This is a genomic window from Neochlamydia sp. S13, assembly GCF_000648235.2.
Taxonomy (GTDB): Bacteria; Chlamydiota; Chlamydiia; order Chlamydiales; family Parachlamydiaceae; genus Neochlamydia.
This window is the reverse complement of the sequence record NZ_AP017977.1, coordinates 1,845,490-1,903,160: the sequence shown is the minus strand read 5'-3', so window position 1 is coordinate 1,903,160 and position 57,671 is coordinate 1,845,490. Positions and strand designations below refer to the sequence as shown.

Annotated in this window: 47 protein-coding genes (2 of these 47 only partly in view); 19 read left to right on the top strand and 28 right to left on the bottom strand. The window is 38.5% G+C overall.

The features are described from left to right. A protein-coding gene (locus tag TY21_RS07410) for a protease-like activity factor CPAF (RefSeq protein WP_042238348.1) crosses the window boundary here: on the top strand, window positions 1-1,500 show its 3' portion. It extends 270 nt beyond the left edge of the window; the window shows 1,500 of its 1,770 coding nt (coding positions 271-1,770); the start codon falls outside the window, past its left edge; the stop codon is at window positions 1,498-1,500. An 85-nt stretch (window positions 1,501-1,585) separates the two neighbouring features. Here TY21_RS07410 and TY21_RS07405 read toward each other — a convergent pair whose 3' ends face one another. From TY21_RS07405 to TY21_RS07380, 6 genes are all read right to left on the bottom strand, one after another. Beyond that, window positions 1,586-2,275 (bottom strand): PTS sugar transporter subunit IIA, encoded by a 690-nt coding sequence (locus TY21_RS07405; protein ID WP_039383163.1) that lies wholly within the window; start codon window positions 2,273-2,275, stop codon window positions 1,586-1,588. Between the two features lie 14 nt (window positions 2,276-2,289). Further along, window positions 2,290-2,739, bottom strand: coding sequence for a PTS sugar transporter subunit IIA (locus TY21_RS07400; RefSeq protein ID WP_042238353.1), 450 nt, complete (start codon window positions 2,737-2,739; stop codon window positions 2,290-2,292). Between the two features lie 111 nt (window positions 2,740-2,850). After that, window positions 2,851-3,303: a dUTP diphosphatase gene (dut, locus tag TY21_RS07395; RefSeq protein WP_042238355.1), complete on the bottom strand. Its 453-nt coding sequence runs from the start codon at window positions 3,301-3,303 to the stop codon at window positions 2,851-2,853. Window positions 3,304-3,308: 5 nt separating this feature from the next. After that, the gene (gene accD, locus TY21_RS07390) at window positions 3,309-4,235 is read right to left on the bottom strand and encodes an acetyl-CoA carboxylase, carboxyltransferase subunit beta (RefSeq protein WP_042238358.1); all 927 of its coding nucleotides are present in this window, start codon (window positions 4,233-4,235) and stop codon (window positions 3,309-3,311) included. 159 nt (window positions 4,236-4,394) lie between these two features. Then, the gene (locus TY21_RS07385; protein ID WP_042238361.1) at window positions 4,395-5,030 is read right to left on the bottom strand and encodes a superoxide dismutase; all 636 of its coding nucleotides are present in this window, start codon (window positions 5,028-5,030) and stop codon (window positions 4,395-4,397) included. Window positions 5,031-5,223: 193 nt separating this feature from the next. Continuing rightward, window positions 5,224-6,612 (bottom strand): transposase, encoded by a 1,389-nt coding sequence (locus TY21_RS07380; protein ID WP_130589622.1) that lies wholly within the window; start codon window positions 6,610-6,612, stop codon window positions 5,224-5,226. A gap of 284 nt (window positions 6,613-6,896) precedes the next feature. On the opposite strand from TY21_RS07380, the gene TY21_RS07375 reads away from it, so the two are divergent. Further along, window positions 6,897-8,414: an IS66 family transposase gene (locus tag TY21_RS07375; RefSeq protein ID WP_158622996.1), complete on the top strand. Its 1,518-nt coding sequence runs from the start codon at window positions 6,897-6,899 to the stop codon at window positions 8,412-8,414. Window positions 8,415-8,624: 210 nt separating this feature from the next. Here the strand turns inward: TY21_RS07375 and TY21_RS07370 are convergent, their stop codons facing one another. From TY21_RS07370 to rnc, 8 genes are all read right to left on the bottom strand, one after another. Beyond that, a complete protein-coding gene (locus TY21_RS07370; RefSeq protein WP_130589621.1) occupies window positions 8,625-10,136 on the bottom strand; it encodes a leucine-rich repeat domain-containing protein in 1,512 nt (503 codons plus the stop codon). 536 nt (window positions 10,137-10,672) lie between these two features. Continuing rightward, window positions 10,673-11,530, bottom strand: coding sequence for a DUF1670 domain-containing protein (locus TY21_RS07365; RefSeq protein WP_130589620.1), 858 nt, complete (start codon window positions 11,528-11,530; stop codon window positions 10,673-10,675). Continuing rightward, entirely contained in the window at window positions 11,527-12,408 is an 882-nt protein-coding gene (locus tag TY21_RS07360; RefSeq protein ID WP_130589619.1) for a DUF1670 domain-containing protein, read from the bottom strand. Before TY21_RS07360 ends, TY21_RS07365 begins: the two co-directional genes overlap by 4 nt. A gap of 625 nt (window positions 12,409-13,033) precedes the next feature. After that, window positions 13,034-14,638, bottom strand: coding sequence for a leucine-rich repeat domain-containing protein (locus tag TY21_RS11340; protein ID WP_197725044.1), 1,605 nt, complete (start codon window positions 14,636-14,638; stop codon window positions 13,034-13,036). Window positions 14,639-14,874: 236 nt separating this feature from the next. Continuing rightward, window positions 14,875-16,245: a leucine-rich repeat domain-containing protein gene (locus tag TY21_RS11335; protein WP_052354474.1), complete on the bottom strand. Its 1,371-nt coding sequence runs from the start codon at window positions 16,243-16,245 to the stop codon at window positions 14,875-14,877. 253 nt (window positions 16,246-16,498) lie between these two features. Beyond that, window positions 16,499-17,812, bottom strand: coding sequence for a hydroxymethylbilane synthase (gene hemC, locus TY21_RS11055; RefSeq protein ID WP_158623045.1), 1,314 nt, complete (start codon window positions 17,810-17,812; stop codon window positions 16,499-16,501). Between the two features lie 70 nt (window positions 17,813-17,882). After that, window positions 17,883-19,259 carry a DNA repair protein RadA gene (gene radA, locus TY21_RS07340; protein WP_042240097.1) on the bottom strand — a complete coding sequence of 459 codons (1,377 nt, stop codon included), beginning with the start codon at window positions 19,257-19,259 and terminating at the stop codon, window positions 17,883-17,885. 7 nt (window positions 19,260-19,266) lie between these two features. After that, window positions 19,267-19,998, bottom strand: coding sequence for a ribonuclease III (rnc, locus tag TY21_RS07335; RefSeq protein ID WP_042240093.1), 732 nt, complete (start codon window positions 19,996-19,998; stop codon window positions 19,267-19,269). Window positions 19,999-20,166: 168 nt separating this feature from the next. On the opposite strand from rnc, the gene TY21_RS07330 reads away from it, so the two are divergent. The 5 genes from TY21_RS07330 to gcvH all read left to right on the top strand — a co-directional run bounded on the left by TY21_RS07330 (window position 20,167) and on the right by gcvH (window position 25,650). Next, the gene (locus TY21_RS07330; RefSeq protein WP_042240091.1) at window positions 20,167-20,865 is read left to right on the top strand and encodes a hypothetical protein; all 699 of its coding nucleotides are present in this window, start codon (window positions 20,167-20,169) and stop codon (window positions 20,863-20,865) included. 57 nt (window positions 20,866-20,922) lie between these two features. Then, the gene (locus tag TY21_RS07325) at window positions 20,923-21,636 is read left to right on the top strand and encodes a lipoate--protein ligase family protein (RefSeq protein WP_042240089.1); all 714 of its coding nucleotides are present in this window, start codon (window positions 20,923-20,925) and stop codon (window positions 21,634-21,636) included. A 358-nt stretch (window positions 21,637-21,994) separates the two neighbouring features. After that, complete coding sequence (locus TY21_RS07320) at window positions 21,995-24,388, top strand: hypothetical protein (protein ID WP_042240086.1); 2,394 nt, start codon at window positions 21,995-21,997, stop codon at window positions 24,386-24,388. A 117-nt stretch (window positions 24,389-24,505) separates the two neighbouring features. Beyond that, a complete protein-coding gene (locus tag TY21_RS07315; RefSeq protein ID WP_042240083.1) occupies window positions 24,506-25,135 on the top strand; it encodes a hypothetical protein in 630 nt (209 codons plus the stop codon). Between the two features lie 155 nt (window positions 25,136-25,290). Further along, on the top strand, window positions 25,291-25,650 hold the full coding sequence (gcvH, locus tag TY21_RS07310; protein ID WP_079979874.1) for a glycine cleavage system protein GcvH: 360 nt from the start codon (window positions 25,291-25,293) through the stop codon (window positions 25,648-25,650). A gap of 114 nt (window positions 25,651-25,764) precedes the next feature. Here the strand turns inward: gcvH and TY21_RS07305 are convergent, their stop codons facing one another. The 6 genes from TY21_RS07305 to TY21_RS07280 form a co-directional block, all read right to left on the bottom strand. Continuing rightward, a complete protein-coding gene (locus tag TY21_RS07305) occupies window positions 25,765-26,088 on the bottom strand; it encodes a hypothetical protein (RefSeq protein ID WP_042240077.1) in 324 nt (107 codons plus the stop codon). Window positions 26,089-26,156: 68 nt separating this feature from the next. After that, the gene (locus TY21_RS07300) at window positions 26,157-27,779 is read right to left on the bottom strand and encodes a hypothetical protein (protein WP_042240074.1); all 1,623 of its coding nucleotides are present in this window, start codon (window positions 27,777-27,779) and stop codon (window positions 26,157-26,159) included. Between the two features lie 934 nt (window positions 27,780-28,713). Continuing rightward, on the bottom strand, window positions 28,714-29,451 hold the full coding sequence (nqrE, locus tag TY21_RS07295) for an NADH:ubiquinone reductase (Na(+)-transporting) subunit E (protein WP_042240072.1): 738 nt from the start codon (window positions 29,449-29,451) through the stop codon (window positions 28,714-28,716). A gap of 6 nt (window positions 29,452-29,457) precedes the next feature. After that, complete coding sequence (gene nqrD / locus TY21_RS07290) at window positions 29,458-30,096, bottom strand: NADH:ubiquinone reductase (Na(+)-transporting) subunit D (protein WP_042240070.1); 639 nt, start codon at window positions 30,094-30,096, stop codon at window positions 29,458-29,460. A 138-nt stretch (window positions 30,097-30,234) separates the two neighbouring features. Next, the gene (nqrC, locus tag TY21_RS07285) at window positions 30,235-31,167 is read right to left on the bottom strand and encodes an NADH:ubiquinone reductase (Na(+)-transporting) subunit C (protein ID WP_042240065.1); all 933 of its coding nucleotides are present in this window, start codon (window positions 31,165-31,167) and stop codon (window positions 30,235-30,237) included. Next, a complete protein-coding gene (locus TY21_RS07280; protein WP_042240062.1) occupies window positions 31,148-32,683 on the bottom strand; it encodes a Na(+)-transporting NADH-quinone reductase subunit B in 1,536 nt (511 codons plus the stop codon). Before TY21_RS07280 ends, nqrC begins: the two co-directional genes overlap by 20 nt. Window positions 32,684-33,429: 746 nt before the next feature. On the opposite strand from TY21_RS07280, the gene TY21_RS07275 reads away from it, so the two are divergent. Together TY21_RS07275 and TY21_RS07270 are read left to right on the top strand one after the other, a co-directional pair. Further along, window positions 33,430-34,380, top strand: a complete 951-nt coding sequence (locus tag TY21_RS07275) for a hypothetical protein (RefSeq protein ID WP_042240060.1) — start codon at window positions 33,430-33,432, stop codon at window positions 34,378-34,380. Beyond that, window positions 34,380-35,099 carry a ComF family protein gene (locus TY21_RS07270; protein ID WP_042240057.1) on the top strand — a complete coding sequence of 240 codons (720 nt, stop codon included), beginning with the start codon at window positions 34,380-34,382 and terminating at the stop codon, window positions 35,097-35,099. The genes TY21_RS07275 and TY21_RS07270 overlap by 1 nt, the downstream gene beginning before the upstream one ends. 542 nt (window positions 35,100-35,641) lie before the next feature. Here the strand turns inward: TY21_RS07270 and TY21_RS07265 are convergent. From TY21_RS07265 to TY21_RS07250, 4 genes are all read right to left on the bottom strand, one after another. After that, a complete protein-coding gene (locus tag TY21_RS07265) occupies window positions 35,642-35,890 on the bottom strand; it encodes a hypothetical protein (RefSeq protein WP_042240054.1) in 249 nt (82 codons plus the stop codon). Window positions 35,891-35,990: 100 nt separating this feature from the next. Further along, window positions 35,991-36,389, bottom strand: coding sequence for a leucine-rich repeat domain-containing protein (locus TY21_RS11670; protein WP_079979872.1), 399 nt, complete (start codon window positions 36,387-36,389; stop codon window positions 35,991-35,993). Window positions 36,390-36,410: 21 nt separating this feature from the next. Next, window positions 36,411-37,298 carry a leucine-rich repeat domain-containing protein gene (locus TY21_RS07255; protein ID WP_052354472.1) on the bottom strand — a complete coding sequence of 296 codons (888 nt, stop codon included), beginning with the start codon at window positions 37,296-37,298 and terminating at the stop codon, window positions 36,411-36,413. 306 nt (window positions 37,299-37,604) lie between these two features. Then, a complete protein-coding gene (locus tag TY21_RS07250) occupies window positions 37,605-39,344 on the bottom strand; it encodes a leucine-rich repeat domain-containing protein (protein ID WP_052354470.1) in 1,740 nt (579 codons plus the stop codon). 258 nt (window positions 39,345-39,602) lie between these two features. On the opposite strand from TY21_RS07250, the gene TY21_RS11050 reads away from it, so the two are divergent. From TY21_RS11050 to TY21_RS07235, 4 genes are all read left to right on the top strand, one after another. Continuing rightward, window positions 39,603-39,746, top strand: a complete 144-nt coding sequence (locus TY21_RS11050; protein WP_158623044.1) for a hypothetical protein — start codon at window positions 39,603-39,605, stop codon at window positions 39,744-39,746. Between the two features lie 137 nt (window positions 39,747-39,883). After that, on the top strand, window positions 39,884-41,260 hold the full coding sequence (locus tag TY21_RS07245) for an IS1634 family transposase (protein WP_130589618.1): 1,377 nt from the start codon (window positions 39,884-39,886) through the stop codon (window positions 41,258-41,260). Window positions 41,261-41,390: 130 nt separating this feature from the next. After that, the gene (locus TY21_RS07240; protein ID WP_158623043.1) at window positions 41,391-43,025 is read left to right on the top strand and encodes an IS1634 family transposase; all 1,635 of its coding nucleotides are present in this window, start codon (window positions 41,391-41,393) and stop codon (window positions 43,023-43,025) included. Between the two features lie 73 nt (window positions 43,026-43,098). Beyond that, complete coding sequence (locus TY21_RS07235) at window positions 43,099-43,371, top strand: hypothetical protein (protein WP_052354654.1); 273 nt, start codon at window positions 43,099-43,101, stop codon at window positions 43,369-43,371. A 209-nt stretch (window positions 43,372-43,580) separates the two neighbouring features. On the opposite strand, the gene TY21_RS07230 is transcribed toward TY21_RS07235, so the two are convergent. Beyond that, window positions 43,581-44,789: a hypothetical protein gene (locus tag TY21_RS07230; protein ID WP_052354655.1), complete on the bottom strand. Its 1,209-nt coding sequence runs from the start codon at window positions 44,787-44,789 to the stop codon at window positions 43,581-43,583. 331 nt (window positions 44,790-45,120) lie between these two features. On the opposite strand from TY21_RS07230, the gene TY21_RS07225 reads away from it, so the two are divergent. Next, complete coding sequence (locus TY21_RS07225) at window positions 45,121-48,219, top strand: hypothetical protein (RefSeq protein ID WP_042243900.1); 3,099 nt, start codon at window positions 45,121-45,123, stop codon at window positions 48,217-48,219. Between the two features lie 645 nt (window positions 48,220-48,864). On the opposite strand, the gene dnaA is transcribed toward TY21_RS07225, so the two are convergent. Continuing rightward, entirely contained in the window at window positions 48,865-50,211 is a 1,347-nt protein-coding gene (gene dnaA, locus TY21_RS07220) for a chromosomal replication initiator protein DnaA (RefSeq protein ID WP_039383248.1), read from the bottom strand. A gap of 975 nt (window positions 50,212-51,186) precedes the next feature. Here dnaA and pseC point away from each other — a divergent pair. After that, a complete protein-coding gene (pseC, locus tag TY21_RS07215) occupies window positions 51,187-52,365 on the top strand; it encodes a UDP-4-amino-4,6-dideoxy-N-acetyl-beta-L-altrosamine transaminase (protein ID WP_042243902.1) in 1,179 nt (392 codons plus the stop codon). A 16-nt stretch (window positions 52,366-52,381) separates the two neighbouring features. Here the strand turns inward: pseC and TY21_RS07210 are convergent, their stop codons facing one another. Both TY21_RS07210 and TY21_RS07205 read right to left on the bottom strand, forming a co-directional pair. After that, complete coding sequence (locus TY21_RS07210) at window positions 52,382-52,777, bottom strand: tetratricopeptide repeat protein (RefSeq protein ID WP_042243904.1); 396 nt, start codon at window positions 52,775-52,777, stop codon at window positions 52,382-52,384. A 2-nt stretch (window positions 52,778-52,779) separates the two neighbouring features. After that, window positions 52,780-53,226, bottom strand: a complete 447-nt coding sequence (locus TY21_RS07205) for a DUF5399 domain-containing protein (protein ID WP_039383253.1) — start codon at window positions 53,224-53,226, stop codon at window positions 52,780-52,782. A 271-nt stretch (window positions 53,227-53,497) separates the two neighbouring features. Between TY21_RS07205 and rsmH the strand changes: the two genes are divergently transcribed. The 4 genes in view from rsmH to TY21_RS07185 are tightly spaced (at most 38 nt apart) and all read left to right on the top strand, a layout consistent with a single transcriptional unit that may run on beyond the window. Next, the gene (gene rsmH, locus TY21_RS07200; protein WP_042243906.1) at window positions 53,498-54,430 is read left to right on the top strand and encodes a 16S rRNA (cytosine(1402)-N(4))-methyltransferase RsmH; all 933 of its coding nucleotides are present in this window, start codon (window positions 53,498-53,500) and stop codon (window positions 54,428-54,430) included. Continuing rightward, window positions 54,427-54,777 carry a hypothetical protein gene (locus TY21_RS07195; RefSeq protein ID WP_042243908.1) on the top strand — a complete coding sequence of 117 codons (351 nt, stop codon included), beginning with the start codon at window positions 54,427-54,429 and terminating at the stop codon, window positions 54,775-54,777. Before rsmH ends, TY21_RS07195 begins: the two co-directional genes overlap by 4 nt. Next, a complete protein-coding gene (locus TY21_RS07190) occupies window positions 54,777-56,819 on the top strand; it encodes a penicillin-binding protein 2 (protein WP_042243909.1) in 2,043 nt (680 codons plus the stop codon). Before TY21_RS07195 ends, TY21_RS07190 begins: the two co-directional genes overlap by 1 nt. Window positions 56,820-56,857: 38 nt before the next feature. Beyond that, a protein-coding gene (locus TY21_RS07185; protein WP_042243911.1) for a UDP-N-acetylmuramoyl-L-alanyl-D-glutamate--2,6-diaminopimelate ligase crosses the window boundary here: on the top strand, window positions 56,858-57,671 show its 5' portion. The gene runs 686 nt beyond the window's last position; 814 of the gene's 1,500 nt are visible here — the first part of the coding sequence; the start codon lies at window positions 56,858-56,860; its stop codon lies beyond the right edge, outside the window.

Below are 57,671 nucleotides of genomic sequence, written 5' to 3'. Positions count from 1 at the left end.
TTTAATTCCATGCAAGATTACCATGTAAAAATAGACTTTTATGCGACAGAAATGTCCTTTTTGCCCTTCCGGCTAGAAGGAGTAGAGGGAAGATATTTTGTTGCTTGGTTACCAAAAAATTCTCAAAGTTATGCAAAAATAGATCCGAGCCTTGCGGACATGCTTGCGAATATGCAAATAGGTGACGAAGTATTAGCATTTGGAAATATGCCGATCGATGAATACCTTAAAAAATTTAGCTTGAAATCTTTTGGAAAAGCTTTAAACGCAACCGATCAGCGTTTGGCTGAGCAATATCTAACATTGCGCTTAGCCAGCATGGGCTATGAAGTGGAGCAGGGAGGCGTGCCTATTACTGTTAGGCATCATCGTTCGGGCCGAATAAATACTTATACACCTGAATGGCTATACGTGCCTGAACGCATTACAAATCATTTTCCTGCAGCTAACTTTTATTCTACAAGCTCTGGAGGGGTGCATGCTAGGAAAAAAGGTCTTGATCTCTTTGATAAAGAGAGGATCACTCCCTTACATAGGCAAATGGAAATAGCCAAAAAATCTATTAATAAATTTAGAAAAGAAAATTGGGGTTTGGAAGAAGATAATAACGAATGCGATTATATAGCACTGGGGCAATATCAAAGTTTCGTCCCAGAATTAGGGGAGGTGCTATGGAAAGCTACTTCTTTACATTACTATTCTTATATTTTTCAAACAGCTAGTAATAAAAAGATCGGCTACATACGTATCCCTATCTATACTGCTGACGAAAATGAATATAAGGGGTTAGAGACAATCATCCAGCACTTTCAAAACGAGACAGATGCATTGGTTATCGATCAACTTAACAATCCGGGAGGATCATCAGCTCACCTGCTCTTTTTACTCTCTCTGCTCAGTGAATATCCTCTTGATTTGCCTCTGGAACGGATTACAATCACTCAGCAAGATGTCGCTAAAGCGCTGATGATTGTAAACAATCCTCACCATATACTTAACGATTTAATCGAGAATGGTCCGAGCTTTTTAATTTCTCCTGAAAATACTGAGGGGGTTACCGCTTTTTTTCAGACCATTCTTGATGAATGGAATGCAGGACGAACCTTTACTCACCCTCTCCACTATTGTGGGATTACTTCTGTTCCACCTAATCCGCATACTCACTACAATAAGCCTATCCTAATTTTAGTGAATGCTTTAGATTTTTCATGCGCTGATCTTTTTCCAGCCATTTTACAAGATAACCAGCGTGCAAAGGTTTTTGGCTCGCCGACAGCAGGCGCCGGAGGATTTGTTTTAGAGCACGAATATCCTAACCTTTTTGGCATTGCTAGCTTTTCTTACACCGGATCTATAGTCTATCGTGCAGGCGATCGACCGATTGAAAATCTTGGCGTCACACCAGATTTTCCCTATGAAATTACCGTCGACGACCTTATGTATAACTATAAAGGTTATACAAAGGCTGTGTTGCAAGCCTTGGAAGATTTATCCAATTAAAAGCTAATCTTGTCGCAGCTTTAACAATAAGAGAAAAAAAACGAAAGGCTAGCGTCGCCTGTTGCAATCTTTTCTGCCACGCTTTTTATTTAATAGACGATTCAAAATTTTTAATGTAATTCAAAAATTCCTCTTTAGGAGGCTTGCTTTGCAAGAATTCTAATGTATTAGGGTGGTTAACTAAATGAGCAATTTTGGCAAGTAAGTGTAAGTGACGCTTATCATCACAGGCAAAAAGAAAGAAGAGAGTGTGAACGGGCTTGCCATCTAGGGCACCATAATCGATAGGATTTTTGGAATAGGCTACGACGACTACATCATAATGGGCGTTAAGAAGAAAATCACGAGTATGGGGGATGCCTATCCCATTATTTAAAGCTGTAGGCTGAAGCTTTTCACGATCTAAAAGAAGGTGAGAGATGCCTTCTGCGTCTAAATTCAAGCTTTTGGCCATTCTTTGCATTGTCTGGCGAATAACTTCTTCTTTAGTATCACCCATAATATCAATTAACACATCACCTTTATGTAAAGCGCGATAAAGGCTAAATTGCTTAATACCACCTTTGATAGGAGAAGGATCAGGAATAGCAGTAGGATGGTCAAAGGAAGCTTCAGGGATTTTTTGACTTAAAACCCAATCTTCAATTTCATTGCGGTTAAAGAGATGCTGCTGGTTAATCTGGTAAGAAGGTATTTTTCCTTCGGTTAACCAACGACGAATGGTTTTTTCAGAAACATTTAATAAATCGGCCACATCTTTGATTTTTAAGTCCACCCTCACCTCCGCATTTAAAATCCTTTAAACAAAGTCATAATAGCTTCTGCCGAATTCAATGTTAACATTTTTTTTCTTCTATTTTCATCTTTAACGGCAGTTGTTAATGCAGAAAGGATTTGAAGATACTCGGTTTGTTTGTCATCGGGGCCGCCAATCATTATAATGATGCGTACCGGACTGCCATCTAAAGAATTCCAATCCACTCCTTTTTGCAAAATGCCAATAGCAATAAAAAAGCTTTCATATCCTTTTAGCTTTGCATGGGGAATAGCAACTCCCATGCCAATGCCTGTGGAAACAACTTTTTCTCTTTCAAGGATAGCTTGGTAAAAAGCCTCTTTGTCATGTAAAAAATGATTTTGATGAAGATTTTCTACCATAGCATGGAGAGCTTCATCGCGATCTTCAGCTGACATAAAAAGAATATTTCGAGAGTCCAAATACTTTGAAATTTTGATCATTATTATTTACCCTAAAGGCGGTTATTGCATGAAAAGAGCTCTACATTTACGTAAGCATTTTTCTATATTCATAGCTTATACCTTTGATAGGTAAGAGCAGTTTAGCCCTAATTAATGGATTCCTGTATGGCCAAAGCCACCATCACCGCGAGCAGTGTCTGTAAGCTTTTCGGACAAAATAAAGTTTCCTACAGTTACAGGTGCCAGAACAAATTGGGCGATACGCATGCCAGGAGTCACTATAAAATCTTGCTTGCCATGATTAATAAGAATAATTCCTATTTCACCTCTGTAATCGGCATCAATTGTACCAGGAGTATTAAGAACAGTCACTTGATTTTTTAAAGCTAAGCCACTGCGAGGTCTTACTTGGATCTCATACCCTTGAGGAATAGCCATCCTGAGGCCAGTAGGAATTAAACAAGACTCTCCGGCAGCAAGAACCAGAGGTTCTTTGAGATAGGCTCTCACGTCGGCACCTGCAGCACCCGAAGAAGCATACTGAGGTAAACAACTAACGTCGGGGGATAAAACGAGAACTTCAACAGAAAGGGCAGGGTTCATAAAGATTACCTACGAGGTTTATCGGCTTTAGTAAGATTGTTTAAAGGAAGATAAGCAAGAAGAGGATGTTCATCTTTATGGTTATTTTCTTCGTTATTAGTAAGAAAGTAAAGAACTTCGGAAATTTTATGCTTTAATTCTTGTCGATTAACGATGCAATCGATCATCCCATGATGGAGAAGAAATTCCGACTTTTGAGCGCCCGGCGGCAGCTGCTGCCCAATAACCTGCTCAATTACTCGCGGACCGGCAAAGCAAATCAATGCGTTAGGTTCTGCCATAATAATATCCCCTAAAGAGGCAAAGGAAGCTGTTACTCCACCTGTAGTGGGATTCGTTAAAACAGAAATATAAGGGATTTTAGCTTCGTGAAGCTTGGCAAGCGCTGCCGATGTTTTAGCCATTTGCATGAGGGAGAGAATAGATTCTTGCATGCGAGCCCCGCCAGAAGTAGAGACAATAAGGAGAGGCATTCTGTTGGCTAATGCATATTCCATCAAGAGGGTCAGCTTTTCCCCTACTACCGACCCCATGGATCCTGCCATAAAGTTAAAATCTAATATCCCTAAAGCTACTGGGTTGCCATTGATTCTACACGTGCCTACTATAGCTGCTTCATTATGCCCTGATTTTTCTCGAGCACTTGCTAAACGCTTGGGATAAGTTTCTGTATCTACAAAATTTAGTGCATCTACTGGCTCTAAATCCTTATACATTTCTTGAAAAGAATTTTCGTCGCTAAGGTTTTTAATTCGCTCTTCGGTGGTTAGACGGTAATGGTATTCACATTTAGGACAGCAATTCATGTTTTGCTGCAACTCATTAGCGTGGATAAGCTCATGGCAATGTGTACATTTTAGCCATCCGCTATATCCATCTTTTTTGGTTGTTTGAATTTTTATTTTAGGTTTATTCCTTGAGAATAATCCCATTATTTAACTCTCTTAATAATGAAGTAGAAAAAGAAACTATAGAGGAAAAAGCTTTGCAATTCAATCTAAATCTTGCAAACAAGCAGTTTTTTGAGTGAAAATAGCGGAAGAAAAAGAAAGCCAGAAAGGGAAAACTTTCTTTCTGGCTTAAAATTCAAATTACGTTGTTTTAGTGGCACTGGCCAGTTTATAGCGCTCCTCGACATTTTTCCAATTAACAATCTCCCAAATATTTTTCACATATTCGGCTCTTACGTTTTTATACTGGAGATAATAGGCGTGTTCCCAGACGTCAATTCCGAGTAGAGGGATCAAACCTTTAGGAGATAAAGGATCCTGGTTTTCACACGTGGTAATTTGTAATCGATGGTGTTGCTTGCAATAGCCCAGCCATCCCCATCCCGAACCCTGAATTGCCACAGTGCGGGCGCTAAATTCTTCAATGAATTTTTCCCATGAATCAAAATCTTTTTTAATGGCATTTTGTAATTCACCATTTGGTACTGTGCCGCCGCCTTGGCTCTTAGGTGCTAGGTTTGTCCAAAAGATGCTATGGTTAATGTGTCCACCACCATTAAATTTAATAGCAGATTGCAGAGCAATTAAATCGGTAGGATCGTTAGATTTCTCGGCTTTTCCTTGGGCTTCTTCATACTGCTCAAGAGCCTTATTAAGATTATTGACATACGTTTGATGATGCTTAGTGTAATGTAAGTTCATGATTTCTGCACTAATGACGGGTTCTAAATCGCCAAAATCATAGGGTAGAGGGGGAAGTTGATATTTGAAGGCCATAAAAAAACTCCTTGAAGTTTGAAAAAAATGTGAATCTACATTTTGTCCTATGAAAGTAATTTTGACAAGGCTTAAGCAAAATTTTCTTTTTCACAAAAAAGGCTTATAGAATTAAGGATTTGAGAATATAAAAGTTGGGAGTAAAAGATAAGCGAATCTTTAACTCGATGATATACTTTTTTATTCTTGACAGTTAGGCAACTTTTCTTGATGACTCAAAGGTTACATTTTCTTGTACTGCATTTAAATGTTTACGAGAAGGCCTTAAAACAAAGATTTCATCTAGCGTCTTTTCGAAATCACGGAAGAGTTCTTTTGAATTTTCATGCTCAACAATTTCTCTTATGACTTGACACAAAGCATCCACTCTAGACTTTTCTACTAGACTCCCCAAGGTTGCTAAAGGGAGTTTGTTCTTGATGAGATTTGTTTGAGACAAATGAAAAAGAAAGCAGTGGTCAAACAGCAGGCTTAGAATCAAAGGTCGCTCTGATCCCTCAACGCCGCACTGTTTGGCCAAACTGCAAAACCCACAATGACTACTCCAATCTTCAATAAAAACCTCTACTAACCATCTTAAAGTATATCCTTGCATCACATCTTTCATATTCCATGAAAGATTTGCAGCCATAAGATAGCGATACTCATTTTCGCCCTCATATTTAAGGGCTATTACTAATCGTTTTTTGTGATGAGAAGGAACATATAATCTTGCTCCCCCGGCTTGCACTCCATTTTTTTTATCACCGCGAATGAAAATTTCCTGATTCCAGCCTTTGTAGGCTTCAAAGTACTCTTGGCATGAGAGAGACTTTTTACCTCGCATGACTTTTTGATTCTTTCTAAGTTGAGTAATGATTTGCACTCCAGGCCAAATACCTTCTACTCCATCTACAAACAAGCTGTTGCCGTAAAGAGCATCAGCCAGTACACAAGTGACCTTAAAAGCAGGAAATTCACAGGCAAAATTTTTAAGTAATTGTAAAGCTAGTGTATACTTTTTTGGATATTCTATTGACCTTTTAGGCTCTTTTGGACGGTCTTTTTTAGAGATTCCCAACTTTTTTAGCTTCCTCACTTCCTGTTGCCATCTTGTGAGTACAGGATCGGGAGAATAAAAGGCAAAGGAGACGGGAATGCAAAATTTTTTAGTCACTAGCTGAAGAAATACTATATTTTGACCACAAAAATAACCACTCGTTTTTTTATCACGGATTTTATGTAAATGATGCAACTTCTCAGCATTTTTTGATCGACTGTGATCTTTATCATCGATAACAAGGACCCCTTCTGTGATGCCATGTTTATGCAGTACCGCGCGAACACTACAAATTAGCAGACTATTCCAAGCAATCTTAGCACATCTAAACATGGCCGATAAAGCCATCTTTTTATAGCTTTTAAGCCCAGCCCTCTCAAATTTTGCCCAACAGATTGAATTAGTAACTAATATTCCCATCAAACAAAACGCTAGCCAACACCATTGAATTTTGGATAAATTATTATGAGGATTTTTTTGTTTGAGGGCAACTTCCAGTTGATTTAGATATTCTTTAATAAAGGGAAGCGGTTGAGAAAACATAGACAAAAAAATTATTTTTAATTAATTGATAAGGTATAACAATATTTCATTAAAAATTAGTCAACAAGAAAAAAGTATATCATCGAGTTTAAGTTTTCGCTTTTTCATTTTTGCATGGTTCATCTATGTATGTCCCTGGCTTTACCTTAGATAAAGGGTAACAGTTCAGATACCCCCCAACCAATGCCTGTTCACCTCAACGAAATGGCATCAATAAATATTGATTCCCTTTAGTATGAGAGATTTGCTATTCTATAGACATGAATGCAGATAACCCAAATTTTATGCCCTCTATTTCCGGTAAAGATTTTGATGCTCTTCCAGCTTTCATTCGCACTTATATTCGCTATCTTGAAAAGATCATCGAACAGCAGCAATCTCAGATCCAACAGCAACAGGCCCAGATTCAACAGCTGCAAGCTCATATCCAACAGCAGCAAGATCGTATTAGTAGCTTAGAGGATCAACTTACAAAGAACAGTTCTAATAGCAGCAAACCTCCTAGCAGTGATGGCTTGAAGCGGAAGCCAAAAAGCCAACGTCGCCCATCAGGCAAAAAACCAGGTGCTCAACAAGGACATGTTGGAAAAGGTCTTTTGCAGGTCGAAGAACCCGATTTCTTGGTGATTCATACACCCACAATGTGTCAAACATGCCAAACAACCCTTAGTGAAATCAAAGGTGCTTGTGTAGAAAGACGTCAGGTTTTTGAAATTCCTCCTTCTAAGTGTGAGGTGACAGAACATCGGGTGGAGGAGAAAAAATGCCCTTGCTGTGGAAAAAATAGTAAAGGAATATTTCCTGAAAACGTTAGAGGGCCTGTGCAATATGGCGAGAGAGTTCAAGCCCTGGCAGCTTACTTTGCCGATCAACATTTTATACCCGTGGACCGCGTCTGCGAAATTTTTGAGGATGTGTTTGATGTAACTCTTTCACCTGGCACTTGTGTAAATATCGACAAAAAACTCTTTGAGAAACTTGAAACCTTTGAAAATAGTCTGAAAACATACTTGCTAGCCACACGCGTTTTACACTTTGATGAGACAGGCATCCGCTGTGAAAAAAAACTATCGTGGGTGCATGTAGCCTCTTCACCAAGGGCTACTTTATACACCCTGCATGCTAAGCGCGGGCAACAAGCCATGGATGAGGCAAACATTTTACCTCAATTTAAAAGTATAGCCATTCATGACCATTGGTTTCCTTACTTTTCTTATGAACAAATGTTGCATGGATTGTGCAATGCGCATCATTTGAGAGAATTGACGTTTATGCATGAGGAAAAACAGGAAATGTGGGCAAAACAAATGAAAGAATTACTGCTTTTTGCCCAGCAAGAAGTAGAAAAACATGTAAATCAAGAAGCTCTACCTCCAAAGCTTTTACAAGACATTGAGCAGGCTTATAAACAGAAAATTGTTGATGGGCTTACCTATCATTCTAGCCTGCCTCCATTGCCAAAAGGTAAAAGAGGTAAGCAAAGGCAACGGGAAGGTAAAAACCTTCTGGACCGTCTAAAAGAAAAGCGAGAGTGCGTGTTGCGGTTCATGTACGATTTTGCCGTACCCTTTACCAATAACCAAGGCGAACAAGACATTCGTATGGTTAAGTTAAAGCAAAAGATATCGGGTTGTTTCCGTAAGCCTAAAGGAGGGCAGATTTTTTGCCGCATCCGCAGCTACATTTCTACGGCACGCAAACAAGGCTGGAATGTCTGGGATGCCTTGGCAGATGCCATCCGAGGCAGCCCTCGTCTATTAGCCATAGATCGACAGGCCAACTTGCAAGAAGCCATTACCTAACTTCTATTCCATTTAAACGTTCCTGAATAAAAAAAGGGGTATCTGAACTGTTACGATAAAGGGTAAGTTCATTAGCGTAAAGGTGGAGTTTTATTTCTCATGAGAAAATGAGAGAAATAATTTTTAAGTAAAAATTTGGAGGTATTTTATAATTTTCTTCGAAAATAAATGGATTAGGCTTTTTTAATCCACACTTACTTATCTATCCTTTTAAAGAGGAACTAAATAACACTGTCTATGTATGACGATCTCTTCGCTCTTAAGAAACTGAGGAATAGTAGTTAAACGGTTATTACTTAAGTTTAGCTGCTGGAGTTGAGAAAACTGTCTCATGGCCTCAGGAAGAGATGTTAGCTGGTTGTTATCTAAGTAAAGCAGTCTTAGTTGAGAGAGCTGTCCAATGGTTTCAGGAAGAGCTCTTAGTTTATTAGTGGATAAAAAAAGATATTGCAGCTGGCAAAGTTGCCCAATAGTTTCAGGGAGTGTACTTAATCTATTATTGGATAAAAAAAGCTCTTTCAATTGGGAAAGTTGCCCGATGGCTTCAGGCAGAGTGTTTAAATGGTTGTTGTATAAGTAGAGTCGTTGCAGCTGGGAGAGTTGCCCGATAGCAGAGGGAAGAGTAGTTAGCTGGTTATCGTGTAAGTAAAGTTGTTGCAGCTGAGAAAGATGTCCGATCTCGGCTGGTAAAGATATAAAGTTTGAAAAACTTAAATTCAGGTAATTAAGGCGGGCATAGTACTCTTTCATCCAAGGAATTAACAACTCTATTTTTCTCTTTAGAGGTAAAGCTTGAATAGGTGATTGGCTTAAGTACTCTGTTCCTCCTGGTAGATGATACCAGAGTAATAGGCGACTAATATTTAGTAGGTAAGAGGAGGAATTAGAAAAAGTCGACGCTTGGCTTTCTCCACTATCTTTTTCAAATTCTAAAGGAGAAAGAGAAGCGGCCAATGTAAAAAGCTTTTGAAAGATATAGAGCACTTTTTTTTCAGTAGAAAGATTGGAGTCAATTTTATAAATCTTATCTATAATATGAGTTTGTTCTATAAAAACTCCATTTCCATTAGGAAAATGAACTTGCAGAATAATGTTGTAAAGCGAAGCTGCGGAAATTGAGGATACGAATGGATGAGGGTAGTATCCAATCTCTTGTGAGGTATCAGATGACGAAGAAGTGAAAACAGAAGGTGGAGAAACCCTGCTAGGGGAAGTAGGGCTTTGATAATTCTGATGCTGCTTTTTGAAAACAAATTGCCTAACTTTTTTATTTTCATCTAATAAATTCTTTGTCCATTTATAATTTATTTTTTCTTCTTCTGTTAGCGGTTCGCCAAATTGGCTCATTAAGATTTTAAATTGATTTTCTAACAAGTTAGCCAGGGAAGGAATGCCTTTAATAGAAGGTTCATTTAAAAGATGGCCCAAAAGGGCAATATAGCGTTCTCTAAAAAATTCTGATAAAAAATCGTCTTCAGCAATTTTAGCTTGGAGTCTGATAGTAGGGTTGGGTGTATATCTCTCAATATGTTGGCTATCGAGAGGGCAAAGCTTATTGCGCGCTAAACAGGAGATGGCAGTATCTTCATTAAAGGTATGACCGCAAGGAAGCAAAGTCACTGCTCGCGTCATCAGCTTTCCTGAGACGGCGTCTTCTATATTTTCTGAGACAGCAAGCCGAAAATTTGGGTGAGTGTTAGAGGTAGAAAGGGAGGGCATCATATAACCTCCTAAAAGTGTTAAAGTAAGTTATTGCTTATAAGATTGCTTGCTTCTAATAATTAAGGATTTACCATAGATTTTTTGCAAAAATTTACTCCTTTTTCTTTTTTTGAGCAACTTTATTTTGAAAGCCTAAAAGGAGATTGAGACCTCAAAAACATGGATGGAATTAACACTACTACGTTTCACCTCCTATGTTGTGCCTGAGTTTTTGAATGTAATTCTTTAATAATTATCTACTTAGAAAACAACTGTCAAAGTCGCGATTATCATTTGCCCTTTTTGCCAAGCTATTCATGACTCATCTAAAAGGCTATTTTTTGATACCTCGTAAACCTAACGAAGTAGGATTAAAGGGGCAAAATTATATAGAAGACCTCTTTTGAAACTCATATCTTTAATTCCCAGTTATAGATCGTGGTAATTAAGTTGAAGCGGAGCACAAATTTTTTTAAGTCTATTTCTATAGAGATCGGCTATGATTTTAAATAAGGACACTTGTCATTAACTGGCATTTAACCTAATCTTTTTTCTGATTAATATTTTTTATCAACACCTTCATTTATTGTTATCTGGGTTCTTGTTTCAATTCCAATTTCACTTTTCAATAACGCGGCTATAACATAATTTTTCTCCTTATATTGTTCAATAATCTTTTCATATTCATTGACTAAGCGAGATGTCCTACCCACCGAAAAAGCTGCTTCTTCTGTAGACATACCTTTTTGTTTGCATAGCAATATTTGCTTGAAAGTGGATATATACCTTTGTATCGCCGGCAAAGAGTGTTTTGTTTCTCTGCTCACCTGCTGAACAGTTTTTTGCTCGATAAAGAGCTTTTCAATGATCATTGTTTTATGAGTTAAAGTAGGTCCTATATCATGGATAGATCCTCTTCTTGGAAGAACCTCACGGTTTTCTAATTCCCACTCCTTGATATATTTGCCTACGCTGTGGGGTGATATCTTCAACAAAATAGCTAATTCCGCATGGGTTAAGCAACCTTCTTGATCAAAAGCTTGCTTACACATCCGCGCCACAGCTTCTTTTTTTATAACCCTTAATTTTTTCCCCTTGGCTCTTTCTATAGCATCTTGCGAGCTTACCAGATCTAAAATTACCGTTGTTAAACGTGTATTTTGAATAGATTTTCCATAAGATGAAAATTCATTGCGGTGGACTGTCGGCCATGTAACTTGTCCCGGCTGCATATGAGAGGTCTGCGGATAAAATTGACGCACCATATCCGCTATTGATTTAACCAGTACTTGCCTTGTCCTTGTTTCTCCTAGCTGCGGGCACTCATGAGAAAAAAACGCTTCCAAAGCACCTTCAAAGCATTTAAATGCTTGAGGGCAAAATGTAGCATGGTTTGCATCGATGTTCTTCTTCATGGCAGCCTCCGTTCGTTCCTGATAGAGTCGTTCGACGACATCATTCTTTTTTTTTCATCTTGAGCGTGATAATATTGGGCACCAACTATATGAACTTCCTCCAATCTTTGTTTAAAAAAGGCTTTATCTTTAAACTCTTCATATAGCAGGGAAAAGGTTTTGGTAGCATAGATGGAAATTCCTACCGTTAAGGCTATTTCAAACTCATTGAAATGTTTGCTTTTAAGAAAGGCTACTCTTTTAAACTTCTGTAGATAGTTTTCCACAGCTTCTATGCTATGCTTAATATGTTGGGCAATAGCCACAGGCTCTTTGCCCTCTAGCCAAAGCCGTATGGCAATAGCTCTATGGCTGACACCAGGGCCTATATCTTTTTGTTGACCTCGGGTGGGTAATAAGATGCCTATTGTTCTAAGCTCTTTAATATCTCTTCGAATGGTTCTTATATCGCACATTAACAATTCTGCTAGGTCTTCTTGCGTTAAGTATCCTCCTTGCTCTTTAGCTTCTTCAGCTATACGCACAAGTCTTCTCCTTCTTAGCTCAACACTTCTATCTTTATTATTATCCTGGGAAAAATTTCCTTTGTCTCGTTGGTCAAACAGCGTCAAAACCACAGGTAACATCTTGCACTCTTTTAAAGATTTGCCAGCTCCTTCTTCAGCTGCTACACAATGATATTTAATTTGCCCTGGTTTTAAGTGGCTTTGGTTAAGTTCGGAAAAGTACACTTCCTCAATCAGACCCACTAAAATTTGAGCTTCCCAAGGACTAATTCCCGTTCCTTGAACAGCCAAATTTTTCATCTGCTGATGGATGTTTTTGATTTGAAGTCGTCTTTCTTGATCTTCTCTAGAATTTATAGTAACATTTTTCATGGCGTTCCTTTTATGGATGTTTTTGTTTTTTCTTTAATTAAACATTATAAAGGTGAACGCCAGTTTTTTTTATAGATTTTCTGTTTTAAAAAAAATTCTATAAAAAAGACAGATGACCTAATCGAAAATCGCTTAAGGAGGTTAATAGCATCTTTATTGACAACTCTTTCTCTTGATAAACTTTGGTTTATTTTTTTCTCTTTAGTTAAAGTACTCCTCTTTCATTTTTTATTGGGCATCTGGGTCGGGGCATGCGACTTTCTTAATCCTCGCTAACCTAAATCTCTTAACACATATGTTTGTGGATTGATTTTAACTTGCGATTCTTTGGGTAGCCTAAAATCATGCTTTTTGCCATTATAATAGGAGCTATAAATCCCTTTTTTACTTTTCTTATCGACGACAAGCTGAGTCTTTAAGGTGTGTTTCTTCTTTTTCCCTTAAGTCACTCACCTTATGCAGGCATAGAATTCATTTGTAAATTTTGCAGCTCTTAATAGGCCATCTGATTGGCTTTAAGGATTATTTTGTATTTTAAAGCAAAGTGATTGAGTGAGATTTTAATTTTAAGAAATTAATATTTTTTTTTGAGACATAAATAAGTTAAGTCTTTTTTTAAACAAGCTTAATAATTTATCTTTTTCAAGGTAAATTGCATTAATGGATTTCCGTGTATTAAAATCTCTGTGACTGTAAGAAGCTGAGGAATGGTAGTTAAACGGTTATTGATTAAGTTCAGTTTCTTGAGTTGAGAAAGCTGGGCAGTGGCTTCAGGAAGAGACGTTAGCTGGTTGTTATCTAAGTAAAGCTGTCTCAGTTGAGAGAGCTGCCCAATAGTTTCAGGAAGAGCGCTTAGTTGATTATTGGATAAAAAAAGATATTGCAGCTGGCAAAGTCGCCCAATGGTTTCTGGAAGCGCGCTTAGTCTATTATTGAATAGGAAAAGCTCTTTGAGCTGGGAAAGTTGTCCGATGCTTTCAGGAAGAGTGTTTAGATTGTTGGTGTATAAGTAGAGTCGTTGCAGCTGGGAAAGCTGCCCGATGGTTTCAGGAAGAGACGTTAGTTGGTTATTATGTAAGTAGAGTCGTTGTAGCTGGGAAAGTTGCCCGATGGACGCTGGAAGAGTAGTTAGTTGGTTATTATGTAAGTAAAGTCTTTGCAGCTGGGAAAATTGCCCGATCGCTGGCGGTAAAAATATAAGGTTTAAGTTGCTTAAAATCAGGTGATTAATGTGGGTGCAGTACTCTTTCATCCAAGGGATTAATAGCTCTGCTTTTCTCTTTAAAGGTAGGGTGTAGATATAGGGATTATTTAAGTACTCTGTTCCTCCCGGCAGATGGTGCCAGAGTAATAGGCAGCTAATATTTAGTAGGTAGGAGGAGTAATTAGAAAGGTTAGAAGCTTTGTTTTCTATGATATTTTCTTCACGGCCTAATGGAGAAAGAGAAGAGGCCAATGTAAAAAGCTTTTGAAAGATATAGAGTACTTTTTCTTCAGTAGAAAGATTGGAGTCAATTTTATAAATCTTATCTATAATACGAGTTTGTTCTATAGGTTCTCCATTTCCCTCTGGAAAATGAACTTGAAGGATCAAGTTGTAAAGCGAGGTGGCGGAAATTGGGGGCGGGGATACGAATCGATGGGAATAGCATCCAATTTCTTTTGAGACACCAGATGACGAAGAAGTGAAAACGGAAGGTGGAGAAACCATGCTAGGGGAAGGAGAGCTTTGGTAAGGCTGCTGCAGTCTTTGGAAGGCAAATAGTCTAACTTTTTTATTTTCATCTAATAAATTCTTTGTCCAATTATAGTTTATTTTTTCTTCATTTGTTAGCTGTTCGCCGAATTGGCTCATTAAGGCTTTAGCCTGATTTTCTAATAAGTTAGCCAGGGAAGGAATGCCTTTAATAGAAGGTTCATTTAAAAGATGGCCCAAAAGGGCAATATAGCGTTCTCTAAAAAATTCTGATAAAAAATCGTCTTCAGCAATTTTAGCTTGGAGTCTGATAGTAGGGTTGGGTGTATGTCTCACAATAAGTTGGCTATCGAGAGGGCAAAGCTTATTGCGCGCTAAACAGGAGATGACAGTATCTTCATTAAAGGTATGACCGCAAGGAAACAAAGTCACTGCTCGAGTCATCAGCTTTCCTGAGACGGCGTCTTCTATATTTTCTGAGACAGCAAGCCGAAAATTTGGGTGAGTGTTAGAGGTAGAAAGGGAGGGCATCATATAACCTCCTAAACGTGTTATAGTAGGTTATTACTTATAAGATTGCTTGCTTCTAATAATTAAGATTTACCGTAGGTTTTACAAAAATTTAATTCTTTTTCTTTTTTTGAGCAACTTTATTTTGAAAGCCTAAAAGAAGATTGAGACCTCAAAAACATGGATGGAATTAAAGGGGCAAAATTATATAAAAGATCTCTTTTGAAACTCATATCTTTAATTCCCAGTTATAAATCATGTCAAACTAAGTAAAGCTGTCTCAGTTGAGAGAGCTTCCCAATACTTTCAGGAAGAGCTCGTAGTTTATTATTGGATAAAAAAAGATATTGCAGCTGGGAGAGCTGCCCGATGCTTTCAGGAAGGGTAGTTAGTTGGTTATTATGTAAGCAAAGTCGTTGCAGCTGGGAAAGCTGCCCGATGGTTTCAGGAAGAGACGTTAGTTGGTTATTATGTAAGCAAAGCCGTTGCAGCTGGGAAAGCTGCCCGATAGCTGCTGGAAGAGTAGTTAGTTGGTTATTATATAAGTAAAGTCTTTGCAGCTGAGAAAGTTGTCCGATCGCGGGCGGTAAAAATATAAAGTTTAAATGACTTAAATTCAGGCGATTAAGTTGGACGCAGTACTCTTTCATCCAAGGAATTAATAGCTCTGCTTTTCTCTTTAAAGGTAGGGTGTAGATATAGGGATGACTTAAGTACTCTCTTCCTCCCGGTAGATGGTGCCAGAGTAATAGGCAGCTAATATTTAGTAGGTAGGAGGAGTAATTAGAAAGGTTAGAGGCTTTGTTTTCTATAATATTTTCTTCAAGGCTTAATGGAGAAAGAGAAGAGGCCAATGTAAAAAGCTTTTGAAAGATATAGAGCACTTTTTCTTCAGTAGAAAGATGGGAATCAATTTTATAAATCCTATCTATAATCCGAGTTTGTTTTATAAGCTCTCCATTTCCCTCAGGAAAATGAACTTGAAGGATCACGTTGTAAAGCAAGGCGGCGGAAGGGGGCGGGGGTAGGGGTACGAATCGATGTGAATAGCATCCAATTTCTTTTGGGACGCCAGATGGCGAAGAAGTGGAAAGAGGAGATAGAGAAACACCTACGGTGAGAGGAGCGCTTGGGTGAGTTTGCTGGAGCCGGTTGAAGACAAATTGTCTAATTTTCTTATTTTCATCTAATAAATCCCTTGTCCAACTATAGTTTATTTTTTCTTCTTCTGTTAGCGGTTCGCCAAATTGGCTCATTAAGATTTTAGATTGATTTTCTAACAAGTTAGCCAGGGAAGGAATTGCTTTAATAGAAGGTGCATTTAAAAGATGGCCCAAAAGGGCAATATAGCGTTCTCTAAAAAATTCTGATAAAAAATCGGCTTCAGCAATTTGAGCTTGGAGTCTGATAGTAGGGTTGGGTGTATGTCTCTCAATAAGTTGGCTATCAAGAGGGCAAAGCTTATTGCGCGCTAAACAAGAGATGACAGTCTCTTCATTAAAGGTATGACCGCAAGGAAACAAAGTAACTGCTCGAGTCATTAGCTTTCCTGAGACGGCGTCTTCTATATTTTCTGAGACAGCAAGCCGAAAATTTGGGTGAGTGTTAGAGGTAGAAATGGATGGTATCATATGACCCCCTAAAAGTGTTAAAGTAGATTATTGCTTTTAAGATTGCTTATTTCTAATGATTAAGGATTTACAGTAGCTTTTACAAAAATTTACTCCTTTTTATTTTTTTGAGCAATTTTATTTTGAAAGCCTAAAAGGAGATTGAAACCTCAAAAAAAAATGGAGGGAATTAAAAGTGCGCAATTATAGAGAGTAAGGGTGAAGTAGGAATCATAAATCTTAACTTGCTAATCTCTCTAGTCTTCTAAAAAAGTTAAGGAAAATTTAATCTTTGCATTAAATGAGACTGCGTGATAGGTCCAATCGCTTTAAGCCTTTTGCTCTTAGGAAGGCCGCCAAATTTTTCTATAAAAGCATTTATTGTAGAGGGGCTGGTGAAATGGATTTCATCGATAAGGGTTAAATCTAGGGGGCGCAAATTTTTATTAAGGAAAGTATCATAAAGAATGCATTCACGAAAACGCCATTTTTGCTGGATAAAAAAATCGGTGAGGACAGAGCGCGAAAGAGCAGAATGGGGCCAAAAAAAATAAGGATTGGCGAGGGGTAAACCTTGCAAAAGATCTATCATTCCTTCAGCCGTTTCTACAGAAGGAATTAAAGGAGAAAGGGTGGCATAGCTTGCAAAGGCTTTGGCTGTCTGAGAGCCTACGCAAATGACTTCTTTATTATGTAAATGATGGGTTGTATATTTATAGTGAGAAAAAATTTTAAAAAAAATATGCACTGCATTTTTGCTAGTAAAAATTAAGTGCGTATAAGATAAAAAATCTTGAAAGCCTTCTCGAATATCACTTTGATGGAAGGCACGGGGATGAATGCGAATAATAGGGTAATGAATAAAGTTAAGGCTTTTTTCTTGTTGGTCAGGAAGATCTATGCCCAGATAAAGGATTTGCGGTTTTGGCTTGCGGCTATCTAGACAGCTCATTAGTTCAAGTATCTCAGTATCATCTTCTCGGCAGATGAGAGCTAATTGGCCTTGATAAGGCACAGTTTCTCCTGGTAGCTTAATGCGATTTAGATGGGTAAGATTAAGACGAATTAAAGCTGCTTCAGCTACTACTACGCCATCAGCTTGTCCTTTTTCAAGCAACTCCAATCTTTCAGGGATAGTTCCTCTTAAATCACAAAAGGTTAGGTCTTTACGTAGTTCTTTTACCCTTTCTTCACGACGTAGAGAGGAGGTGGCAATACAGGCTCTTGGAGGAAGGTCCTCAATAGTTTGACCCGGCCTTAGCACTAATACATCTGCAGGGTCTACTCCATGGGTGATAGCTGAGATCACTAAGCCTGGAGGAAGGGGCTCGGGAAGATCTTTAGCTGAGTGTATAGCTAAACGACACTGCTGGCTTAAAAGGAGAAGGTCAACTTCCTTGGTAAAAAAATCTGTCTTACCTATGTGGCGCAGCGAAGTAATGCGATCTTTATCACCTGTGGTTTCAAGATAGGTGTTTTCAAATAGGATATGGGCATGATGGCGGCAAAGTTCTTGATAAACTTCTTTAACCTGAGCTTTAGATAAAGCAGAAGAACGCGCACCTACTTTAATTGACAAGCTTTGCATAATTTTTTCCCTTGAATCGCTGATCTCTATATAGGCAAATACTATCTATTAAAAATTTTAAGTGCACGGTTTATCTAATCAATTGTTGGACAGCTTCTTCTACAAACTCAACGCCTATAATGCCGATTTTTTGGGAAATTTCCGGGGGGATACCTTTAACATTTCTTTTAGGGATTAAGCAGTGTTGAAAGCCCATATGAATAGCCTCTTTAAGCCGGCTTTCTATGCGGGTCACACTCCGAATCTCTCCCCCCAAACCCACCTCACCTACTACGGTAGTTTCCGCATCAACTTGTAGATTACGCATTGAAGAGGCTACAGATAATAAGACACCTAGATCAATGCCTGGTTCTGTAATACGCATGCCCCCCGCAATCGAGACAAATACATCACACCTATGCAATTGGTAGCCCATACGCTTTTCTAAGACCGCTAATAACAAGGCTAGCCGATTCTGATCAATTCCTGTACAGCGGCGAGAAGGAGTACTAAAGAAAGTTTCGGTAACCAAAGCTTGGGTTTCTATTAAAATAGCGCGCGTTCCCTCTATAGTAGGAATAATCACAGAGCCAATCGCCTCTTTGCGACGTTCTTCTAAGAAAACTTGTGAGGGATTAGGCACCTCCACTAAGCCCGCCTGTTGCATTTGGAATACGGCAATTTCATCCGTGGGGCCAAAACGATTTTTCACCACTCGAATCATACGATAATTATTCTGTTTATCTCCTTCAAAATAAAGCACAGTGTCTACTAAGTGTTCTAAAACTCGAGGGCCCGCTATTTCGCCCGATTTAGTTACATGGCCAATTAGAAAAGTGGCAATCTGATGTCCTTTGGCGATATGCATAAACTCTGTAGTAGTTTCGCGTACTTGTGAAACTGATCCAGGCGCTGAAGAAATTTCCCCTTTATAGACAATCTGAATGGAATCAATAATTAAAATGTCGGGCTTTACCTGATCGATGTGAGCTTTAATAGCGGAAAAATTGGTTTCACTTAAAAGGAACAAGTTTTCGCTATCAATGCCTAAGCGTTGCGCACGCATGGAGGTTTGCTCGACAGATTCTTCTCCGCAAACATACAAAATAATGGAGCCTTGCATAGCTAGTGCCTGAGAGATCTGCAAAAGAAGAGTAGATTTTCCAATTCCAGGGTCGCCACCGACTAAAGAAAGAGAGCCAGGAACGAGTCCTCCACCAATTAAACGATCAAACTCATGCAGTAAGGTGCGGATCCGGGGCGTTCCTTTATGAGAAACTTCTTTTAAGCGCACGGGCTTACTAGTGCGTATAGGCTGTTGGGCTTCAAAGCGTGTTTTGGCGCCTACTACCTCTACTTCTTCATGCATAGAATTCCAAGAAGTACATTGAGGGCATTGGCCAGTCCACTTATATTGCTTGTGGCCACATTCAGAGCAATACCAGGCGCTTTTTTGTTTAGCAGCCATAAACTATTTAGGCCTCTTTAATTTTTTGATTAGCAATAACGCGATAGTGGGCGAGCGCATCTGCTGCTGCGGCTTGCTGAGCTTCTTTTTTAGAAGAGCCGTGTCCATATCCCTTAGCTTGATCATGAACCATCACACATATTTTAAAAATTTTACTATGATCAGGTCCTTCCTCACCTAAAACTTTATAAGTAGGTGTTTGTTGAAAGTTCTTTTGACAGTAATCTTGGAAAAGTGCTTTGAAGTTGCGCAAAGGCATTTTTAATATAGCTTCGATTTCTGCAGAAAAATTTTTAAATAAAAAGTGCTTGGCAACTTCTAAGCCTCCATCTAAGTAAATGGCTCCAATGATCGCTTCAAATAAGTCTGCTAGAATAGATTCACGTCCTCGCCCATCATTCATTCTCTCACCTTTTCCTAGAAGTAAATATTGGCCTAAACCATATTTTTGCACATAATTAAAACAGGAGCTAGCTTCTACTAAACGGGAGCGAAGAACAGAGAGCTCACCTTCCGAAGTGGAGGGCAGGTAGCGATAAAGATAGTCTGCAATGAGCATGCCTAGAACCGAATCTCCTAAAAATTCTAAGCGTTCATTGTGCTTCCCCACTTCTTTGTTTTCGTTGATGTAAGATCTATGCACAAAAGCTAAAGCTAATAAAGCTCGGTCTTTAAAGGTATAACCAATCTTATGTTCTATCTCGGTAGCACGTTTCATGAGTTCATCGTATGCGTTCATGGGTTAAATTTTACTCCACTTTTTATTTTTGAGGTAGCTTTTAATAAAACTTTAATTTTTGCTACAAGCGGTTATGGAAAAAAAGTATATTTCTCAAGATAATTAACTGTTTTTTATGTTATTCTTTTTTCTAGACTTTGCAAACATTTAACCCAAATTTTAAACATAATGAAACTAGCCACTGATAAATCTCACCGAGATTATTTCTACAAACATGGGACCATTGAGTTTGATGGCCTTTTTTCCTTAGAGCAAATTCAACAGCTTAATACAGCAATTGATGGCCTCCTTTCTTTAACTTTTAAAAACATTGCTCCGCAATCGCAAAATACTGAAAATGTATTCCTTTGCGGACGCGATCTCTATCGAAAAGATGAGCGAATCAAGAAACAGGTGTTAAATCGACGCTTAGCAGAAATTGCTCAGGAATTGATGGAAGCACGAGGGCTACGTATAGGGTATGATCAGTTGCTTGTCGGTCAATCTGGGCAAGCTAACGTAAACACCGATACTCTTTACAATCAATTTTTACAAAGTGTAGGTTCTCTCCAAGATAAAAGCTGTGTGCAGCCCTTAGTCTGTGGCCTTGTTATTTGTTTGCAACCTTCCTCATCGCTTGAAATCCCACCTGGTATTCTTCCTCAAACATTAGGCAATGGAGTTTTCTTTAAGCCCGAGCTTCCCCTTGATTTAAGCTATCTTTCGCATGCGCAAGGGGGACGTTATTTAATGATTGCATATGCTAAGCCAAGATCCATCTATGTGTTAAATGATAAAGATCCCCATACGCATAGTTTAAAACATCGGGGATATGTTTTCGGCGATAGATTATCAGATAAGCTCAATTCTCTTATTATCCGAAACTAATGAAGTTGCTAGATCTTTCTCTATTAACTTTTTGAAATCAAAGCATAGGCTTAAGCAATGAAGTGGATCATCCTTCAGGACGCTGTAGACACCGCTCAAAATAATATGGATAAAGATTTAAAACTTTTGCAAAACATTGACTGCACGGCAAATCCTATCTTGCGTTTTTATGGCTGGCAGGGTCCTTGTGCGACCTATGGATATTTTATTAATCCTCTACATTTTTTAGATGCCGAAGGAGTGCAAAAGCATGGACTGCAGTTAGGGCGCAGGCCGACAGGAGGGGGAATAGTTTTTCATTTGACCGATCTAGCTTTCTCAGTCATCATACCTGCTAAACATCCCCGCTATTCTTTAAACACGCTTGATAATTATGCTTGGGTGAATCAGCAGGTGGCCGAAGCGGTAAAAGCATTCAAAAATGAAATTGTGACTGCTTTCTTAAAGATCGAACCTCTTTCTAACAATGAGCTTTGCCGTCATTTTTGCATGGCAAAGCCTACTATTTATGATGTGATGGTTGAAGGTAAAAAGATCGGTGGGGCGGCACAACGACGTACCCGTGAGGGTTTTTTACATCAAGGTACTTTATCTATTGCTTTTCCCGATGAGACGCTGCTTAAAGCCGTGCTAAAAACAGAAACAGAGGTGTTGGAAGCGATGAAAAGTCATAGTTATGTTTTAGAAGAAGGGGCTGGCACTAACCAATTGGAAGAGATTCGTCACCAGCTAAGACATTTACTGGTTCTACAATTTGAAAAAAATTGTTAAAAAAGAACGGGCGGAAATATAGAGAGATTTTTAATGAACAGGGTATTGGCCAGGATAATATTTTCGTGCTTCATGCGCGGTTAGAGAATAAGCGTTTTATATCGCAGGGTAAATGTTGAGAATAAGGAGCCTCTATTATAGTATGCTTCAAGGGGCTTAAAAAAATATTCCTATCTATTGGTGAAGGGGCCTTCTTTAAATTCTTCTCTCTGTAAGGCTATTTTAAAAAAGTCAATAATTAAGAAAATTAGGTAGAGGCCTCTACCTATTAAAAAGAAGAAAAGAGATATCCTTTGAGAGAAAGCAGCTTTTTTGTTAGGATCTTCTCTTTCTGATTTTTAAGGAGATAGCCATAATCATGTTAGAATTTTTACGAAAGCATCAACGTTATTTCTTCATTGTCATTACGGTGATGATTGTCATTTCATTTTCTTTCTTCGGCACTTTTAACACGCTTAACACCGAATATCCTCATGAACAAACGGTTTTTACAGCCGTAGACGGCAGTGCAGTAAAGCGTTTAGAGCTTGATGAGCTATCTAATTTTATTAGCACGGATAGGCAAGATAAACTTCTTTTAGGAGGAGTTTGGGGGCCTAATTTCTTAAATGATGGGGTTATATATAAGGATTTTTTAGAAAGTGGAATGGGATTGGTGTTGGCATCACACTATTCTGATGAGCTGGCAAAAGATTTAAGAGCACGTTCTGAGAAAGAAAAACGCTTTTCTCTTTACAGTCATCCGCAAGCCGGATTTATCAATGTTGAGTCCGCCTGGTCTTATTTTTCTCCTCAGATGAAGGCTAATTATAATCTATTGCAAGCAACTACTAATCCCGTGGAGATGGAGGCGTTGCAAGCGCGTATAACTTTGTTCCTACAAGAAAAGCAATTTCCGGCCCCCTTGTTAAGACAAGTTTTACGCTACCAAGAAAGACAATATTCTTGGCTGCCTTCCGATGATAATCTTGACTATCAAGACCTTTCTCTTTTTGGATACCATACGGCAGAGGATTGGTTTGGCCCTCGTTTTGTGCGTCTTATTGCTCAATTCATTATTAATAGTGCTAAAATAGCTGAACAAAAAGGCTATAGAGTTTCAAAAGAAGAAGCTTTAGCGGAGTTGATGCAACATGCTGCTAAAAGTTATCAGGAAAATATAAACAACCCTAATTTAGGAGTAGCTAACCTACAGCAATACTTCGATGAGCAGCTACGCCGTATGGGGATGGACCAAAATAAAGCAATAAAAGTTTGGCGAGATGTTTTGTTATTTCGCCGTCTTTTCCATGATATTGGTAATGCGCTAGTCGTGGATCCATTTAGCATCACAAAACTTCAAGGATATACAAAGGAAGGAGTTGTAGGGCAAATTTTTCAACTACCAGAAAGCTTGCGAATGGATAGCTATCGCAAGATGCAAAAGCTAGAAATTTATCTTAAAGCCGTCAGCCAGCGGCCAGAAGATACAAAAAACCTTTTAATGTTACCGACTAAATTTTTAACCCGGGAAGCAATAACCAAAAAATTTCCCGAATTACTGCATAAGCGCTATATTCTGGAGGTAGCACAGGTAAATAAAAGAGATCTTCAAGCTAAGGTCAGCATTAAAGACACCTGGAATTGGGAAGTTGAAGAGCACAATTGGGAGATATTAAAAAAGAAATTTCCAGAATTAGGGATTAGAAAAGGGAGCACGCGCGAGGAACGTTTCTTAGCTTTAGATGATTTAGACGATAAAACCAGAGGGCTGGTGGATGCTTTTGCCCGCGCTGCGATCGTTGATCTCCATCCTGAATGGATAAAGCAAGCATTAGAGAAGGCTGCTGCTAAGAAAAGCGAGGTGTCAATTGGCACTAAGGGGGGCAAAGTAGCCTTTGCTGTGGGAGAAAAACGGCCAGAACTTATACAGCTATTAGAGCAAGCTTCTTTACAAGGAGAAGCTATCAATTCAGCAGCAGAAGAGCTTACGCAGTATTCTCCTGATAATCTCACCTATTATCGTATAAGTGTTATTGATCGGGCTTCTGAGCATGAAATTATGACTTTTGCTGAAGCAGAGGAGCAAGATGTATTAGAGCCCTTACTACAAAAAGAGTTAGAAGCTTATTACGTAAAAATTCGTGAGAAAGAGCCTTCACAATATAAAAAAACTGATGGCTCGTGGAAACCTTTAGCAGATGTACAGGATCTGGTAGCGGATCAATATTTTGCAAAAATACGTCAAGCTATTGAAGCAGATTATAAGGAAGCCACAGCTCCTCAACCGGCACCTTCTATTTTCTTAGGGGATTACTTGGCCTCCTTGCGTTTATATGCTTACATGCGTGAGGTTCGCTTTAGCTTGGAAAAAGATCCTTCTAATGCGCAAAATTGGATTTATACCGCTCAGGAAGGATCCGAGGAGAAGGTAGCGAAACGCCAGCCTTTAGAGAACCAATGGAAGTTAATCCAAACAGCTTACCGCGGCTTACGGAGCGACTTAAACAGTGATTTGAATGCTCATGAAATTTTTGCTATGCAAGTGGGGGCATGGAGCCAAGTCAATACTCCAGGAAATGGAGATATTAATTTTTTCCACTTAGAAAAAAGAGAAGCTTCGACTAGCGCAGTGGCCGGGCCCAAAGTGCACCAGTTGTATAATGTCCTCTCTGCTGAGGGACAGCGTATCTATATGCAAAAATTGCTGCAGATGCTTAAAGAAAAGAAAGCTTTGTCACTTGATTACATGAATAAAGCTAAAGAAGAATAAAAAATAAATGCTTTAAAGAAAATTCATTAGGACTCCTAAAAGCCAAATAGGCAAGCTGAAGAAATAGCTAAAACATCCTTAAAGGTTTTCTTTAAAGCGGTTTAAATATAAAGATATATGTTTGAAGAAGAATCATTCTCATTATCACCGGTTAATTTTTTTCAATTGAAAGGTGATTGTCATTATGCGCCTAAAGGTATTAGTGGCCAAAAGTATTTGCTAGCAGATACTAGCTACCTTTGTGGAGAAGAGCATTTTTCTAAAGTTTCTTTAGGATGGAATGAGCAAGGTCTGGAGTGCTTAGTGGCAGTCTCACAGCCGTTCAAGCAAGCTTATCATCCTGATATAAGCCGAGGCGATAGTGTGGAATTAATGATTGATACCCGGGATGTGAAAACCTCCGGATTTAACACACGCTTTTGCCATCATTTTTTCTTCCTATCAGAAGCTGTTGATGGCATTCAAGCGGGTGAAATGACACGCTTTAGAACAGAAGATAAGCATGAACTTTGCGATGCTAACGAGTTGAAAGTCAATAGTCAGCTTTCTTCTCAAAGTTATACACTGAAAATTTTTATTCCTAGTCATTGCTTGGTCGGCTATGATCCCGAGCAATTCGATCGCTTAGGGTTTACTTATAGAGTTAACCGCAAAAATGAGTCTCCTCAACATTTTTCGGTGGTCACCCGTGACTTTCAAATCGAGCAACAACCTTCCTTATGGAGCAGTTTAAGCTTGGTCAAGTAGAGGCAAAACCATTTCCTCCAAACTATCCATTGAGACGATTCAAAGGATCGTTTAAGCTACAAAGATTTAAAGTTGGGAATTGATGTAAGGATGTAACCTCCTTAAATTTGATGCAAATTAAAACTATAAAAATTGCTTTTTTCCTAGGAGAGAAAATGAAATTTGCCGATACGCATGAATGGATTGAAGTTGCAGATCGCATAGGAATTGTAGGTGTTTCTAAGCATGCACAGAAAGAATTGGGCGAAATTGTCTATGTAGAATTGCCGAAAATAGGCAAAAAAGTAAAGGCTGGCGAAGAAGCTGCCGTTCTTGAATCTACTAAAGCCGCTACAGATATCTATTCTCCTGTTTCAGGCACCATTATAGAGGTTAACACTGCTCTGTCTTCGGCAGCAGATCTAGTAAATACCTCTCCTGAAAAGGAAGGGTGGCTTTTTAAAATAGAAATGGATAGCTTAGATGAGCTTAATAAGCTCATAGAGGCCCAAGAATACTATGCCAAATTTTCTTGAGAAAGGGATGGTAGCTCTTATAAAACAAATTCTTCAACCTCTTATAGGATAAAATTTTTTAGAAAAAGCACTCTATTATTTGTCTAAAGGCTACCACTTTTTAGCAAAGTCTACCTAACTTAGTATGATAATCTTCGCTAACTTTTCTTCCAAGGAAAGCTGATCATCTTCGTCTTTTTCTCTCCAGTAATAACCCTGTTGCTGTAACCCATGCACAAAGTAAAACTGCTCGAAAACTTTAGCAAAAATAGCTTTATCTTCAGTGGGATAAATATACCATCCGGTGTGGTATTGCTCTTTAAACTCCTTGGAAACAGTAATTCCTGAAGCCGTAATAGCATCAAGCATCCATTTCTCATGAATTTTTATTTCTACCCCAGGAATTAATTCCGCCGCAATGCCCTGATTACGAGGGTTGATTAAAAGCTTTATTTGCATGTTTTTTCTCTCAATTACTTTATTTAAAGTTAGCATTTATTATTTTTTTATAAAAGGTGAGAGTTGGCTCAATAATGATCAAACCCTTCATCCTGCCTCTCAAGCTTCTGATTCCACTTCTCCATAAGTTGCTTGATGATCCCTAAAGAGTTTTTATTTTCTTTAATAGCTTTTTCTAAAATTTGGCAAGCTTCGTTCATCCATTCAAGCGCTTCTTCTGGCATTTCGCGGCTTTGCATATATTTTGCATAGCCTTCTCTTGCTGTCTTATCCACTAATCTTATCAAGTTTTGGTCGAATGGGGCTTTAAATGCAGGGTGAGACAAATACTCCATTTTCAATGGTTCCCCTATACCTTTAAAGCAGCGATCGTGGTCAATTCCATAAGCTTTATATTGGGTGGGGGAGGAATTTTCTATGGCTTTGTATAAGATATTACCCGAGTGCCTATCGCCATTACCAGAAATAAGGTCAAAGATAGCCAAAGCATGCATCTCCCTTGGGGAAACAGTTGCTTGCATTTGCTCTATTTCGGAAATGTTTCTAGCTTCTTGCAGAAAAAGTTGAGCTGAGCCTTGCCAGTTGTTGAAACTGATTTGCACCGTCTTTGGAATAGGAAACATCCCATTTAAATTAATGCCAGAAGCTGCTTGTTCTCTGCTACCCATCGTAGGATCTTGGCTAAAATTGTCTTGTATACAAGGCTTGAATATAAAAAGTTTCTCGCCCTTGGCTTGTAAAATGTATGTCTCGTTAACATTTGTGCTTCCGAGAGCATGAGTACTTAGAAGAGGAAATTGCTTTAGCCCCTCTTGATAATCGATGATTTCTTTTTGATACTTTTCATAAGCTTGCTCAAAGAGATTACCAATCTCTTCGTTCATTTGTTTTATTTTTTTAAGTTGTTCTGGTATTTCGCTTGGAGGACAGTCTCTTAAAAATCCTGGCAAGCCTGGATGATAGCTGGCTGGTTCTGGTTTTTTGTCAAGATAGTCCCTTGCTGCCTGCGAAGCATCCTCACATGTCTTATAGGCAGAAAGAGCTTGGAAGCAGTCAGATAGGCTTTTCACAAGATAGGCTGCATGAGGTTTTTCTGGTATCTGTTTTAATGAAGAAAAATGCTCGCTAAATTCTTTTAAGGGTTCTTCAAACAAAGCGGCATGCATGTTCTTGATTTCTTCTCCCGTCACTGGCTTATCCAATCCAAATTTATTCGAAATCATACTAAAGATAACATTGGCAAGTTGTTCTTCTGTCTTCACCTTTTGTTGAGCAATTAATTGTTTAATCTTAGGAATGTTTTTCTTAGCTGTTGCCTGGCCAAAGCCCTTTTTCATTGCCTCGTAGTAGGGTTCAGGGTTTAAGGATTTGCTTAAAATATCTTCTGTTTTAGCTAAAGCACTACTTTGAGTGGTATCTGCTTTAACTTTTTTGGTTGGGCGCTCGCTACTAGTTTCATTTCTTGGTAAAGCTTGTTGTACTTCCAAATGCCGCTTTTTTGCTTCAAGCTCTAATGTGTTTTTTTTATCTATCGTAGAAGGAGTAGTTTCTATTATTTTTTCTTCAACTTCTGAGGGAGTTCCCTGGTTTTGAATGCTTTTTTCTTTTTCACTTGATGAGGCCTGCTCGGTTGAGTTAAGGAAATATTGATGATTGCCTTCCAAGCGCATGCCTAGTTTTTCTGGATTCATACATTTCCTCCAGCTTACTCGCCTTATTTTCTTAAAAACAATTACTTTTATTAATTTAATTATAATATTTTATTTTTTTATAATAAATAGTTTTATAAAAAGCTGAATTTAATTTTTTAATTATAATAGTTTATGAGGAAAAGAGGGCGATAAATGAAAGAAACCCATAAGGTAGCGAGTAGCCTTCTATCCTATTTTAATGAAAATTCAAGCAGCTTACAGAATGAGAAGATAGAAAAGGATAAAAATTGACTTGTTTTTAGGCTTTTCTTGAGAACAAAAAAGCGAATAAGACTAACCACTAGATAGGAAGTTTAAAGCCCTCGGACTAGTAGGCCTGGCCTCGTTTTACGGGGCTTGGTTCTTAAAGATTTAAGAGGCCCGGTAATTTTTTCTAGTAGGCCCCTAGTTATCATACTAGGTTTTTGTAAGCTTATCGATTGAAGAATCAGAGATTTCTATTCTTATACCTTACGATTTTTAGAAGGAGAAAATCCTGAAGTTCGCACTATTTTTAACACTAAAAAGGGAAGAAAAATGTTTTTTAAAAGCTTTATGCAAATAAACTAAAAATTTATTTATGTAGAAATGTCCTGACAATGCTTACTTTAATGTAACGTATTTAAAAAACTTCACGCAACCGATAGGAACTTTAGAATATTTAAGTCAATTACTCAGAACATAAGCACGCTAATATCATCCAAGCTAGTAGGGTATCTATTGGCTTTTTAGGAGGATGATAGTGAGCGTCTATTCAATTTTAAAAGATTCTTGAGGCCTTTAGAGAATAATTTTATACGCAAGCATTTATTCCTTTAACTTTATTTTCGAATAAGAAATTTAAAATGAAAAGGGACTTTCCTCCTATAAAATAGAGAAGGAGGGTAAAGTAAACCTAAGAAGGAAGTTTTTTAATTGCTATAGCCGTGGCTTATCAGCTTTTTAAAGGAGTCTCACTATATATCTTTTCTACTTGTGAAAATGGCATCATCTGCGTGTCGACATTTGATGGTTTACCTGTAGGTATGGCTAGTTTAATCCCTGTAAATCCTTGAAAAGCCATGGCCATTAATCCACTCATCATGAAAGTAATGCCCATTCCTTTAAGAGCGGGGATTACCTTCGAGGTAGCTAGTTTTTCGCGGATAGCGGCAATAAGAGCTATTGCTAACCACCACCCGAGACCTGAGCCAAAAACATATACCAGATTGGGCCAAAAAGGATAATCGCGTGTAACAGCAAAAAGGCAGGCTCCTAGGATGGCACAATTAACGGCAATCAGGGGTAGATAAAGTCCTAAAGACATATATAAAGCGGGAGCAACCTTTTCTATGATGATTTCAAGGATTTGCACAAAGCCTGCAATAACGGAAATAAAAAGTAAAAATTCTAAAAAGTTTAGGTTGATTTGAGAAGCTTCAAGGCCAAAAACAGAAAGCCAGCCGAGAGCTCCTGCACCTGTAACAAAACGATGGACAAACCAATTGAGGATGCCGGAAACAGTGAGGACAAACACAACTGCTAAGCCTAGACCATTGGCTGTTTTTAATTTGGTCGAGCAGGCTAAATAGGTGCACATGCCTAAAAAGTTAGCTAAAAGGAAATTTTCAATAAATACAGCTTGTAAAAGAAGACCTAATAAATTTAAAGGCTCGTAATTTCCCATCCACATAAACTTTTATCCTTCGTTCCTATTGAGGGTGTTAAATACCCAGATCATGCCGCCTATAATAAAAAACGCAGCTGGAGGGCTAACCATCAGAGCAAAATTATCATACCCATTGGGGTGGGTAGCTGTCGCATACCAGCTATAGGGAATAATTTGGTAGCCAAACAGCTGTCCAAAGCCGAACAATTCTCGAATACCACCTACTACCATTAGCACCCATGCATAGCCTAAGCCAGCACCTAGTCCATCCATGAATGCACAGAGGGGTCCTACATTCTTTGCCATCCCCTCGGTACGTCCCATGACTATACAGTTAGTAATAATTAGTCCCACAAAAACGCTTAAAACTTTAGAGATGCTAAAAAAATAGGCTTGTAAGAATTGATCAATGATAATTACAAAAACAGAAATGATGGCTAGTTGGGTAATCATACGTACGCTATCGGGAGTAACTTTTCTAAGAAGTGAAACAAATAAGGAAGAAAAAGCGGTGACAAAGGCTACCGAAAGGCCCATGGTGAGCGAGACAGAAAGTCTATTCGTAACTCCTAAAGCCGAGCAAATGCCCAGTACCGCTACTAGGATTTGATTGCCTCCCCAAAGCTGAGAAGTCAAATATGAACGAGCAGATGCATTTGTCGATACCATTCGATCTTCCTCCTTAAGCAAAAGACAGCGTTACGTTTTTCATCTACAATTGAATTTTCTTATAATCTTTAATACTATTTGTTTCAAGGGTTGCTTTGCTTATCGTTTATTTTTTAAGGCGGCAAGAGAGCCTCTTTATTAGTTATGCATTTTTTCTTGAGAAAGAGAGTAAGTCTGATGAAGCTTAGTAAGAAAGGGACGATAGGGTGCAAGGACATTGCGATAGGCATCGGTGACTCCATTACCTGTAAGAGTAGCACCTGCCATGCCATCAACGGCGCTTTTGGCTTTAGGGATAGTGCCTAAGCTTTCGGCAACTTTGCCTTTGACAACAGTAAGGCCGAGCGGCGCTGACTTAAAATCAGTTTTGCCATCAGCATTCTGTTGAAAGATTTGCTTATTAGGGAAAAGACTTTGCCAGTAGGCTTCAGAAATGTTGGCCCCCAAGCCAGGCGTTTCTTTCTGATCATACCAAGAAATGCCTATTACCGTGTTGCCATCAGGTTTGATAGCTAAATAGCCGTAAATGGCATCCCATAAGCCCAAGCCATTGATAGGTATAACATATCCTTCCACCGCAGAGTTAATATTGCTCTCTTTATCAGCCGGATTGGGAAGAATTTTGTAAACCAGCATAAGAGGTAGTTGATAGTAACCCGTTTTGCGGTAAGCCGCAAGATAATCAGTGTAGTTGATTTTCTCTTCCTCAAAAGTTTTGATATTACCCTCTTTGTCTACCAGCAAGGGGATTATACGTTTACTATAAATATCAAGCAGTTGGCTTTGGGTAGCCATCTGGGAAGAATTGCTAGGAACTAACCTTCCTTCTTCATAGTTGGCAGAGAGGTAATTCCCTTGAGGGTCTTGTACAAGGAAATAATCCTGGTGATCCAAAAGCTTAGCAGCAATCATCATTTGTTTGCTTCTATCTAGCTCTTTGGCCACTTCTTTAGGCTTTTCTAAGACACTTGCCAAAATCGATAAAATAAGGGCACAGGCAAAACTTAAAACAATCATAAAAAAGATAGTGTAAGTATTGCTCATGGCTTTTTTAGGAACGGATGCGGACACGGCTAATGCTCCTTTTTCTAAAGTGCTTGACGGCATAGTAGTCAAATAAAGGGGCAAAGACGTTGCCCATTAAAATAGCTAGCATTACCCCTTCAGGATAAGCCGGATTGATGACACGGATGACTAAAGTCACCATGCCACAGAAAATTCCGTATATCCATTTGGCAAGAGGAATGGAGGGAGAGGAAACGGGATCAGTCGCCATAAAAACCAATCCAAAAGCAAGCCCTCCCAATAGAAGATGTTTATAGGCGGGAAAACCAAACTGGGCGGCTGTCCATGCTCCCTGGTTAGGGAACAAATAGCTTGAACTTAGCTGAAATAAAAGAGCCGTCCCAAATGCGCCTAGCAGCATTCCTAATATGGTTCGCCATGAACCAATCCCAGTCCATATAAGAAATAGAGCGCCTAAAAGGCAAGCTAAAGTGGAGGTCTCACCTAGGCAACCTAGTTTATTGCCTAGAAAAAAGCTCCAGTCATGATTATTTCCCAGGCCGTAATTTAAGGAAGAGAAGTGATAAGCATCTTCATAATATCCACTGGAAAGACCCAACCCTCCTTCAGCAAGAGGGCTAGTCACAAAGCTTTTTATTTGGTCCATCGTAAGCTGGCCTAGCGTGGCATTTTGATGAGTAAGGGAATTCCATTGATCAAATTGCGTACGAATGGTCTGGATTGTGCTTACATCTGTTCCTATAGCATGGGTAGCAATCGTATCGATATGAATACGTTTAATGTCCTGAGGGACATTAAAAATAGCTAATTTTGTCGCTTGGGAATATCCATCAAAGGCTGTAGTTTGCCCTTCTTGATTCATTTTAAGCAGGCTTTCGCGTATAATAGTAGGATTAGAGCCTACCCATACGTCGCCACTCATTTTTCCTGGAAAAGTAAAAAAGAGAAACGCTCGGCATGCGAGTGCGGGATTAACAATATTCATGCCCGAGCCTCCAAAAATCTCTTTACCTAAGACTACACCGGCAGAAACGCCTACCGCTGCCATCCAATAAGGGATAGTGGGAGGAAGGATAAGTACATATAAAATACCTGTAACGAGAAACCCTTCTGAAATTTCATGCTTTCTTACGCAGGCAAAGAAAGCCTCCCAAAAGCCTCCCACTGCATAGGAAAGAAGCGTTAGAGGAAGGAAGATTTTAAGCCCTTCCATAATAATAGGGATATAGCGGCTATCGTATGTAGCAAAAGCCCAATAAGCCTGGAAATTTTTACTTGCCTCTAGATATTCATTCATTAATTTATAGTCGCCGCTACTATAGACATATTTAAGTAAACCGGTGTTCCATATGGCCATCATAATACAGGGCAACAGAGCAATAACCACCAGGATCATCCAGCGCTTAACGTCAATAGCATCTCGGATATGGGGAGCTCGCCTTGTATTCACAGCTGCTTCGTAAAGGAAAGTATCATTCGCATTGATTAAAGGGTGAAGCTTATGAAGAGGCTTGCCTGGTTCAGCAAGCTTTTGGAGGGAACTGAGTAATCGTCTGAGCATATCTATTCCTTGTAAAAATTGGAGGGTACCAAAACTGCAAGAAAAAATTAAATGAAAAAATTTAAATTAACGAAAAGTTGAGAGGAGAATGGCCTCGTTAAATTTTTTTGTAGTATTTTTTTATGAGTTGTAGGTTAATTAATAGAAAGTTAATTGTCCTCAAAGCCTTTGCTGGCAGGCTAGGCTTTTAAAAAATTATAATTTTTTCATTCCATCTAAACCCTGTAAAAGTTTAATCGGCTAATAGATTTTTGATTGCTAAGTTTTTGATAAAATCGGTAGGCGGTTATGGATAATCCACCTTTTCAGATGCGATTGTCTGGACGTCTGCAAAATCAATAATCTGCGCTAATACCTGTATTTTATTTGCTAAGCTTTTTAATTTGCATTTTTTTACTCAGTATCAAAAGGTTGAATAACGCTGCTTCCTGTGACCGCTTACTAAAAGCCGAGTCATCCAGGAGTTGAAAGCAATTTATCTAATTAAAGCTTGGTGGATTAGTTTGATATAAAAAATGTTCGTATTCTTAAGGGGTTAGAGATCATAAGTATTCAGCCACTGGCTCTAAAAGCAGCTAAAACATTAAACCAAAAAAATTAAATGAGGTTTTGCTTTCTAGGGGTAAAGGGTGTGATTTTAAGATGGATTGATTAACAGTGTGTCTAGGGACTTATGCTTTACACATACTTGCTGATAATTTATAATTTGACTTTTTTACTTTAATCCAGAGGCTAGGAAGAATAGCATGTGCAAAACGCTCTTTAAAAATACAAGAAATAAATTCCTCAATAAATGGGTAAGGGTGTTATTAATAAGTTTAGGGCTCTTTGGTTTAACACGCTTATATTTTAAAATGACCGATGATTTTCGATTATCTAATATTAGCTATAATATGCCTTATCGCCACGAATGGGAAGTTCCCTCTCTGCCTAAAGAAGAGCAACAGCAACTCGATAATATTTTGGATCAAAAATTTTACTATGTTGGAAAAGGGGCTCAGTCCTATGCTTTTAAGAGTGCAGACGATAAATATATTCTCAAGTTTTTTAAATTTAAGCATCTTAAACCTTCTGTTTTTATTTCTCTTATTCCTCCCATAGGTCCGCTGAAAGTTTACAAAGACAAGCAAAGAGAGCGTAAGCATAGGTTATTAAATAGTGTTTTTGATGGTTATCGCTTAGCTTATAATATTCATGCTCATGAGTCCGGTTTAATTTATATACATTTAAATAAGAGTGTTAACTTGCATAAAATTGTGGCTGTTAAAGATAAAATAGGCATAGAGAGGCAGGTCGATTTAGATCAGGTACCTTTTATTCTTCAAGAGAAGGCTAATACTACTCGTGCAGAAATGATGACCCTCATGGGGGCACAAGATATGTCGGGGGTAAAAAAACGCATCCAACAGATCTTCGATCTTTATCTCTTAGAATATAACAAAGGCATTTACGATAGAGATCATGGCGTCATGCATAATACAGGCTTTGTACAAGATAGGGCTATACATTTAGATGTGGGTAAGCTTACAAAAGATGAGCGCATGAAAAATTCTGCTTATAGTCAGCCAGATTTTTTGCAAGTGGTCCATAAGTTAAACGCATGGTTTAAATTAAACTATCCTGAATACCATTCTACTATAAATGTTTATATGGAGCAGCAAATGCAAAAAATGTTTGAAGAGATTCCTGTAAGATAATGGCCAAGCTTGGCAATATTTTAGCTGCTTTTATCGATTTTATTTATCCTTTAAGGTGCATGCATTGTGCTACTCCTATTTGCCATGGTAAAGGGGGCCTTTGCATTAAGTGTGCCCTTCAACTGACTCTTATAAATAGGGAAGAGCGCTGTCCCTGCTGCTTTAGTGCAGAATATGAACCTGAACATCCTATTTGCTATCTTTGCTTTATGCAACCACCTGTGTTAAAAAAATATGCAGCAGCATTTGATGATCAGGATGTGGCAGCTTCTCTAATAAATAAGCTTAAGTATGCGAATCAACCCTATCTAGCTCAAGGGGCAGCAGCTTACATGGTTTTACAGCTCTTAAATCTAAAATGGCCGTTACCCGATTTAATTGTACCCGTACCCTTAACCTTTACGCAGCGTATCTCACAAGGGTATAATGCAAGCCTTTTATTAGCAGAATCTTTAGGAGAGATAGTGAAGCGCCCGGTGCAATCTCTTTTGTATAAAACTTTGTGGAATGAGGACTATGAAGGAAAAGCAAAACAGCGAGGGAATTATTTAAGTACCAATTCTTTTTTATTAAAAAAAGAAATTAATGTGCAAGATAAGGTGATTTTGTTAGTAAAAGATAAGGTGCGGACTGGTCATACTTTGAATTGTTGCGCAGAAGTTCTTTATGAAGGATTCCCTAAAGATATTTATGGGCTTTCGTTCTGTAAATCCATTTAATGTCCCATCACTACGCTTATCTCCTCATTAAAGCTCTTTTTTATATTCCAAAAAAGCTAATCCCTCTTTAGCAGGTATCAAACATCCTATAGAGCTTTTTTTATTTGCTAAGCAGGGGAGAGTTTAATGGATATCGTGGGAAAATACTTCAATTAAGGCCGAGCCTTCTAATTTACTGGCTCGCCAAGCTTTGCTAAAAAGTAATCATCCGAAAGGATCAAAAAAAGCAAAAACTCTATTACTTAAGGAAAGAAGAAGCGACCTCATCTAAAAACGTAAGTTATTGTGGATAAGAAAACTCTGTTGTTGAATAGCCTCATCCAAGGAGGCAATAGCATCCATCGAGCGATAAATAGGCTATAAATCAATTCCTTGAAAGCCGTGCTCTTCTTGGCGCTCATAGGTTCTTTGCTTACTGCTAGGTAAATCAAATTTTTGCACCAGCATGAGCTTAATACTTTCCTCGAGGCTGAAATGATGGTTTCGCCCAGCTGAATGGATGACCTTATTAAAACCTGTTAGATCCATCAGTCAATCGAGAACTAATCCAAAACCATCATATTAGTTTTTTTATGTTTTAATTCTTTAACTTCGAAGCTAGGGTCAATTTCAAGGCCTTCTTTTTCTAATCGCTGGATAAGCTTATCCGCTAGATTCTTAAGTCGTTGTAAATCTTGTTGGCTTTTGATCACTCCTAAATGGGCAATCGTGCGCTGTTTTACCTTTTTGCCTTCCCTTACACCTTCAACAATTTGCAAAGTGGGGTATTTTGCTTTTTTGGATGTCTTCATTCTTATATACATGCACTCCTTTATATCAGCTTTTAATGAGCAGATTAACAATATTTGCATGCACAATACTATAAATTAAAAGCTTTTGATCGTTAGCAACTTAAGTGTTTCGAATGTAAGCAACTGTCAAAGTCGGGTGAGAAAGCCGCCATATCTCTGGAGTAAGGGAGGTCAGCTGGTTGCCTCCTAAGTAAAGCTCTTGCAGCTGAGCAAGCTGCCCTATTTCTGCAGGAAGAGAGGTCAGCTGGTTGCTAGATAAGTCAAGCCTTCGCAACTGCGATAGTTGCCTTATCTCCACAGGAAGAGAGGTAAGCTGATTGCTTTTTAAGTCAAGCTTTTGCAGGTGGGAAAGTTGTCCTATCTCAGGAGGAAGGGAGGTGAGCTGGTTGTCTTCTAAGTCAAGCTCTTGCAGCTGCGATAGCTGCTTTATCCATGCAGGAAGAGCGGTAAGTTGGTTGTTTTGTAAGTTAAGCGCTCGCAGCTGAGATAAGTGCTTTATTTCTGCAGGAAGGGAGGTAAGCTAGTTGTTTTGTAAGTTAAGCGCTCGCAGCTGAGATAAGGGCTTTATTTCTGCAGGAAGGGAGGTAAGCTGGTTATTGTTTAAGTAAAGCATTCGCAGCTGGGACAGCTGTCCTATTTTTGCAGGGAGGGTGGTGAGTTGGTTGCTTTCTAATTTAAGCCATGGCAGCTGAGAAAGCTGTCCTATCTCTGGAGGAAGGGAGGCAAGCTGGTTCTTTTCTAACTTAAGTTCTTTCAGCTGAGAAAGCTGTCCTATCTCTGCAGGAAGAGTAGTAAGCTGGTTATTGTTTAAGTCAAGCTTTTGCAGCTGAGAAAGCTGCCCAATCTCTGGGGGTAAAAAGGTTAAGCCAATTCCTCTTAGATTTAAGCTCGTAATATCTTTGCCATACCTTTCAATCCAATTACTAAAAAGCTTTCCTTTTTCTTTTAAAGGCAAATATTTGATTGCTTCTTGGTTTAAGTATCTGTATCCATCAGGAATTCTTTTACACATTAAGAGGCGATTAATATTTAAAAGATAAGAGGAGTAATTAGCCAGAGTAAAATATCTTTTTTCCTCAGTTATCCACTTAAATTCTAATTCTAAAGGCGAAAGAGAGCTAGCTAAAGCAAAGGTTTGTTTAAAGATTGCATCTACCTTAGCTGTTTCAGAAAGCTCTTCTTCTAGCTTATAAATCTTCTCTAAAATAAGCGACTGCTCTTCAATATTACCTTGAGGAACATGAACCTTACCTATTTGCTTATAAAACGAGGGCATGACTTCATTAGCTAGGAGATAATACCATCTTCTACACACGCTAAATAAGGGAGGGCTAGCACAAGCTTTTAAAATAGGGACAAGTATTTCATTAGGTAGATGTTCAATGGTAGTAGAAGAGCTAGGATTCAATGTAGAGCCTCTTTAAAATTTGTACATATTTTTGCTTTTTTAGCATCAACGTATATAAGGGAAAAGCAAAAAATGCAAAAAATGCTGTAGACAGACCCTTAACTTTTAAACTTGGAAATAGCGGAATATAAAACGTTGCTCAACATTCTTTCTCTCTTAACAGAGAAGACCTCAGAGGATAATGCCTCTTTAGGCCGGGAAGTTCTCTATGTTTTTAAAACTTTTTGAAAACAACCTCCTTCATTCCATTAAAACATTAGGGGATGAAGGCAACTTTTTCAGCTACAGCTTAAAACGCTTCTTGATTTAATCAGGAATGTTTTGCAGTGGATTTCCATTTAACTTAAGATTTAACTGGTTTGATAGCCGCCCTATTTCAGGAGGAGGAAAGAAGGTAGGCTGGCTTATTTGTAAGTTAAGCGTTTGCAGCTTTGATATCCGCCTTATTTCTGCAGGCAGAGCAGTTAGCTGGTTGTTTTCCAAGTTAAGATATTTCAGCAGAGATAGCTGCCCTATCTCTGCAGGAAGAGAGGTCAGCTGGTTGCTAGATAAGTCAAGGCTTTGCAACTGCGATAGCTGTCCTATTTCTGCAGGAAGGGTGGTAAGCTGATTGCCTTCTAAGTAAAGCTTTTGCAGCTGAGATAGCTGAACTATCTCTGCCTGAAAGGAGGTAAGCTGGTTGTGGCTTAAGTAAAGCTCTTGCAGCTGAGATAGCTGTCCTATCGCTGCAGGAAGAGTGGTAAGCTGGTTGTGGTATAAGTCAAGGTATTGCAGCTGAGATAGCTGAACTATCTCTGCCGGAAAGGAGGTAAGCTGGTTGTGGCTTAAGCCAAGCGTTTGCAGCTGAGATAGCTGCTCTATCTCTGCAGGAAGGGAGGTAAGCTGGTTGTTTCTTAAGTTAAGGTCTTGCAGCTGAGATAGCTGAACTATCTCTGCCGGAAAGGAGGTAAGCTGGTTGTGGCTTAAGTCAAGCGTTTGCAGCTGCGATAGCTGCTCTATCTCTGCAGGAAGGGTGGTAAGCTGGTTGCGGCTTAAGCAAAGCTCTTGCAGCTGAGGTAGATGCCCTATCTCTGCAGGAAGGGAGGTAAGCTGGTTGCTGTTTAAGTCAAGTTTTTGCAGCTGAGAGATTTGCCCTATCTCTGGAGGAAGGAAGGTAAGCTGGTTGTGGCTTAAGTCAAGCGTTTGCAGCTTAGACAGCTGCCCTATCTCTGCAGGCAGAGCAGTTAGCTGGTTCATTCGTAAGTTAAGCGTTTGCAGCTGCGATAGCTGCCCTATCTCTGCAGGCAGAGCAGTTAGCTGGTTGCCGGATAAGTTAAGCGTTTGCAGCTTAAGCAGTTGCTTTATCTCTAGAGGAAGGAAGGTAAGCTGGTTATCGTTTAAGTGAAGCTCTTGCAGCTGCGATAGCTGCCCTATCTCTGGAGGAAGAAAGGTAAGCTGATTGCAGCTTAATTCAAGCGTTTGCAGCTGAGATAACTGCCCTATCTCTGAGGGTAAAAAGGTTAAGTCCATTACATGTAAGCATAAGCTCGTAATGTCTTTGCCATACCTTTTAATCCAATTACTAAAAAGCTTTCCTTTTTTTTCTAAAGGCAAATATTTGATTGCTTCTTGGTCTAAGTATTGCTTTCCCCCAGGGATTCTATTCCACATTAATAGGCGATTAATATTTACAAGATAAGAGGAGTAATTAGCCAGAGTAAAATATCTTTTTTCCTCGGTTATCCATTTAAATTCTAATTCTAGAGGTGAAAGAAAGCTAGCTAAAGCAAAGGTCTGTTTAAAAATTGCATTTACTTTTACTGTTTCAGAAAGTTTACCTCCTAGCCTATAAATTTTATCTAAAATAAGAGCCTGCTTGTTAACATCTCCGTTAGGAACATGCACTTTACTTATTTGCTTATAAAGCGAGGGCATGACTTCATTAGCTAGGAGATAGTGCCATCTTCCACACACGCTAAATAAGGAAGGGCTAGCACACTCCTTTAAAATAGGGACTAATATTTCACTAGGTAAATGTTCAATGGTGATAGAAGAGCTAGGATTCATTGAATGGCGTCTTTAAATGTTATACATGTTTTTAGTTGTTTTTTGAGCAATATAAGGGGGGAGATACAAAATATACAAGAAAATATGAGAAAGAAACTCCTTAGCCTTTAAGCTTGGAGATAGCGGAATATGCCTCACATTCCGCAGGTTGTAGCGATTCCCGAATATTATTTTTATTGATACTGGAAATTGCCTTAAGTTTTTTTTGAAAAGGCTAATTTTGTTCTTTTTAAAGCAAGGAAAGTGAGGATATAAACGATGGAAAAGTATAGTAGCACGAGTCTTGCTCACCTTAAAATTGGTTTTTCAATGAGTGGCAAAACTACCCGAGGGATAATGATAGTCCAGGTGGTCTCTTCAGATTCCAGAGCGATTATGATTACAGGAGAAGCGTTAAGGTAATGAATCGGATTTTATCTTAGGCCCTATACATGAAAGCATAAAACTTACATTCCTCAGCAAAAAAAATAATTAGGAATTTTGAAGACTAATCGAGTAAGATGTTTTCTTTAAGGGATTAAACTAAACGACTAAAAGTTATGCAGATAGATACACAAAACGTCGATCATTTAGGATTGGTAGCTGGAATGTGTGAGGAAATAGGGTTAGTTGACCTTATTGATCAAGCAGTAGGTAACCAGGCGAAGAATAAGCATTTAACCTATGGGCAAGCTGTTAAATGCATGATCTTAAATGGATTGGGATTTGTAAGTCGGACGCTTTACATGTATTCTGAGTACTTTGAAGATAAACCTATCGATCATTTGCTAGGTACGCCAGTCATTCCCGAGCAGATTGATGATAATGTTTTGGGGAGAGCGCTGGATAAGTTATTTGAGTTGGGAGTGACCGAGCTTTTTACTAAAATAGCTTTACATACAATCAAAGTGCTTGGCATCCAAGTAAAAAGTTTACATTTAGATGCCACAAGCTTTCACGTAGATGGAAACTATGAGAGCCTATTAGAACAAGGAGAAGCATGCATTCGCCTAGTGCAAGGCTACAGTAGAGACCATAGGCCTGATTTAAATCAAGCCGTCTTGCAGCTTATCACCTCCAATGAAGGCAATATTCCTTTATACATGCAAGCGGCTGATGGCAATAGCAGTGATAAGGCCGCCTTTACGCAAATTGTTGGCGAACATCTTAAAAGCTTTCGGCAAGCGGTAGAGAATCGTTATATAGTAGGAGACAGTGCTCTTTATACGCCAGCTACCTTACAAGTTCTTAAAGAAGAACAAAGCTTATTTGTCACGCGTGTACCCATGCAAATCAAAGAGGCTAAAGAGCTCATATTTGAAGTGCCTTACGACAAGACGGTAGAAATAACAGAAGGCTATCGAGCTTTTGAAAGTACCTCTTGCTATGCCGGTGTTGAACAAAGATGGGTAGTTATCTTTAGCCAAGCGGCCTATCAAAGAGAATGCCGCACTTTAGCCAAGCATTATCTTAAGGGCAGTGAGAAAGAATCCAAAGCTTTCTTTAAGTTTATAAAGCAAGAGTTTTCATGCCCCAATGATGCTAAGCGCCAATTAGATAAGTTTGCAAAAAAGCTTAAATATATACAAATTATAGAACCTCAAGTTATAGCAACTCAAAAGCATACTACATCTGGTCGACCAAAAGCTGGGCAAGCACCTTCTATACTTAGCTATCACCTAGAAGGCACAGTAGCCTGCTCTTTGCTTAACAAAGCAGAGTTAGAGAGGAGTAAAGGGTTTTTCATCTTAGCAACTAATGATATGGATGTAATCGCTTTTCCTGCTCAGGAAGTTTTGAAAACATATAAAGCACAGCAAAGTGTAGAAAGAGGATTTAGATTCTTGAAAAGTCCCGATTTCCTAGTCTCTTCTTTCTTTCTAAAAAAGCCAGAAAGAATAGAAGCTCTTTTAACGGAAGTTCCATTTTTTTTATAAGGTTAAAGTGACTAATTGTTTTATTATTAAAGCTTTATGGCTTTTTTATAAAAATTTGTAGTCACCAAAATATCACTTAAACTTGTCTTTAAGATTTACATAAATGCCGTTATTAGTGTATTTTGTAGGTATGCATATAGTGAAGTCAAAATTTAAATCAGCTGCCGGCAAAGTTTATGAAACAATTTTGCTGCGAGAATCCTATAGAGAAGGCAAAACCGTCAAAAAACGCACGGTGGGTAATCTATCCAATTGCACACCTGAAGAAATTGCTGCTATCGAGTTAGCTTTAAAACATAAAGGTAATCTCCAAGCTTTAACCTCGTGTAGTGGAGCCACAATGCAAGAGGGATTATCTGTCGGTGGTGTATGGGTGATATACCAAATGGCTAAACGTTTAGGAATTGTGGATGCACTTGGCAATAGCCGAGAAGGTCAGCTAGCGTTGTGGCAAGTGGTAGCACGCGTATTGGAGCAAGGCTCAAGACTTTCTGCCGTCAGGTTGGCAGAAACCTATGCCATTGCCCCGGTAATTGACTTGCAAAAGGGCTTTAACGAAGAAGACCTTTATAAGAATCTTTTGTGGTTATGCCAAAGCCAAGCCTCTATCGAAGATCGATTGTTTACTAAAAGTTTTTGCAAGAAACCTCCTCACTTATTTTTGTATGATGTGACTAGCTCGTATTTAGAAGGCGAGAAAAACGAGCTTGCCGATTGGGGTTACAACCGAGACAAAAAGAAAGGTAAGAAGCAAATTGTGATAGGCTTGCTAAGTTCAGCCGATGGCACACCCGTATCAACCGAAGTGTTTAAAGGCAATACCCAAGACACTTCTACCTTTCATGCTCAGATCAAAAAAGCTAAAGAACGCTTTAAATGCGAGAAAGTCACTTTTGTAGGCGATAGAGGGATGATTAAAAGCGGGCAGATCGAAAATTTACAAGAGCAGGGTTTTCATTATATTACCGCTATGACAAAGGCTCAAATAGAGACCTTAATGAAAAGAGGTGTGATCGAATATACGCTATTTGATAAAAACTTGGCTGAAGTCAAAGAAGATGGGATAAGATATATTCTTAAACGTAATCCTGTGCGCGCCCAGGAAATCGCCCATTCTCGTCTCAGCAAGCTAGCTAGCATTGAAAAATTGGTCGCTATGCAAAATGCCTATCTACATGCACATCCCAAAGCACAGGTAGAAGTAGCGCTGAAAAAAATTAAAGCTAAAATCGAGCGTTTAGCGCTTAAGACTTACGTGATAGTTAGCGCACAAGATAGAAGCTTATCTGTATGCCTCAATCAAGAAATGCTAGCTGAGAATGCTAAGTTAGATGGTTGCTATGTGATTAAAACCGATCTTGCTTGCGACGAAGTGAGCATGCAAGAAGTACATGATCGTTATAAAGATTTAGCTAGAGTAGAATCAGCTTTTAGAACAGTAAAAAGCGATCTTGAGATACGGCCAGTTTATGTACGTTCAGAAGAAAGCACAAGGGGCCATGTTTTAATTGTAATGTTAGCCTACATGATTATCAGAGAGCTTGATAAAGCCTGGAAGGACCTTTATTTAACAGTAGAAGAGGGCTTGCGCAGTTTATCTACTTTAACGCTAATAGAATGGACAGTAAATAATGGCTTAAGTTTTCAGCAAATCCCCGAACCACGCCATCAAAACAGACAAATGCTTGAAGTCTTAAAAGTAGAGTTACCAAAAGTTTTACCAAAGAATCATGCGCATGTAGTCACTAGGAAGAAGCGCCGATAATTCACTTAAATTATTAATAATCAATAACTTGATTGCTACCGATTGTTTCTAAAAAAATGGAACTTCCGTTTTAATGGTAATGACTTTATGCCTTTTGGTCTATTCTGCGCTTGAATATAAGATTCGAGAAAAATTACGAGAAAATGGTGAGAACTTCTTAAATCAGCTTAAGAAACCTACTCAAAAGCCAACCACACGCTGGGTGTTTTTCTGTTTCCTAGGCCTGCATATGGTCTTTATTGACCATAAAAAATTGCAAATTACCAATTTGAAAGAACGCCATAGAATTATCCTTAGATGCTTAGGGCCTCCTTACCAAAAATTCTATTATTCTGAAATGTGGTGAGAAATCACGGATAAAAGAATTAATCCTTAATTTAAACCCTAACATGAGGCATGTTTTACTGGTTTTAGGCCTCCCTGGCAGAAGTTAGATGACGAGGGAAATTAACTTATAAAATGCGAGATATAAAACGCTGTAAGAATCTTTACAGCCTTCTGCCCATAGTAATCACTCCTTCAGCTTATTGGTAATAAAGATGCGAAATTTTCTGATTAAGGATTAAAACGCTGCTTTATTTCATTTGGAATGGATTTCAGTGGGTTTTCCTTTAAATTAAAATTTACCCCTTTAGGTAGTTGTCCTAGTCCTGCAGGAAGGCTATCAATTTGGTTGCTGATTACGCTAAGATTTTCTAGATAAGAAAGCTGTTCTAGCTCTGCAGGGAGAGAGGTAAGCTGGTTGTAATCTACGTTAATTAGTTCCAGCTGAGAGAGTTGCCCTATCTCAGCAGGAAGAAAGGTAAGCTGGTTGTGGTCTAGGCTAATTATTTCTAGCTGAGAGAGTTGCTTTATTTCTGCAGGAAGGCTGGTGAGCTGGTTACTTTGCAAGAAAAGCCACTTTAGCTGAACTAGATGGGTGATTTCTAAAGGAAAAACAGCAAACTGGTTGTTGCCTAAGTCAAGGCCTTGCAGATAAGCTATCCGTTTTATCTCTGAAGGAAGGGAGGTTAAATAGTTATCGTTTATGTTAAGCTCAATCAGCGTGGATAGCTGTCCTATCTCAGCGGGAAGGCTTGTTAGCTGGTTGTGGTTTAAGGTAAGCTTCTGCAGCTGTGATAGCTGTCCTATTTCTTTTGGAAGAAATGTTAGCTTATTATTTTCTAGGCTAAGGTGTTTTAGGTTGGATAAGTGTTGTATTTCTGAAGGTAAAAACGTCAAGCCGATTGTTGCTATCTCTAGGCCAGTAATATCTTTGCCACGCCTTTCTATCCACTTTTTAAAAAGCTCCCCCTTTTTTTCTAAAGGCAAATATTTGATTTTCTCTTGCTCTAAGTACTCCCTTCCACCAGGCAGTGCGTTCCACATTAACAGGCGATTAATATTTATATGATAAGAGGCGTAATTAGCGAAGGTAAAATATCTTTTTTCCTTGGTTACCCATTTAAATTCTAATTCTAAAGGTGAAAGAGATTTAGCTAGAGCAAAGATTTGTTTAAAGATTGCATTTACTTTAGCAACTTTAGAAAGCCCAATTTCTAGCCTATAAATTTTGTCTAAAATAAGAGCCTGTTTGTTACAATCTCCTAAAGGGACATGTACTTTACCTATTTTCTTATAAAGAGAAGGCATGACTTCATTAGCTAGGAGATGGTGCCATCTTCTACCTACACTAAATAAGGAAGGGCTAGCGCACTTCTTTAAAATAGAGAGTAGTATTTCATTAGGTAGATGTTCAATGGTAGTAGAAGAGCTAGGATTCAATTTTACGACCTCTTTAAGATTTATCCATACCTTTAGCCTTTTTAGTGCTAAGGCCTATAGAGAGTAAGCGAAAGATACAAGAATATGCTATAAGTATACCTTTAACCTTTAATCTTGCAAAGAAAGAAGTAGGCTTTTTCAAAATCAAAGTACAATATAACTTTTAGTATCAGGTTGGATTAACATCTAAAGAAATGTCATGCAATCTGATAGGATAGAGAGAATAGATCATTCCCTTATCCCAAATGAGTTTATAAGAATTGTCCTTAAATGTTTGATTATAATAAATTAAAAGGCGCCTGTTATAATCTTAATATTTAGGAGTGCTAGTATGACCTCTTACCCTGGGATAGAAAAATCCATTCTTAATTTTAATCCTCATCATTCCCAACTGTCTTCGGAAGAAAAAGCAGTTAATAAAAAAAATTCTCAGGACTTAAAAGTAACTTTTGAGCAGTTAAAAAATTCCCCCACCGAAAAAGCGCGTAGCGCTAGTTTTTCTCGAGTTCTATCTGTTAAAACTAGTGTATCGGAAGCTTTTAAGCCTGTACAAAATACTATTTTAAGAAAAGAAGAAGAGCTTGAAGATATTTTGCCTTCTACATCCTCTATTAAGACAGCGGCGAACTGCTATTTAAGGGATTTAGAACAAAAGATTCGGTTAGTCGCTAATAAGCTTGGCGATGAAAGTAGGGGAGAATTAAGATCTTCTTTAGTAGAAATAAAATCTCTTTCTCAAATGTTTTATAATGAATTATGTTCGGAGGGTAATCTACTTTATTCTCCAAGAAAAGTAGTATCGATTGGAGTGACCCTAGGTGATTTTAGCCAATTTTTGTTCAACCTAAAAGTTCAACCCTCGACGGGCCATGATGCCATTGCTAGGATGCTTAGAGAGTGTCTACTTGTCTTGAAAAAAAATCATCAAGTTCCTGTACAGGAAGGATATGATTGTAAAAATTCTACCAATGAAACTAATTTAGTCAAATGGATAGCTTTAAAAGAAATAAGTCCTTCAGTAGTAAAAAATCTTATGGCTTATCAAAATGCTATGGGAGCTTTAATAGAATTATTAGAGAATGAAAAAGCTTTTATTGCCACTAACCATACCATTCGGACAGATTTTAGGAGAGATGCTCCGAAAAACCAGGTAGTCATTCAAATGATAGAGACGTTGCATACAACGCCGCAACTTGCCACGATACTATACGATCTTAGCCGTTGTGTAAACCGCGCCTTTGAAGATGGAGCAGCTATAGACGAAGAGGGAGAGATAAACAGCTTAGATAAAGCAGAAAATAGAGTAAAAGAAGAAGAGTGCAACAATTATTTTATCATGCGTTATCATGAAGTGATCTGTTCTTTAAAAGCCATTCAGGCAAACATAACTGAGCGCATCCAATTTGAATATCCTAAAGACAAGTATTATGTTAATAAAGAGCCTCGGATTAAGCTAACAAGCCTCCCTGCAAAAAATCGATCAGGGCTGGCAGACTCAGAAAAAACTGCTTGCCTTGCTATCTCGTCAACCTCTTTGTCTGGAAAGTATAAAATTTTAAATTCTTCTTTAGAAGAAGGTGAACCTTTTTTCAATAGCCGTTCAATCCGTAAGAGTCTTCCCTCTCCCTCCTCTAGCGATAGCCTAATGAGGCATCCTCGTATAGATAATAAAGCTAGCCAGGAAAGAAAACGCCAAAGCCTTCCTACCCTCGACCTAGCTGGGATTGAAAAAATAAAAAACCTAGAAGAAAATCTTCAATTTATTAAAGAAAATTATAGGGATTTATCTCAAAATAAGTTTCTTAAAAAGGCTCTTAGCGAAATGATACTAAGCGCTGAGGCGTTAATAGAAAGAAATTTAAAGGATTTTTCCTTCACACCGGCTCGTAAGCGGGGCTCCATTGGGCTTACTCCTTTAGATTTCAAAGAAGTTTTATTCAATGCTGAAGTAAAACCTTCTGAGGAGCATCACATCATCGTCGATCTTTTAGCAGGTTTTCTTCTGGATTTGGGAAAAAATCGAAAAATTCCGGTAGAGGGCAAAAAATCCTCTACCAATGCGAAAAATTTATTGAAATGGATTGATGCTAGTCAAGTGAGTCGATCTCCTATCCTCAATCTATATTTGTATCAAAAAGCTATGCAAGGATTAGTGACCCTAATAGAAAATGAGAAAAGAGCGCTTGCTTTTTCTGGCAAGCTTCGAAAAGTTATTTTTAAAGGGGATGATGGTAAAGCAGATGCTCTTAAAAAAATGGCAGAGGATTTGGACACTTCTATCCAAATCGCTTCTCTCTTGAATGAAATTAATCTAGGACTCAGACGGGCTTTTGGGGATACTGTGGCTGCTCGTAGTGAAAAGGGGACGGATCAAGGAATCATTAATTATGTTAGACTAAGGTATGAGCAGATCATCAACTCTTTAAAAAATATTGTTACTAATATTGATGAACGTATCAAGCATGAACTGTGGGTAAGCAAAAAGTTTCCTGTCTATTTTTTAGAAGAAAGAGAAAATAAATGGTATAAAGAAAAAGATGAATATTGGGAGTCGGATAAAAATGCTTTAGCAGCTTTTAGATTCAATGAAAATTTAGGCAGCGTAGGAAAATATATTACCTCCGCAAAAATGACTCAGGCTGGTAAAGCTACCGAATGGCTCTATGTATTAGAATCTAAGGCATTAAAGCTTATCGCAGGTCGTCAAGATCTTTTGATCTACGGTAGCTTGAAAACCTTAGCGGAAGTAAAAAACTTTTTTACCGATTTTATTAAAAACCTTACGCAACAGCTAGGATATGAGCGGCATGAGATACAAGCTCTCTTGAATTATTTTGTTATCCATGGAGATGATTCGGAAATTATACAAGAGGCTATCATAAAAGGATGTGAGCAGTTTTCTAAGATGTGCCAAGAGGTAGTTTATTCTCGAGAAGAATTTTCTAGCTTGTTAGCTGTCTTAAAATTTGTGCATCAGACTAGTGCTTACGCTTATGGACCCTCTACTTTAAATTATCTACAAGAAAGGTTAATGGGTCAAAAATTGATAAGTTCTTTTAGAAACTCTTCGCGTACCAAACCTACAAAAACATACGAAATTTGTTTTGAGGATGAAGAGATCATTTTGCGGGCTAAAGGAATCTATAATGTAAAATTGTTAGATGCTAAAAAAGCTACTCTTTCGGATAACCAGGTTATAATAAAAGAGTATCTTGAATTTAAGGTCATGCGGGATCAGCTGTTAATTGCAGAGAGTTGGAATGAATCAAATTTTATAGAGATAGTACATAAAGAACCTATTTCTAAAGAAGTACAAAACCATTTAGATGTTTTGCAAATTAACCTTTTTAAAAATGAAATACCTTTTAAGGTGAAGAAAAGGTATGAACCTTTAAAAAACCAAACAAGGGTAAATAATATAAATTACTAGGACAACTCTTTTAGAGTTAGAAAGTTAATTGTTAAACAAATTTTTTTCTTTCCGCTGAGGATGATCTATCTAAAAGGCAGCCTTTTTAGTGTGCTTTAAGAAGTATAAAGCTTGGATCTAAGGAATGAAGTTTTTAAAAGGTTAAATATATCAACTGGCAATCCAAATAAACTGGAGCCCTTTTTTGTTCGATTGACTATGAGATAAACTATAGCGGTGTGTCGGTAAAACCTATCATAGCCCGTGAGTAGTAAGCGGTCACCGGGGACAGAACTGTTTACGCTCTTGATGTTCGGAAGATAATGTAAATCAGAAAGTGTAGTAAATAGGAAAACCAGCTATTTACAAGTATTTTTAGCTTAGCAGATGCCTGCAGAACCACATCTAAAGCTGGGCTTACCCCGTGGACGCTTACGGTGATTCCTTTAAATATTTAGAGGAAAGTAACTAATCTTAACAGTTGTAAGCCTGTGGAAGCTTCTTAGATTTTAAAGCCATGAAATGGACACTATAAAAACTTTTTATACAAGTTAAAGCTGTTTTATAATCCCTAGTTTATAAAATATTAACTATTAAAGATCTTAACTAAGCTTTTTTGTTAGGTAATTCCTTGGAGCCAAGGTTTATTCATAGCGAGCTTTTATTCTAAGCATGAATGTTGCGTTCAACCATGCTAATTTGCCGTCTTAGAGTTTCATCAGCGGTGAGCTTTTTTTCAATGTTTTTGCAAGCATGGAGAAGGGTAGAGTGAGTTTTATTAAAAGCAGCGCCTAACATTTGAAGAGATTCATTGATCATTTTACAGGCCAGGTACATCGCTACTTGACGAGGCAGCGCAACTTCTTTTGTACGCATAGAACCTTTAAGGTCACTCACCCGTACTTGAAAGATAGCGGCTACACTTTTCAAAATTTGATCGACAGTAATTTTATGACGCGGCGCATGTTGCAGCATTTCGCGTAAAGTTTTTTCTACAAATTCTTCTGTAATATGAAGATTCAACAGTCGGCTATGGGCGCTTAAACGATTAAGTGCTCCCTCTAATTGCCGGACATTGTTATAAATATGTTCAGCAATAAAGAAGGCAACAGCATTAGGAATTTCTAAGCCTTTTTGCTGGGCTTTATGTTGGAGAATGGCCACCCGCGTTTCAAGTTCCGGTACGCCAATATGGGCGACTAACCCCCATTCCATACGAGCGATCATACGCTCAGAGAGTTTTAGTTGGGAAGGAGGCTTATCACTGGTAATGACAATCTGTTTATTTTGATTAATGAGGGTTTCGAAAGTATTACAAAATTCTTCCTCGAAATTCAGGCGATTTTGTAAAAACTGGATATCATCCACCAGTAAAACATCGACATCCGAGCGATAAAACCTTTTCATGCGATCGACAGATTTGTTGCGTAAGTTATCGACAAGGTCGTTAATAAAAGCTTCCGTGGTGATGCATTGAACGCGTAATTTCTTATTATTTTGACGAATGTAGTGTCCAATACTGTGAAGAATATGCGTTTTACCTAGGCCCACACCCCCATGAATAAAGAGAGGATTGTAAGATTGACCTGGGCGAGCAGCAATCCCTATGGCAGCAGATTTAACAAACTGGTTAGCAGGCCCTTCAATAAATGTTTCAAAGCGGTAGTTAGGGTTTAACTTTACTTCATAAGTTTGCTCTTCTACTGGCGGGGTATAACTCGCCGGTACGTTAAGAAGGGTAGAGGAGGTTTTCTTAGCTGGCGTTGCCAATTTGAATTGAATAGAAGGCTCACCGTTGGCATTAACAGGTAAAAAAGCGCAAAGTTCGCTATGGAAATTGGAAAAAAGATATTCTTTAACAAAAATGTTAGGAATCTCAAGAGTGATTTTATCTCCAGCATTTTCTATCACCCGAATAGGAGAAAGCCAATTGCCGAAAGCTGTGGCTGAGCACTTTGCTTTTACACATTCTAAAAATTGAGTCCAAATATCTTCTGTCTCAAGAACTAACATAGTTTGGATCCTTAATCAAAAATTACAGTTCAAAGGGGCAATCGTTGTGAATAAATAAAGGTCCCTTAACGGGAGCCGAGCAGTTATTTTAAAGCTCTTATTCTACAAAAGGACAATAATATAAGTCCTGGAAAAAGTGTATTTAAGTTATAAACAACGTTTCCACAAGATGTTCTGGAGGTATTTCGTTGGAAAAAGCTATCATGTGGCTGCATTGCCTGCAAGAAAATTATCATCCCCTTTTGGGGTATTTGGCATTAAATCGCTGAAAATCAGATGCCGCGGCAATAAAAAATATTTCCGTATCCACTTATAAAAAACTTCTTTTTATAAATGTTTGTTAATCAGTATCTTGTGAAAAATTGCTAAAATGATTTAGGTTCTTAAGTGATGGTTTCTAGCAGCTTGCAACAATAAATCTTGTGGGGAGAGAGCCTTGGATGGATTTTATTAGAAGTAATTTAGAGAGGGGATAGGAATAAAAAACGAATAATCTTATTATAAAGTTAATCCCTTTATAACTATTTTCTTGGCTAAAGGGGAATATTATTTATCTCCCCTTTTATAATTTTTTAATAGATTTTTTTTAAAATCTGCGAGTTTAAAGCGTTGAGTTTGCTATGCCGTTTGAGAAGGAGCGTTTATATAACTCCAACTACTTGCTACAACATCCAAAAGAATTGTCTAATCAATTAGCTTGTTGATGAATAAAGAGATAAGCATGACTCCTGCTCGTTTATAATTGAGGGAGTTTTACTAATTCGCTAGGTAAAGTTTCTCGTTTCTTAAACAACAAGTTAAAATTTTTATTTATGATTTTAAGAAATTAAATTATATGCTTTTCTGTCGGTGAGGGAAAAAAGAGAGAGCAAAAATATGTAAAAAGGTCTAATTGTAGCTTGACACCTCTAAAGATATCCTTCATTGTCTGATGACAATTTGTCAAACATTGTTGAGTAGGTTTTGTTAAAAGTTATGACTAAAGAAAATTTTTTGCCTTATACCAAGCCATCCATCAATCAGATTGATATTCATGAAGTAACTAAAGCTTTAAATAGCAATTATTTAACACGCGGCCCTCTGGTAGAAGCTTTTGAAAGTGCCGTAGCTCATTATTGTCAGGTCAAATATGCTGTTGCCTTCAGCAGTGGAACCTCCGCTTTAATGGGTGCTTACTTTGCAGCAAACTTGCGTCAGCAAGACTCTCTACTCACCACACCTAATTCGTTCGTAGCGACTGCAGGCGCAGCGGTACAACGAGGAACTACCCCTGTCTTTTTAGATATTGATTGCTCTAGCGGAAATATGGACTTACAGCAGCTGAAATATAATCTTGCCCGCCCTTCTTCACGCGGTCGCCTTTGTGTGGCGCCTGTCCATTTTGCGGGCATACCTGTGGATATGCAAAAAATAGATCAAGCTATCCAAAATCCTGAGACTGTAGTGATTGAAGATGCCGCCCATGCCTTAGGATCTACTTACTTCACGGGAGAAAAAGTAGGCTCTTGTCGATGGAGTGATATGACTATATTTAGTTTTCATGCGGCCAAAACAATTACGACAGGGGAAGGAGGGATGGTCACCACAAATAGCGAAGATTTTTATCGCCGTCTTAAGTTGTTTAGAAATAATGGAATTGAACGCGAAGGGCCTTATTTACAAGGAGAGGCAGCACCCTGGTATTACGAAGTGCAACATCTTACCGGTAACTATAATTTTACAGAATTGCAGGCTGCTCTAGGATTGAGCCAAATGGCGCGCTTGGATACCTTTGTGGAAAAGCGGCGGCAATTGATGAAAGCTTATCGTGCCTTATTAAAAGAAATTCCTCATCTTCATTTATTTGCAGAAGATTTCGATGCCTATACTGCTTATCATTTATGCGTAGTTCAAATTAATTTTAACGCTTATAAAACTACACGTACGCAGGTGATGAATAGATTGCGCGAAAGAATGATTGGAACGCAAGTTCATTATATTCCTATCTATAAGCATCCTTACTTTATAAACCTTTGCGGAGACATTTCTGCCTATTTTCCTAAAATGGAAGCCTATTATTCTCAGGCTCTTTCCTTGCCTCTTTACTATGATCTTCAACTAGAAGAGGTCGAAAAAGTGGTCAATACGCTTAAAAAAGCCTTGCAAGGAAGGTAGTAAATAATAGTTTTAATCAGCTATGTGCCAGGATAAGTGCTTTGGCAACATTAGAAATTGCGACATTGGCTTCATTCTTAAGAATATTAGCTACTTTTAAGCCTTCTTCCTTTTTACCTAGCATAAACAGAGCCTTAGCCAGATTCAATAAAGTAGGTGAATGGTCACCTTCGATTTTTAAAGCTTTATCAAAGCATTTAAGTGCTTTAGCTGCATTATTGCTTTGCAAATACAAAGCTCCTAACGTCTGAGCATCGTAAGCACTTTCCGGATCCAATACGCATAAAGCTTCAAAAAAAGGCAGGGCAATCTCATACTTGCCTTGGCGAATATAAGCATATCCAGCAGAACGCATCTCTTCCAAAATCTCTTCCGACCAGCCTAAAGATTCTCGCCAATTAAGTTTGTGCATAATTATCCTTGTAAAAACTGGCCTACTCTGCCTACAATAAAGTTTAGCCAATTGTTTAATTTTTCAATTTCGCGAAAGCAGCTTTTTAATGTCTCTTTCTCTTGCTTTTCCTCAGGAGTACGACACAAAACTTCTTCCAACTTTTGCTCGTGCAAGGCTTGTTCATCATAGGAGCCAAAACTGGGAATCACACGATACGAGAAGGGAGAGCGGCGCATAAAGCGAAAACGGGGAGGAGGAAAGAAATAAGCCCAGGGTGTGTAAAGGGGAGCAATGCCTAGCAGAACATCAAGTTCCGTAGGTTTAGGATAATTATCTAAAACTTGCAATTGTGCAGGTATACTGGCTGCTTGATCTAGCTGGAATTGTTGGTTGATCTGCTCGATCATCCGTGTGCGGATTGCATAGAGATTGTAGACACTAATGTCTAGCTTATCAATCGTTGCCATAGAAACTCACTCTTTTTTATATGATAGCCTTGCAGCGTAAAAGCTTACAAACACATAATTTATCCTATTTAAGCCCCAAGTACTATTCTAGCATGTTTATAATTATTTAGCAAAGCTTGGCGATTGGACGAATAGTTAGTGGAGTATAAATGCTTTATATAAATGCTTTTTAATCGTATGCTGACTGTTTAAAAATGTTGTCCTGTGTAGATAATATTTTCCCCTAATCTTTTGCCTGCATTCTATTAAAAAACTTTAAGGATGTTTTTCCATGTCGTCTTCTCCTCATTTTTCCGTTCTATTACCTGAATTCTTAAGTTTTTTTGCAGATAAAACTATTCGCGGTTTTGTTGATGCCACCTTGGGTGCTGGCGGCCATTCGGCTGCTCTTTTGCAAGCCCATCCAGAAGTTAATCGACTTGCTGGGTTCGATCAAGATCCTGTAGCTTTGTCTCTAGCAAAAAGTCGATTGATAACCTGGGAATCAAAAATTGATTTTTTTAAGCTTAACTTTGTTCACATGAAAGGTAGCCTCTCTGCTTATCCTGTTCCCATAGATGGCATTCTTTTAGATTTGGGCGTCTCTTCTATGCAGCTTGATACGGCCTCTAAAGGTTTTAGCTTTTCTAAGGAAGGGCCTTTAGATATGCGCATGGATCCTTCCCATGATTTAACTGCTGAAGAGATTGTAAATACCTGGTCCGAACAAGAATTAGGAAAAATATTTCGCGAGTGGGGGGAAGAAAAGCAGTGGCATACAGCCGCCCGCATTTTGGTAAAAGTGCGCCAGGAAAAACCTTTAAAAACTACCCAAGATTTAGTAAAGGCTCTTCTACCAGCTTTACGCTATCGGGCAAAAAAAGGTATCCACCCTCTTACTCTTATTTTCCAAGCTTTACGTATTGCCGTTAATCGAGAATTAGAAGTCTTGGAAAAAATTTTACCTGACGCGCTTTCACTTTTAACTCCTGGCGGAAGGCTAGCGGTGATAACTTTTCATAGTCTAGAAGATCGCTTAGTAAAAAATTTTTTCAGATTTGCAGCCAGTGATAAATATGAAACATCCGGGATAGGCGGGATGTTTTTAGATAAGTCTCCTGAAGCCCATATTCTTACCCGAAGGCCCTTAGTAGCCAGCGAAAAAGAGATAAACCAGAATGCTCGAAGCCGTAGCGCAAAACTAAGAGTGATCGAAAAAATATGAGAAGAGTCGAAAGTAATTTCCAAGAGTTGATTATAAAGCTTTTCATCTGTGTCGTGCTTGCCGGCTTAGCTCTTTATAGTTATATTTTTAAGCAAAATGAATTAACGGAATTGCGCATGGCAATTCCTTCCTTAGCTAAAGAAGTGCGCACAATTCATGAAGAAAATAACCGTTTAAAATATGAGATTAATCAATTTGAAAGTCCCATTCATCTTATGGAGATCATGCGGATGCCAGAATTTAGTTCTTTAAAATTTGCTTATAATTCGCAAGTAGTTGTTCTGCCTTTAACCTCGCCAGTTCCGGGCAAAGACTTTGCTGATTTGCAAGAGGAGAATGGGCCCTAATGCCTGTACGACCCCCACTTTCTCCTCAGGCCAGTGATCGAAGAAGGTTATTGTGTGTGGCCTTTTTTATCATTTTTTTATTTTCTTTACTTGTGGCTAAGTTTTATATGCTGCAAATTGCCGAAGGAGAAAAATGGACGCACCTAGCTAATCGGCAGCATTATTTTGTTGTTAATGAACCTTTCTTGCGTGGAAGATTTATCTCTAATACAAGTATACAGAGAGCTCATCCTGAAATTGAACAGGCTTTGGTCGTCGATATCCTTAAATTTCATTTGCATGTAGACGTCGAGTCCATTCCTCCTCAACATCATGCTGAAATTGCACAAAAACTTATCCAAATCCTTGACCTTCCTGCTGAAAAACATTCCCATTTATGTGAACAATTTGGATATAAAAGCCGCAATAGAAAGTTAAAGATGTGGCTAGAAAAAGAAACACGTGATGCAATTTTAGACTGGTGGATGCCCTATGCTAAACGAAATAAAATTGCCCGCAATGCTCTTTTTTTTGCCAGTGATTATCAACGGTCGTATCCTTTTGGAAAATTACTGGGTCAGCTTTTACATACGGTGCAAAATCAAAGAGATGAGGTTACAAAACAAGCGATCCCTACAGGCGGCTTAGAGCTGTGTTTTGATCATTTTCTTAAAGGAAGAATGGGAAAACGACGGTTAATGCGTTCTCCTAGAAATGCGTTTGAAATGGGCGAAGTTATTGCCAAGCCTCAGAATGGAGCAGATGTTTATTTAACCATTAACCATTGCTTACAAGCGATAGCCGAAGAAGAGCTTGAAAAGGGAGTAAAAAAAGCTAAAGCTAAAGGGGGGTGGGCAGTGATGATGAATCCCTACAGTGGCGAAATATTGGCTTTAGCCCAGTATCCTTATTTTTATCCTCCCCATTATCAAGATTATTTCAATGATCCCCAGATGATAGAGCATACTAAAGTAAAAGCTTTGACCGATACTGTTGAGCCTGGCTCAACTTTTAAGCCTATCGCTCTAGCCATCGCTTTGAAAGCAAATATAGAGTTGCGTAAAAAAGGAGAAAGTGAGCTGTTCAATCCTCATGCGATGATGCCTACTTCTAATAGCTTTTTTAAAGGACGCGGGAAGCCTTTGGTAGATACTCATATGCACCCCTATCTAAATATGTATATGGCTATTCAGAAATCTTCTAATATTTATCCAGCAAGATTAATGGAGAAAGTGGTTGAACGGTTAGGAGCTTCCTTCATTCGCAAACATTTAACCGAAACATTTGGTTTTGGTTCTAAAACTCATCTTGAGCTTCCTGCTGAGAGTGCAGGAGTGGTACCTTTACCAGGCAAAAAACATCCTAATGGAAAAGATGAATGGTCGATTTCTACCCCCTATTCGTTAGCGTTTGGCCATAACATTCAAGTAAATAGCATTCAGCTGCTTAGAGCTTTTGCTGTTTTTGTTAATGGAGGATACCTTGTGCAGCCTACCCTTATCCGTAAAATCGCTAGTAATCCTGAAGAAGGAGCTCAAACCATTTTTGTAGATCATACTCATATAGGCAGAACCCAGCAATTTCCTCAAGTACTAGAGAAAGAATGCTGTAGTGAAATAGTAAAAGGCTTAAAATACACGACTAAAGTGGGGGGTACCGCTAGACGTGCAGATGTGCCCGGCTATTCTGAAGCAGGCAAGACTAGCACTGCAAAGAAAATAGTCAATGGTGCTTATTCTGATAAAATTTATTGTCCTAGTTTCATTGGTTTTACTCCTGCCGATAAGCCTGCTTTTATTCTTCTTGTTACCCTAGATGAGCCTGAATATGGTTATACACCAGGAGTAGGGTCATGGCACCATGGTGGAACTTGTGCTGCTCCGGTGTTTTGCGAAATAGCTAAGAGGTCTTTAGCCTATTTAGGTATAGCTCCGGATGATCCCTACGGTTATCCCCTAGGGGATCCTAGACGTTGCCAAGAAAAAGCACATTGGGCTCATGAAATTAGAGAGTTGAAAGAAATGTATGAAAAGTGGAATAACAAAGAGCCTGGAAAAACTTAGGTGATTTAAATGGCTGTGAGGAGAAGTGCGAGTTGAGAATGAAACTAAAAAAACTATTAAAAAATATTTCCGTTCAAGAAGTTAAAGGTTCTAAAGATGTTTTTATTACCGGAATTTGTGCAAATTCTAAGGTGGTGGCTCCTGGCAATTTATTTGTCGCTAAAAAAGGTCGCATGGATGATGGTGCTCACTACATTCATGAAGCTATTGAAGCGGGGGCTAGTGCTATCTTAACCGACATCTTCGATCCCTCCTTGCACTTTATTACTCAAATTATTCATCCTCAGATACCTTTAGTAGAGCCTCTTTTAGCAGCTCATTATTATCAGTTTCCTAGCCAAGAGCTATTCATGGTAGGTATCACTGGTACGAATGGAAAAACTACCACTTCTTTTCTTGTTAAGCATTTACTCGATCATTTAAAGGTACCCTGCGGACTTATAGGGACAATTGAATATATTATAGGTAAGCATCGTTACCAAGCCACTCGCACAACGCCCGATGTTATTAGTAATCATAAGTTGTTAAGAGAGATGGTTTTGCAAAATTGCAAAGCCGCGGTCATGGAAGTAACTTCACATGCTTTAGATCAAGGCCGGGCAGTTAATATTGAATATGATGTGGCCGTCTTTACTAATTTGACGCTTGATCACTTAGATTATCATCAATCGATGGACAACTATTGCCAAGCTAAGCAAAAACTATTTCAAACTTTAAATCCTGAAAAAAATAAGACAGGGAAAAACTATCCTTGCACGGCAGTGATTAATATCGATAGCCCTTGGCATCAGATGATGGTAAAAGGCTGTAGAGCTAAAATTCTGACTTACGGGCTAAGTGCTGCTGCAGATG

Excerpts from the sequence above, each read along its gene's own strand:
- TY21_RS07400 (WP_042238353.1), bottom strand. The coding sequence starts at position 2,739 with ATGATCAAAATTTCAAAGTATTTGGACTCTCGAAATATTCTTTTTATG.
- dut (WP_042238355.1), bottom strand. The coding sequence starts at position 3,303 with ATGAACCCTGCCCTTTCTGTTGAAGTTCTCGTTTTATCCCCCGACGTT.
- accD (WP_042238358.1), bottom strand. The coding sequence starts at position 4,235 with ATGGGATTATTCTCAAGGAATAAACCTAAAATAAAAATTCAAACAACC.
- TY21_RS07385 (WP_042238361.1), bottom strand. The coding sequence starts at position 5,030 with ATGGCCTTCAAATATCAACTTCCCCCTCTACCCTATGATTTTGGCGAT.
- TY21_RS07380 (WP_130589622.1), bottom strand. The coding sequence starts at position 6,612 with ATGTTTTCTCAACCGCTTCCCTTTATTAAAGAATATCTAAATCAACTG.
- TY21_RS07375 (WP_158622996.1), top strand. The coding sequence starts at position 6,897 with ATGCCCTCTATTTCCGGTAAAGATTTTGATGCTCTTCCAGCTTTCATT.
- TY21_RS07370 (WP_130589621.1), bottom strand. The coding sequence starts at position 10,136 with ATGATGCCCTCCCTTTCTACCTCTAACACTCACCCAAATTTTCGGCTT.
- TY21_RS07365 (WP_130589620.1), bottom strand. The coding sequence starts at position 11,530 with ATGAAGAAGAACATCGATGCAAACCATGCTACATTTTGCCCTCAAGCA.
- TY21_RS07360 (WP_130589619.1), bottom strand. The coding sequence starts at position 12,408 with ATGAAAAATGTTACTATAAATTCTAGAGAAGATCAAGAAAGACGACTT.
- TY21_RS11340 (WP_197725044.1), bottom strand. The coding sequence starts at position 14,638 with ATGATGCCCTCCCTTTCTACCTCTAACACTCACCCAAATTTTCGGCTT.
- TY21_RS11335 (WP_052354474.1), bottom strand. The coding sequence starts at position 16,245 with ATGATACCATCCATTTCTACCTCTAACACTCACCCAAATTTTCGGCTT.
- hemC (WP_158623045.1), bottom strand. The coding sequence starts at position 17,812 with ATGCAAAGCTTGTCAATTAAAGTAGGTGCGCGTTCTTCTGCTTTATCT.
- radA (WP_042240097.1), bottom strand. The coding sequence starts at position 19,259 with ATGGCTGCTAAACAAAAAAGCGCCTGGTATTGCTCTGAATGTGGCCAC.
- rnc (WP_042240093.1), bottom strand. The coding sequence starts at position 19,998 with ATGAACGCATACGATGAACTCATGAAACGTGCTACCGAGATAGAACAT.
- TY21_RS07330 (WP_042240091.1), top strand. The coding sequence starts at position 20,167 with ATGAAACTAGCCACTGATAAATCTCACCGAGATTATTTCTACAAACAT.
- TY21_RS07325 (WP_042240089.1), top strand. The coding sequence starts at position 20,923 with ATGAAGTGGATCATCCTTCAGGACGCTGTAGACACCGCTCAAAATAAT.
- TY21_RS07320 (WP_042240086.1), top strand. The coding sequence starts at position 21,995 with ATGTTAGAATTTTTACGAAAGCATCAACGTTATTTCTTCATTGTCATT.
- TY21_RS07315 (WP_042240083.1), top strand. The coding sequence starts at position 24,506 with ATGTTTGAAGAAGAATCATTCTCATTATCACCGGTTAATTTTTTTCAA.
- gcvH (WP_079979874.1), top strand. The coding sequence starts at position 25,291 with ATGAAATTTGCCGATACGCATGAATGGATTGAAGTTGCAGATCGCATA.
- TY21_RS07305 (WP_042240077.1), bottom strand. The coding sequence starts at position 26,088 with ATGCAAATAAAGCTTTTAATCAACCCTCGTAATCAGGGCATTGCGGCG.
- TY21_RS07300 (WP_042240074.1), bottom strand. The coding sequence starts at position 27,779 with ATGAATCCAGAAAAACTAGGCATGCGCTTGGAAGGCAATCATCAATAT.
- nqrE (WP_042240072.1), bottom strand. The coding sequence starts at position 29,451 with ATGTGGATGGGAAATTACGAGCCTTTAAATTTATTAGGTCTTCTTTTA.
- nqrD (WP_042240070.1), bottom strand. The coding sequence starts at position 30,096 with ATGGTATCGACAAATGCATCTGCTCGTTCATATTTGACTTCTCAGCTT.
- TY21_RS07280 (WP_042240062.1), bottom strand. The coding sequence starts at position 32,683 with ATGCTCAGACGATTACTCAGTTCCCTCCAAAAGCTTGCTGAACCAGGC.
- TY21_RS07275 (WP_042240060.1), top strand. The coding sequence starts at position 33,430 with ATGTGCAAAACGCTCTTTAAAAATACAAGAAATAAATTCCTCAATAAA.
- TY21_RS07270 (WP_042240057.1), top strand. The coding sequence starts at position 34,380 with ATGGCCAAGCTTGGCAATATTTTAGCTGCTTTTATCGATTTTATTTAT.
- TY21_RS07265 (WP_042240054.1), bottom strand. The coding sequence starts at position 35,890 with ATGAAGACATCCAAAAAAGCAAAATACCCCACTTTGCAAATTGTTGAA.
- TY21_RS07250 (WP_052354470.1), bottom strand. The coding sequence starts at position 39,344 with ATGAATCCTAGCTCTTCTATCACCATTGAACATTTACCTAGTGAAATA.
- TY21_RS11050 (WP_158623044.1), top strand. The coding sequence starts at position 39,603 with ATGGAAAAGTATAGTAGCACGAGTCTTGCTCACCTTAAAATTGGTTTT.
- TY21_RS07245 (WP_130589618.1), top strand. The coding sequence starts at position 39,884 with ATGCAGATAGATACACAAAACGTCGATCATTTAGGATTGGTAGCTGGA.
- TY21_RS07240 (WP_158623043.1), top strand. The coding sequence starts at position 41,391 with ATGCATATAGTGAAGTCAAAATTTAAATCAGCTGCCGGCAAAGTTTAT.
- TY21_RS07235 (WP_052354654.1), top strand. The coding sequence starts at position 43,099 with ATGGTAATGACTTTATGCCTTTTGGTCTATTCTGCGCTTGAATATAAG.
- TY21_RS07225 (WP_042243900.1), top strand. The coding sequence starts at position 45,121 with ATGACCTCTTACCCTGGGATAGAAAAATCCATTCTTAATTTTAATCCT.
- dnaA (WP_039383248.1), bottom strand. The coding sequence starts at position 50,211 with ATGTTAGTTCTTGAGACAGAAGATATTTGGACTCAATTTTTAGAATGT.
- pseC (WP_042243902.1), top strand. The coding sequence starts at position 51,187 with ATGACTAAAGAAAATTTTTTGCCTTATACCAAGCCATCCATCAATCAG.
- TY21_RS07210 (WP_042243904.1), bottom strand. The coding sequence starts at position 52,777 with ATGCACAAACTTAATTGGCGAGAATCTTTAGGCTGGTCGGAAGAGATT.
- TY21_RS07205 (WP_039383253.1), bottom strand. The coding sequence starts at position 53,226 with ATGGCAACGATTGATAAGCTAGACATTAGTGTCTACAATCTCTATGCA.
- rsmH (WP_042243906.1), top strand. The coding sequence starts at position 53,498 with ATGTCGTCTTCTCCTCATTTTTCCGTTCTATTACCTGAATTCTTAAGT.
- TY21_RS07195 (WP_042243908.1), top strand. The coding sequence starts at position 54,427 with ATGAGAAGAGTCGAAAGTAATTTCCAAGAGTTGATTATAAAGCTTTTC.
- TY21_RS07190 (WP_042243909.1), top strand. The coding sequence starts at position 54,777 with ATGCCTGTACGACCCCCACTTTCTCCTCAGGCCAGTGATCGAAGAAGG.